This window comes from Tolypothrix tenuis PCC 7101, assembly GCF_963874875.1.
GTDB lineage: Bacteria > Cyanobacteriota > Cyanobacteriia > Cyanobacteriales > Nostocaceae > Aulosira > Aulosira tenue.
In genome coordinates, this window is sequence record NZ_CAWNJS010000001.1 from 3,836,109 (window position 1) to 3,893,779 (window position 57,671).

Sequence of the window (57,671 nt, forward strand, 5' to 3'; positions counted from 1 at the left end):
TCTGCATAGCGACAGACAAACCGAATCAATACTGTTCCTACCGCCATTGATAACGCAGCTAGCAACATTAACCACTCACCGCTAGCAAATAACTGTTGCCAATTACCGATTGTGACATTTACACCAGAACCCAGAAGATGGAAAATCAACTCATCGGGCAAGCCAATTAAACTGATACCAGAAACTCCCAATCCTAACCCCAGCCATCCCCAAAAACCAATCCGTTCTTGAAATAGCCACAACGACAGTAAAGCTACAGCCAAGGGTTGAGAATCAATCATCACAGATCCCAATCCGGCGCTAGTTCTCACTAGTCCCTCTGCCAAAAACCCTTGAAAAAGAGTTCCATCGATTAAAGCAAATAAGGTAATCCATAACCATGCACCCCATCCCTTGGGTTGGGATCTACCCATCAACGCTGCTGCTACGAGAATTAATATCCCAGCTGGTAGCAAGCGCACTCCTGCCATAAATAGTGGTGTGGTATGGGGTATCACTCCTTTCATTGCTACCATTGCCGTACCCCATAAGAAAAAGGGAGCAATGAGTAGTAAGTAAGCTAAGGGAAATCGAGATGCACTGATTTTCAGATGCATGGTTTTGCTGATGCCTAGATTTACAGATGCAAAATTGCTTTAACTAATTTTACCTAATTATGTCTTTTTGTGAAGGAAACAATACTCATACCTAAATTTTGGATTTTGCCAATTTGCAAAAAAATAAGGGCTTGTGCCCTTTTGTGCGAAATTTCATCTCTAAAATCTCAAGCAGCTTTAGCTATGATTTGGCCTGAAATTAATTGATGAACAAGAGAAAACGTGAAATGAAACTAATTCCATCTTCTTGATTGGTGATTGGGCGATGAATTTTGCAATTTTGAATTAGCAATTATGAAAATGCGAGTACGTCGTTATTAGAGAAGGGTTTGAGGATTGGTGAATTTCTATTCTGTAGGTTTTTCTGGTGGCTCAAACTTATAACCATAACCCCGAACAGTTTTAATAAATTCGGGGATAGTGGTATCAACTTCCATTTTTTTGCGGAGTTGACCAATATGTACATCAACTACTCTTCCATCTCCCACATAATCGCAACCCCAAATTTTCTGGATGAGCTGAGGACGACTCCAAGCTTGACCTGGGTGGCTAGCCAAAAAATGTAAAATATTAAATTCTAGGGCAGTTAATGATAGAGGTTTATCGTTAAGTGTTACCTCTCGCCCATCAGGATTAATTGCTAACTGTTGAAAGACGAGGCGTTGTGCTGGTGAGGTGTTGACTGTACGCATACGCCGCAACAAAGCTTGGACTCGGACTTCTACTTCAGCTAGGCTAAAGGGTTTGGACATAAAATCATCAGCACCTGCAGCCAAGATTTTAATTTTATCAGCTTCGTCAGTTCGGCTACTTAGTATCATCACTAAAACGTTAGTGCGCCGTTGCATTTCCTGGCAAAGGGTATAGCCTGTGCTGTCTGGTAAATTCCAATCGAGGATAACTAAATCTGGTTGAAATTGATCGAATAAATTTAAAGCAGTCTTACCATCTGCTGCCGACTCAATATGATATTTTCGACTTAAAAAGCGATATATGAGAGTTCGGACACCGTAGTCGTCATCTACAACAAGAACTTTGGGATTAGTAGCAGGAACCATCACCATAACTTTCTAGCCCATCATTTATAGTCTATTGTCTATGTGGCGATTTGATATGCGATCGCTACTTTGTGAAATGCTACCCTCAGAGATTATTTGCACCCGAAATAAATTGTGTAGTGCTGAAATTATTCCCATCCTAACCTCAGATGCTTACGTATATACTTATGGCTTTCCGTCAGGTAGCGGTTGCTCACCAAACATTGTCATTATAGTACTTGATTTGACCGCAATTAACTTTTTATGATATCTAGTGAAGTACTTGACCATAATTATTATCCTACAAAGAAAGATTTCTGCCGAGCTTGTGATATTTTTAATTACCAGTCAGTGAACTTCATACTCAGAAATAAATCATGAGCAAGCTCTCAAATACCTAGAAAATCTGATAATTATTGGTTAATGTTAATTGAAGCTAACGTAATATTTTTGACAATATTATTGATTCTTGAAATCATCAGAAACAGCAAGCCTGAATTCACTTATGCAATTTGTAATTTATTTGACTTAGCTTACTCATTTATACATTTCAATTTAGTAGTTATTAAAATTCATCCCGTATCATTTTAAATAATACTTGTTACTTGTATAAGTGTTTTATAATACATTTTTGAAATATCCTAGTTAAAACTTGAGGTCAATTCCAATTATGGAGTTAGGTAAATAGGCTAATTATGTTTATATATTTTTTCTATAAATACACTAGTTTTTGATAATAGATTGCAGATACATGAAACCAAAAAACTAATAAATTGAAGGCATTTATTCTCGACTGAGGAAATACTTACTGTTGATACATAATTCAATTTATAGTTTTGAAGTTTAAATTCACAGCATTACTAAAAAACCACTACATAAATAAATTAGCTGTGACAAATTACTGTGAGGATAAATATAATACTTTGTTTATTTCATAATTCCGACTTTAGACTTTAGCTTTTTTGTACTAGTCTATCTCAAGAGAGAGTTTGATAATCTTCATACCAGGGAAAGAGAAAATTAAAGTATTTTTTTAGATAAATTGCTGTTAACGTAATCAGCAAGAGACAATTATGGCTAACAATTTAGTAGATAATATCATTCCCGAACAGCCACCCATTGAACCACAATCTGATGCTCATGTTGTTAAAGCTCGTTTGGAATGGGGCGAACCTGCTTTTACAATACTAGATGTGCGCGATCGCGAATCTTTTAATGAAGGTCACATCTTGGGTGCAATGCCAATGCCCACAGATGAAGTTGTAGAAAGAGCTGCATCATCTATAGATAAAAGCCGTGATATTTATGTTTACGGTGCTAATGAAGAACAAAGTGCTCAAGCTGCACAATCTCTGCGTTCTGCTGGGTTTAAGCATGTATCTCAGCTAAAGGGCGGACTTGGTGCATGGAAGGCAATTGGCGGCCCAACCGAAGGTTCTATTGAAGCTATGACCCCTCCAGGTCGTGGTGACTATAACGTCGTATCTCGGTTAAAAGAACACACAGAAACCCAAACTAAAGACGTATAGTTTGAAATTTTTCATCAGTCATGAGTGGTTAGTTATTAACTAATCACTCATAAATTCCCTCTCTGCACCTACCCTGCAAAAATGTCTTTGACGAAGCAAAGAATGCAGAGACAAGTTAGTAGACTTCTTGCAGAAGTCTGGAATATGGGGAAAAGTTGTGTATCTTCCCCTTCCCCTTTAACCTTTTCCCTTTTCCCACCTCTGGCAAAAAGCACTTTTGCCAGAGGTATAGTTATTTGTTATCGTCGATATTCATCACCACAATCGCCAATTAACTGATATAAATCCCGTGACTGGCTAGACACTGCATCTATCTTATTTAAATCTTCCTCATCTAAGTTGAAACTAAATACTTTGGCGTTATCTTCTATATGCTCAGATATGCCCAGCCTCGCACCAACAATCACACCTCCGACAGATGGCTTATCTAAGATATAGCGTACTGCCACATTAGAAATACTGACTTTGTGTTTATCAGCAATAGATTTCAGAGTCGTAAGTAACTCTTGAAATAATTGCCAACCACCCCAAGCATCAATCATATTTTTATATTTTTTCAAGCTAACTGTGGTTAGATCAAATCCTCGGGGTTCTGTTTTACCTAAATACTTTTCTGACAGCCAGCCACCGCAAACTGTGCCGTAAGTAAATAATTTGATATCGTGCTGTTGACAAAACTCTATCATATTTACTTCCGGGCGACGGTCAACTAAAGAAAATTGTACTTGGTTAGAAACTATTTTGATCCCTGCTTCCACTATAATTTGCAGGTGTTCAGTATCAAAGTTAGTTAAAGCTAAATGCTTAATTTTGCCCTCAGTTTGCAGTTCTGCCATATATTTGAGTGCATCGAGGTAGTTTTTATCTTGATATTCCCACCAATGAAACTGCATTAAATCTAATGACTCCACATCCATCCGCCGGAGGGAAATATTAATATTGTCCTCGACGATTTTTTTGGTCATCTTACCAGGACGAGGCACCCACTTTGTGAAGGCTTGGATGTTAGCTAAAGCTTCTTTACCACGAGTAGCAATAATTTGTCGGCGGAATTCTCCAATTAAATCTTCGGCGGGGCCATAATGATCTGCTAAATCCCAAGTAGTAAAGCCTGCATCTATATATTTAAACATAGTTGCAATAGCGAATTTGGGATTTATGCGTCCATGTCCACCAGAAACTTGCCACATTCCATTTAGGATGCGACAGATATTTAAATTAGGGGTAAATTGCAGATAGCTTGTTGTTGGTAGAGTCACGTCGCTTCGCTCCAAATTCAAAATTCAAAATTCAAAATTAAAGACATTACGGATAAATCCGGGGGTTTTAATTAATGCTGTTTCACGTTTTTCCCTAAATGAATTTATGGGATTGTATCCTTGTTTTCTGAGGTCACTTGAGAAAGATGAATTATAAATTAACGCCAGTCTTTTGCAGATTGTTCTAAAACGTAAGCAGCAACATCTTGTATTTGCTCTGGGGTGAGGCGGTCTTTATAAGCTGACATATTATTTTTACCATTGGTAACAATGGATGATATTGCCTCTAGAGAATCCATACCATATTTCTTGAGAGCTTTTTTCTTTAAAGTCTTACCACGCCTAACGATATTACCACCGTTAATATGACACCCCACACAATGAACCTCGAATATTTGTGCGCCATTAACTAAATCTGCTGCATAAGCAGAGGATGTGAAAATACTTGTCAAGCTCAAACAAGTAATCAATAGCAACTTGATGAGTTTGTTTAATTGCTTTTTCATATAATCAACATCATTTTTTACTTATATATCAACTGGCATTTTATAAAGATTCAAAGTCTGAACTAAAGCCAACAAACTGCTGACATTCTTCTACAAAAGACTCAGCGTCGCTCACATCCTCAATTTTGTATACCATAATGCGCTGACCATCTGGCATTTTTTTAGAAGTAATGCAATCACCAGAATATTTATCTGCTAGTGCTTTAAATTCACTACCATAGATTTTCCATGCTTGACCAGAACAAGTGACATTTACTTTCCACATAAGAACTTTATTTGCGTATCAACAGATATTAATCATCTCACAAAAGGGAATTTGTGAAAAATACAGTCATTTTCTGTCTAAAGGAAGTGCCCGACTGCAAAAGGCTACACCATAATGTGAATAGAGGATGATATCTACAAAATTTTATCCAAATTAGCTAAATACCTAGAGTGGAAAATGCCTAACAATATCAAAGAGAAAATTCAAGCAGACTTGCAACAAGTTAAAGAAACTGGACAGCTAAGAAGCGATCGCATTAGAGAAATTGTTAAAGCCGCAGTTTCTCAAGTAAGTTCTGAGTTTAAGGCTGGTTCTATAGAACTGCGTACTATTGTCAAAGATGCGCTTTCGGCTGTCATTGAAACTTTCCAAGAAAGAGGTAGTGAAATCAAAGAAGAAGTGACAGCTTCTATTGAAGGTGTATTGGAAGGCGTTAATAGCAGCAGACATGAAAACATCGCTAAAACCCAGACAGAAATTAAAAAGCTACAGTCTCAACTAGATAGTGAAGAAGAACAACTGCAAAAAGATGTTGATGTAATTTTGGCTGAGATTGAAGAGACTGGTAAGGAAACTTCTACTAGTACAAAAACCGTCCTTGATTCTGTCATTGATGGGATTAAAGATAGTGAAGAAGCAGCTTTGCTCAAGAAGCGCTATGCTCAACTGCAAGCACAACTGGCTATTGTGAGAGCTAATTTAGCTGCACGCTACGGCGGACGCTCAGAAGAAGTGAAAGATTACTTGGAAGACGCAAAGCATTGGTATAATCAAGCTCGTCCCCAAGCAGAAAATATTGCTACTCAAGTCGAACAGAAGCGATCGCAGCTCGATGATAAACTGGGCGAAGCTGGAAGTGCGATCGCGAAGAAGGAACGTCAGCTAAAACAGGCTTTAAGAGAGTTGCTGCTAGCGGCGGCGGAATTATTTAAGGACAAAGATAATACTGCTGATAAGCACAAACTCCCCCCTGCTTAATACCTTTGCTTGTTTTCCATAATAGATAAATATCCCTGGCTTATTAAATAAGTTGGGGATATTGTTTTATGTGTGGAAAAAATTTTAGTAATGCACTGCATTATCTAAGCTGTGTCAGTTCACTACATATAACGCAATACGCTTGGGTTAAGCTCATTAGTGATTGATTTGTCACTTAATTACAAAAGCCAGATAAATTGGGGGATTCTCCCCCAAACCCCCGATTGGGTGACGGTTGCGTCCCCCAAACCCCCTCCAAAATTATTGTTCGGTTTTGTTGTTGAGTAATTAGTTTTTGGTTTTGTGATCAATTAATTTTCTGGCGTTGCATATTTGCGGGATGAATTCAGACTTCTGGAAAAAGCTAAAAGTCTATTGTTTGCAACTTTGCGCCTACTCTGCGAGAACGACTTCTCTACGAGACGCTGCGCGAACGTCGAATGCGTGAGACACAAATCATCCCATCAATCAGCAACGCCAATTTTCTTAACCCAAGCGTATTGACATATAACAGAACCCCGACTTTTTCAAAAAGGCGGGGTTCTGGGCAACAACTTTTGTTTAATTGAAATTAGATAAACAAAAAAATAGGGTGGGGACTGCCACCCTATTATACTTTGATTGAGAGGAGAAATTCGATGAAACCCTGATACCGTAGCCCGAAAATCAAAAATTAAAAGTCACAATTTAAAAAGGCTTTGATTTGGGAATTGATGACTGTTCTAAATAGGAGCTTTTATTTCTGGCTGAACTGTGTTTAACTACAAAGTTAATTTAACCAGTGTCATTTTGAATAATGGATATGTAAATTGGTAATGGTAATTACTTGTCGAGAATTAGTTAATACTCATTACCAATTTAGCGTTGTTAGTAGATGCCATCCTGTCTGTTAAATTGCTCATTATGCTTGGCAATCACCCAAACTGCATGAATACTACCGGGAAGCCAACCTAGCAATGTGAGCAAGATGTTAATGAGCAGAGTTGGGCCAATACCAACTTCTAGAAAAACTCCTACAGGGGGTAACAACAGACCAAGAAGTAAGCGTGTTAATTTCATGGGTTTGATTCTAATGTTTGATGTGGGTTACTTGCATTTCTACGATTGTCATCGAATTATTAAATCTACTTACGGAATTAAATTAATTCGACAACTGCTAATTGATAGCGAAGTATTAGAGCAGTAGTATTTCTACTGTAACGACTTATTAGCTGGAAGGTAATTCTCCCTTGTTATTTGCAGTTCCACTACCCAAAGCCAGGTTCTTTTCTGCAAAGTAGTTGTTAATGAAGGTGTTAGCAAAAGATAGAATTACTGGCCCCAAAATAAAAGCGAGAATTCCGTGAGCAGAAAAGCCAGGAACTAAGGCTGCTGCTATAGCGAAACAAATGCCGTTAACTACTAGCGAAAAAGCACCAAAGCTTAAGAAATTAAGCGGCATAGATAAGGTAGAAAGTACTGGCTTGACTGAGCCATTAATCAAACCAATCACTAATGCTGCAATGATTGCAGCGGGAAAATTAGCAATATTAACGCCTGGTACAACTAAATCTACTATTAATAGACTCAAAGCTGTTGCTATTGCTGTTAAAAATGGCCCTAACATTGTTTTTACCTCAGAAACAGTTGATTGAGCGTGTGAACTTCATGTCACTATCATGTACTAATCAAGCTGTTGGTACATCAATAAGAGGATAGATTCTTGTTCTATCGTTTGGATGAAAAATTCGGCTGTAATTTTATCATTTGATTGTTTTCTGCTAAAATCTTTGATTAGGGTGGAGTATTATATATAATTTAATTTATAAAGAAAAACTTAAATTCTGACAATTAATTTATATCTGAAGCTCTCAGTATTTAGTTTATAAATAAACACCAAAAAAAATATCAAAATATTTAATTAAAAGAATTATTGCTTATAGTAAAGCGAAGATTTATATAAAACTTGTTCTTGATGGGTTTCGAGAGTGCAATCAGAGGTGGGATAAGTCACGCAGGTAACAATATAGCCAGCTTGTATTTCCTGGGGACGCAGAAATTTCTGCTCACTTTGATCGACTTCCCCACTAATGAGTTTGGCAACACAGGCAGAACATTCGCCTTGCTTACAACCAGATGGTAAGCGAATACTATTGTCTTCTGCTATGTCGAGAATATATTGATCATCTGGTACTTGAATAGTGCGGTCTAACCCTATTGTCGAGTTGATCAGTCGAACTTGATAAACTGCCATCTGTGATTCCCCATACTGTTATTTTGGCTCTTGGAGGCAGAAAATCCTCTCTTGTGCTGCTTTAATAATAAAATATGGCACCTTAAACCCTTAAACTTAAATAATTGGCGGTGCGTTGCGCTGTGCGACAACGCACCCTACGACTAGCTTTGTCTTACGGCTTTCATCGACAAACTAATTCGCTTCAATTTTTCATTGACTTCTAGTACTCTAACTTTCACAACTTGTCCGACTTTGACAATCTTTTTGGGATCGTCAACAAATCTATCAGCCAGTTGGGAGATGTGGACTAAGCCATCTTGATGTACGCCGATATCTACAAATGCGCCAAAGTTGGCGACATTGGTGATGATACCTTCTAATTCCATTCCCTCTTGTAAATCTTTGATTTCTGTAATTCCTTCTTTGAAGGTCGCATATTTAAACTCAGCACGAGGATCTCTACCGGGTTTTTCTAGTTCGCCGAGGATGTCGCGCAGGGTTGGTTCGCCTACAGTATCGGTAACGTATTTTTTCAGGTTAGCCTTTTGCAGTTTAGCGGCGATTTGAGTTACCTGATTTAATGGTACGTTGAGGTCAGATGCGATCGCTTCTACTACAGAGTAACTTTCTGGATGCACGGCTGTATTATCCAAGGGGTTTTCACCGTTGCGAATCCGCAGGAACCCGGCTGCTTGTTCAAAGGCTTTTGGCCCTAGTTTTGGCACTTTTAACAATTGACGGCGATTTTTAAAGGCTCCGTTCTCGTTGCGATAGGTGACAATATTATTGGCAACGGCTGGGGTAATTCCCGAGACAAAGGTTAAAAGTTCCTTAGAAGCCGTGTTTAAGTCTACACCGACATAGTTAACGCAGCTTTCTACAGTTTCATCTAACTTTTTCTTCAGCAACTTTTGGTCAACATCGTGCTGATATTGTCCTACACCAATGGATTTGGGATCAATTTTCACCAGTTCCGCCAAGGGATCTTGCAAACGCCGACCGATGCTAATAGCACCGCGTACGGTAACATCTAAATCGGGAAATTCTTCTAATGCCACTTTACTAGCAGAATATATAGATGCACCCGATTCATTGACCATAACTTTAATCGGTTTGCGTTCTAAAGTTTGCAGCACTTGGGAGACAAACTCTTCAGTCTCACGGGAAGCTGTACCATTCCCAATAGCAATTAATTCAATTTTGTACTTTTCAATCAGATTTTTGATAGTTTGTGCAGCTTTAGTCCGTTGTTCGGCTGCTTGATGGGGAAATACGGCTTGATATTCCAAAAATTTGCCTGTTTGGTTAATTACTGCTACTTTACACCCAGTTCTAAACCCAGGATCAATTGCTAAAGTTGGTTTCATCCCCGCAGGTGCAGATAATAGCAATTCCCGTAAATTCGTTTCAAAGGTTTTAATCGACTCAAAATCAGCGTAGGCTTTCTTTTCGGCTATTACTTCTCCCATTAAAGAAGTTTTCATTAAGCGATTAAATGCATCTTTAATCATCCCTTGGTAAAAATCACGGATAGCGCGGACTTTGGTTTTAATTTCCTGAGATTCGAGATAGGAAAGTACCACATCTTCATCAAAGGCGATTTCAAAATTTAATATTCCCTCGGCTTCACCCCGACACAAAGCCAAGATATTATGAGGTGCAATATTTTTCACCTTAGCTTGATAGTTGCGGTACATTTCAAATTTCGTTGTTCCCTCCGGATGTTCATTTTTAATCCGCGAAGAAAATACACCCGATTCTAATAAGTAATCCCGAATATATGCCCTTGATTCGGCTCTTTCGGCAACTTCCTCCGCTAAAATATCAGATGCGCCTTTGAGCGCTTCTTCCGCAGATTTTACGCCTTGAGTTTCCGAAATATATTTAGCTGCTTCTGTTTCTAAAGAAGCAGACACAGGATTTTTGACATTCAATGATTTAATAAATTCTGCCAGCGGTTCTAAACCTTTCTCTCTGGCGACAGTAGCGCGGGTGCGTCGCTTTTGTTTATATGGTAAGTATAAATCCTCAAGTTCTGTTTTTTGTAAACTAGAAGTAATCTGCGCTTTTAGTTCATCAGTGAGTTTACCTTGATTGGCGATCGCATTTAGAATTACCGCTTTTCTTTCTTCTAATTCTGTTAAGTATGTATACCTATCCGATAAATTACGCAATTGAACTTCATCCATTTCATCGGTGCGCTCTTTTCGGTAGCGTGCGATAAAAGGGATTGTTGCACCCTCTGCTAAAAGTTCCAGCGCATTTTGCACCTGATAAAGTTTAAGGTCTAGTTCAGTTGCCAGTAATTGAGGAATGTTCAGCATTGAGTGTCTAAATCAAAAACTTAAATTTTGTAGGTAATTATGCTATATCGTTCGGCAGATGCCAGCACAATAGCGTTAAGCTAATTTACCAGAAGATTATCAAATATGAATTTTTTACATGATTATTTTACATACTCTGTTGTAAGGTAATCCTACAGAGAGGTAAAATGAACCAAATTATCCCAACAGATTTAATCTGTTTATATCAACGTTACACCTTTGATTTCAGAGGTTAGGAAAAATGGCTTTGTTTTTTTTGGTTCCACTATGTACCGCTTTGATAACTGGCTATTTTGTTAAACAATCTACTGATGAAATAGCCTACATCGCTGGTGTATTTGGATTCATTTGTTTTATTTTGAGTTTGGTATTAGCACCTTGGCAAATCCAGCTATTACTGCTGATTGTAGTCCTGCTAGGTACTAACAGGCTCTTATCTAAGCAATGATATGCTTACAGGATGCTATGGAAAAACAACATAGCTAATGAAACAAATTAATACATAAAACCGAAACAAATCTCTACTTAATAAAAGTCGCACAGCCTAGAAATTAATCTTTATTCCTTTGGGCTTAAAAATGCTGTGTATTGGTTTTGAGTGATTTGTCTTGTGTCCCACTGGTTGCCCTTTTCTTTATTGAGGATGGGGTTAAATTTTGTGTGGGCACTTTTTTGTTTGCACTTGTTTCCTTAACTGCAAGTGCCACAAATTTATCATACCTAAATATTAGTGTTATGCCAAGCTAGTAATTAATAATTCGTAATTTGTAATATTCGCCAAAGCAGAAGCAGCAAGCTGCGTAAAAGGGGCTAAGGAGAGAGATTTTCTCACCCTGATTTGTAAATAATCATATAATTGTCTAAGTATAAAAATAGGGAAAGATGCAGCTTGAATTAGATTAAGGGATATTAATAGATAAAATCCTGGTATAAATATCCTAATTAACCCAAAATTATCCATGATTATCAATAAAAGTAAATTATGAACGGCTGAGAGTGTGGGAATCCAGATGCTGCTAACATCACTTCCTACACCAGAATTCATACATCAATATTTCTCTTTCCTTTGTAGGGAAAGAATTGAGTAATAGTCCAATCAGCAATTACCAATCACCAATTACCCATTACCTGCATCGATGAGGCTACTTGAGGAAAAAATATGACAGCGCACATCCTTTTAGTTGAAGATGAAGTTAAGCTGGCGCGATTTGTTGAATTGGAATTGAATAGTGAAGGATATCAGGTAAGCGTAGCCAATGATGGTATCCTCGGCTTGACCTTGGCAAGAGACTTGTCGCCGGATTTAGCAATTCTTGATTGGATGCTACCAGGGCTTACGGGTTTAGAAATCTGTCGTCGTTTACGCGCCACTGGTAACTCAATGCCGGTGATCTTGTTGACAGCCAAAGACGAAGTTAGCGATCGCGTAGCTGGTTTAGATGCTGGTGCTGATGATTATGTAGTTAAACCATTTAGCATTGAAGAACTATTAGCGAGAATTCGCGCCCATCTCCGCCGTACCCAAGAAACAGATGAGGATATTTCCCAGTTTGAGGATTTAAGTTTAAACCGCCGCACTCGTCAAGTCTTTCGCGGTAAACGCGCAATTGAATTAACCGCCAAAGAATTTGACTTGTTAGAGTATCTGATGAGTCATCCCCGCCAGGTGTTTACAAGAGACCAAATTCTCGAGAAAGTTTGGGGTTACGATTTTATGGGAGATTCTAATATTATTGAAGTTTATATTCGCTATTTACGCCTGAAATTAGAAGAAAATAAGGAAAAACGCTTAATTCATACGGTGCGTGGTGTCGGTTACTCATTACGAGAGTAGAGAACAGCTAAATAGCCGCGATGAGAACTACATAAAGTTTTTAAGGAAAAGTTTAAAGGTTTTGTCTTGGTTTACTTTTCCTTTAAATTTCTGGTATGGATAATACCATTTTGAAAAAAGAACGCAACAGATGGGTAGGTAGGGGCAGGGCATCCACAATCTTTTGGCATATCAAATATCTTATTGGTGCCGTGCCTCTACAAAGAATTTATCTGTCGCAAATATTATTTGAATTGGTATAACAATTGCTGAGGCTGTAATTTGAGTGCGATCGCACTCTTAATTATCAAGCAAATACATAGCTCTATAGCTAGTTATGTGTTTGCATTACTAAAAACTCTCTTATTTGTAATCAAAACAAAGACAAAGGTACCTTTTATACATCTATTGCCAGGATATAACCCAAATTGTGAAATTTTACCCTTGAATGTCTGCATTGCATTTCAGAAATACTTTTGTAGCGGGTTACATTCTCAATAGTCTGCTTCAACGATAAAAGATGAAGTTTGTTAATAGTCTGTAACATTAAATAGTCGTAGCTAGTATGGCTTGAGAAGTTTGAAACAGCCTTCTGTTAAAGGTTTTCAATCTCAAATTGATATACCAAAGCCTAGACTCCATACAACTACTAGTATAAAATGTTTCCGTCATCTACCTTTAGGTTAGATAAAGTGTTCTTGATGTTGAAATGCAATACTTTATACAAAATTCACAGATAAATGTATGGTTTTTACAAAGGCTTTACGCCTGTCCGAGTTTTTACTTAAATAATGGAAGGGTATGCAAAAATCAGGTGGGCATCTGCATGTGATTGCTGAGTAATAACTTCTCAATTTGAGATTTCCCCCACGCTTGACAGCAGGGACAGGAAGACAGGATTTTGGATGATAGATTTTACAGCAAGTCTAAGCAGAAGCTACCTTTGCTTATAACTTTGCAACACAAGTTTTTTAGTTGAGCTACTTTGGTCTTAGGGAAATACCAACAGAAGCAAGTGGCGTTAAGATTAGGGTCTTTTACCATTTTTTAAATCTCAATCTTTCAATCCAAAATCTGTCTTGAAAAGGTTGCTAAATTCGGGAAACCCACGCAACTTTTCTGTATATATTTGGGTCACAGCATAACAACTCAGCAGATGAATGTTTACCAACTTCAAAAGAGCCTAATGTATGCAATTCATTAGGACATTTTGCAGATGGCAAAAACCTGATGCCAATCATTTTTGAATGGAGACTATTATGGCTTTTAAAACAATAGGGCTAGGATTAGCCTTAACTTGCGGCACCTTTGCTGTAGGTAGCACATTAGCACCAGCACAAGCAGCTTTTATTAATATCGTCGGAACTTCTAATTTTCTCAATGGAGGTCAAAATTCGCCAGCAACAGATACAATTTCTTTTTCCAATGGCAAAGTTGAGAGTTTCGGTGGTGCTCTTTTTTCGGGTTTAGCATTAAATTCAAAGGTTAATGTAGCCTCTGTTAACCTCGCTAATCCTACCAATATACAAGTAGATGGAGCAGAAACTAAAGCAAAGTATACAGGCACTTCCTCAAATCCGTTCCTAACATTTTTGGGTGATCCTGGTCTGACTTTTCAAATCAATAACTCATTTAGTGTTACCAGAACAAGAGACACAGATTTCAATACTACATCTGCAAAATTTAATTTCTTAGGAGCGTTTTACAAAAATGGTCAATTTCTAAGTAAAGGGATTGTGACTCCAAATGAAATTACTGGAAAGTCAGGTAGTTTCTCAATGACTATTGAGTCACAAGATGTACCAGAACCTTTCACAATTTTAGGCTCGGTAACAGCTTTAGGTATGGGAGTTGCGTTGAAGAAGAAGCAAATTCAAAAGCTGAAAAAAGAAAAGGTAACAGCTTAATTACTTAATTTCAAATTCTCTAATAATGAGTAATTGAAATTCAGAAAATCCCGAAACGCTTGTTATTTACGTGGATTATCATAGTTGCATCTCACCATTGCTCTACCCAAAGAAAGAATGCCACTTCTCTGTATTTCGTAAATTTGTAGTTTCATTGGAGATACTACTATCTTTGACGAATTTACGAAAGGCTGTAATCAGCAGGTGATTCAAGTACTTGATAGTTACAGGGTGTATTTTCTTCAAGATTCAATCAAGCCCTGAGACACAAGAAAATACATCAAGCCATTTCTAATTATTTACATAAGTTCCTATTTTTCACCAATTAATTATCTAACTATATGCAGCAATTAAAGTTTGATATTATCAGTGCTTTCCCGACTAATAATTAATCGCAAAATAGATAAACCCAAAATTATCAAGAATAACACTAGCCCAATTGTGCAAGCATAGCTAATTTCTAAATTAGTGAATGCTTGCTCATATAAATAGTAAACTATGGTTTTTGAGCTATTAAGTGGCCCTCCCTGGGTCATGATATATACTTCTTCAAATACTTTGGTGGCTGATATCGCAGAAATCACAGCTACCAAAGCTAAATATGGTTTCATTAAAGGTATCGTAATATCTAAATGTTTGCGAATACCATCAGAACCATCAATAGCTGCGGCTTCGTAGACATCACCCGGGATGGATTGCAACCCAGCTAAGTAAATTACCATGTAATAGCCTAGGCCTTTCCAAATAGTCACAGCCATTACACTTGCCAAAGAAATTGGGAGAATGCCAAAAAGTTTATTAGGGCTAGTTAACCAAGGAATTCCTTCGGGAAACATTCCCAAAGCTTTGAAAAATTGATTCAGTAAACCATTTTCTGCATAAAGCCATTTCCATGCTATGCCGGCAACAATCATGGAAATGACTACTGGTGTATAGTATGCAGCTCGAAACCAATTCATTCCCCTAAGTTTTTGATTAACTAAAATAGCTAACCCCAAAGGCGCAATTACCAGAATAGGCACTACACCGACAAGATAGAGAAAGGTATTGGTTAAAGTTTGCCAAAAAACGGTATCTTGCCACAGCTTGAGGAAGTTAGCAATACCTATCCATTGCGGTGGTTGGGAAATATCTTCATAACTAGTAAAACTTAAATAAAATGCTTGCAATGCAGGCCAAAAAACGGTTAACCCTAAAATTAGTAATGCGGGTAGCAAAAATAAATAAGGGGTTAGCCTCTGTTTGATTAACACCCAATCTTTAGATGACAATTGATTCATAGAAGGATAAGGATGAAGGAGAAATTAAAGGGCGGTTAGAAACTACGTCTATATAGGTAAAGCTAAGTTGGGTTTCAAATTCCCGAATGGCTAATTAATTGATCTCGCTAACGACGCTAATTCATATTACACGAGTCAGATTTCGGTTCAGATCAACACTGAGCACTACAGGGGGAAATGTCAGTGGCGCTTGGGAATCCTGATGAACTGTTAAACATTCATAACATTTGTAATACAAATGTAGTATAATGAAAATGTGATTGCTCTAAAGCCTGCTGGGAGTAGGCTGAAACTGTTTATTGCTTGAGCAAAAGGACATTTTTATGATTCCCCGAGAACGCATCCGCAATATTGGTATTTCTGCTCATATTGACTCTGGTAAAACTACATTATCAGAGAGAATTCTCTTCTATACAGGCAGAATCCACGCCATTGAGGAGGTGCGGGGAGGCGGCAAGGGTGCGACGATGGATTTTATGCCAGAGGAAAAATTACATGGCATTACGATTACCTCTGCCGCTACCACCTGTCAATGGCACGATACGCAAATCAACTTAATTGATACACCTGGACACGTGGATTTTACGATAGAAGTTGAGCGTGCTTTGCGGGTATTGGATGGGGCGGTAATGGTTCTGTGTGCTGTAGCGGGCGTACAGTCCCAGTCGATTACCGTCGATCGCCAGATGAAGCGATATCGTGTGCCGCGTATAGCATTTATCAACAAAATGGATCGCATTGGTGCTAATCCGTTTCGGGTGGTGCAAGCAATGCGCGATCGCTTGCAGTTAAATCCCTTGTTACTTCAGTATCCTATCGGTAGTGAAGACAAATTTCTGGGGGTTATTGACCTCATAGAAATGCAAGCTTCTTACTTTGAAGGTGAAAACGGGGAAGATTGGGTGAAAAAGCCAATTCCTGACGCACTGCTAGCAGAAGCGCAACAAGCCAGGGAAAAATTGCTTGATGCTTTGTCGCTATTCTCGGAAGCCATGACCGAGATGCTATTAGAAGGTAAAGAAGTTCCTCATGAACTGATTTGGCAAACCATTCGCCAAGCTACCTTGAGTTTGCAACTCACACCTGTACTTCTGGGTTCAGCATTCAAAAACAAAGGCGTGCAGAATTTGTTAGATGCGATCGCCCTTTACCTCCCATCTCCCATAGATAGGGAAGTCGTCAAAACGGTAGAGTCTGTCAACCTTTACCCCAATCCTGACGATCCCTTAGTGGCCTTGGCATTTAAACTAACTGTGGAGTCATTTGGACAGTTAACTTATACTCGAATTTATTCGGGAACTTTGAAACAAGGCGATACTGTATACAACTCCCGCACCGGACAACGAGTGCCAATTGGCCGCTTGGTGAGAATGCACGCTAACAAGCGCGAAGAAGTGAAATCTGCGGAAGCTGGCGATATTATCGCTCTATTGGGCGTAGATTGTGCCTCTGGCGATACCTTCTGTAGTGGCGAGCCACTGGTATCTTTAGAGAAAATGTTTGTACCAGACCCAGTAATTACACTGGCTGTAACACCCAAAAAACAAGAAGATAGCGATCGCCTTTCCAAAGCCCTCAACCGCTTCCAAAAAGAAGATCCAACGTTCAAACTCAGCATTGACCCAGAGTCAGGGGCAACTTTGATTTCTGGCATGGGTGAACTGCACCTAGAAATCTATCTAGAGCGCATTCAACGGGAGTATAACACTGAGGTATATGTTGGTACACCCGCAGTAGCATATCGCGAAACCATTGGGCAAAAAGCTCACTTCGATTACCGACTGAAAAAACAAACCGGGGGTTCTGGACAATTCGCCCATGTCACAGGCTGGATTGAACCGACAGATGAACCGTTTGTATTTGAAAGCAAGGTAGTTGGCGGGGTAATTCCCAAAGAATTTATTCCCGCTTGCGAGAAAGGTTTCCGCGAAGCCATGCAATCAGGCCGTTTGGAAGGTTATCCCGTGACAGGGATCAAAGTTGTGCTAGAGGGCGGTTCATTTCACCCCATAGACTCCTCCGAATTGGCATTCCGATCAGCATCCCATCAAGCCCTGGATGAAGCGATCACTAAAGCCAAGCCCTACATCCTCGAACCAATTATGTTGGTAGAGGTGGAAACACCCAACGAGTATTTAGGTAGAGTCCAGGGAGATCTCTCCTCCCGTCGAGGCTTGCTATTAGGTTCCGAAACCATGCAAGCATACTCCGTCATTCAGGCGGAAGTACCGCTAGTACGAATGTTTGGTTATTCTACAGATTTGCGATCGCAAACTGCGGGAATGGCAACTTTCACGATGGAATTTGCTTGTTATAGGCAAGCAAGTACGTAATCACTTTTAACTGTTGACTGTTGACTGTTTTACGGGCGGGTTTCATTTACACATCTCATGGTTAAAGGGTAAAGGTGAAAGGTTTTTCTTTCTCCCTTTCCCCTTTACCCTTTTCCCCTTAACCGACAAGTATTGCTTACTGTCCCAATTCTTTGATGTTATTCATCACTTGTTGGTACAAATCCTTGTTACCCTCACTTTGAAAAATATCTGCGGCTTGCTGTAAGTCTTTGAGTGCGCCTGGTTTATCGCCTTGGGCGGCGCGGGCGTTTCCGCGGTTGTTGTAAGCGGGGCCAAAGTTAGGATTGATGCGGATAGCTTGATTGTAGTCAGAGATTGCGCCCTGTTGGTCGCCCTTAGCAGCGCGGAGATTGCCACGATTATTGTAGGCGATCGCATATCTGGTATTGATGCGAATGGCTCGATCAAAATCTTCTAGCGCGCCGTTGCGATCGCCTGTGGTAGCACGAGCATTGCCACGATTATTATAAGCCTCCGCATAACTAGGAGCGAGACGAATGGCTTCGTTATAATCTGTGATCGCGCCTTTATTATCTCCGATTGAGGCTTTGGCATTAGCGCGGCTATTGTAGGCTTCGGCATCATTAGGATTAATCTTCAGCGCTTCGTTATAATCTGCGATCGCTTCTTGTTTCTTCCCCGTGTCAAATTTAGCCAGTCCCCGTGCTTTGAACGCTACACCATATTGGGGATTCAGGCTAATTGCTTGATCATAGGATGCGATCGCTGCTTCTGAGTTACCTTTAGCGTGTTGACTTTGTCCTTGAAGATAAAATTCCACTGCCTTTGATGTTTTGGCTGGGCGACGGCTGGGGGGAGTTACTCCAATTTCTGTTACTAATACATCACTATTTTTACTACAGGAAAGGTTAGTAATTGTACTCAATATTGACAACAAAGCTATGGTAAATGCTCTGCCTAACCTTGTCCACTCTCTATCAAATAATTGCAGTTTCATACGTCGTTTTAATCCGCCACCCTCCCTAAATTCATACTTACTTTTAGCTATATCTGGAAATAGTGATTAATTGTAAATGCATCTAGCAATCCCGTCTAATTTATGAATCTTACTTTTTTAATGTAGACGTGAAGCGCCAATAACGCCAAGTCAAGTCAGAGAAAGGCGATTACATAAATCATGAATAACTGCTATTTACTCTAGGTTTAGATACAAGATGAAGTATAAATTTGCAGCCCCAGCTTTCCGACTTATTTCATCCTTTTCTTGCGTAGATGTTACTAATATTTGCTGCCCTAGCACTCTATGCAGCATCATATTAGACCCAGAGTCACTGTTTACAGGCAAAAATAAAGTATAAAACTGTTATTTTTCCCGATTATCTATTTAGTTCTCGCTTGCACAAAGTTATGTTATACGCGGCGAGTCCTATTTTTGCCGCTTTTCATTATACGTTTTAAAGCTGATTAAATTAAAATTTTTATTGTTTTTACAAAATCTTTATCTATATAAAATTTTCAATTAGAGGGACGCATACACTTAAATTTAAGTGTATCTATGTGAATGAATTAAAATTTTGGATTCTGGATTTTGAATTTAGCATTAATTAGTTGCATATACCATTATCTGCCAGTAGCTTTTTGCTGTTGAAGTAACAGTTTTATTTGAAAATAGATGTAATTCCGGAATTTTTTAATCGCTCTCAGCCTCGCTTTCGGGGCTTTTTGGTATTAACCGCCAAGAGGTAGTTTCATCCACCTCTACAGAGAGTTGTTCTAAGTTTGTGCCTAAATCTTTTTGCAGTTTCTGAGTCAGGGGGATGGGAAAATCTAAATCAATCCCTGCGGTTTCTACGAGTCTCATAAGTTCAGTAAATGCCACTTTTACTGTTTTGCGCTCATATTTAGTCAGCTTGCAATATGATGTTTCCGAAACATTTTGTATCTGCATAGCTTTTTTAATGCGTTCTTGCAGATGCTCTAACTCAGAGTTTAATATGTGATGTTGCTGTTCAATTTCCGTATATCTAGCACCAAGTAATGCTAAATCTTCTGTAGCCGGATCGGGATTTGTTTGAAATTGTAACTCTAGTAATTTTAAATGTACTTGAGCAAGATATATACAATCTAAATACGCATAATCAATTTGTGCGTCAGTTAAAGGACGCTGTCCCCAATCGCTATTTTGCTCTTCTTTATCAATATTATTAAAAGCACAAAGTGCTGTAGCTAAAGTTTGCAGCTGATAGTTAGGTACTGGCAAAAGGTAGTAGGGAATTTTTTTAGCCATTTCTAAGGTACAAGTAACATTCTTAGCTTGCTTATTACCCAGAAGTTTCAAATCATAACTAGCATTATGAAATACCTTTTCAATACTAGGATTGAGCATAATACTGTCAATAAATTCCCCGACTATCTCCGGTTTGCCTAGAACATCCAAAAGATAAACGCGATCGCCACTCATATCTGAGGGATCATCTAAAACCTGAATCAGCGAGAGTTTCGGTTGACGACTTTTATAATCAGCGACTTCTGTATCAATCCAGAGAGTTTTAGCGTTGGTATATTTAGTAATAATGGCATAAATGTCCCTGGCGTAAGTAAGGTAGGGCATGGGCTAAAATTTCCTCGGATTGGCTGATACTTCAGTTACAATAATGGATTTTTGGGGCATTGGTAATTGGAATGCCTTTTATTTTCCAATACGGCTTAGTTAAGCTGATTAGCGATTGATTTGTCACTTATTAAACAAGCCAGAAGAATTGGGGGATTCTCCCCCAAACCCCCGATTGGGTGACGGTTGCGTCCCCCAAACCCCCTCCAAAATTATTGTTCTGTTTTTTTGTTGAGTAACTAGTTTTTTGGTTTTGTTATCAATTAATTTTGTTAACTGAATTGTATTTTCTTGTTTTCAGCTTTTCCCCTCATCTCCCTCATCTCCCTCATCTCCCTCATCTCCCTCATCTCCCTCATCTCCCTCATCTCCCCACACCGATATTTACTGGGTAGTCTCTAGAACCGTCCGCCGCAACTCTGGGAAAACCTTAGATACTTTACCCAGCACATAATCACCATAGGTTCCTTGAAAGTCATGAACGCTAGACTGATCCCAACGTTCTGTGCGATCGTCTTTGGTTATTACCCCATCTAGGGGAATTGGCTTTACCTCAACATCAAAGTTGGGATCGAAAAAGAAAGGGAACGAAAGGCGATCGCATCCTGAAATATTCTGTACGCGATGAGGCGTTGAACGATACAAACCTCTAGTCATGCGATCGAGCATATCGCCAATATTGCAGACAAAGGAACCGGGGATTGGCGGCGCAGCTACCCAGCGCGATCGCGATTTCACTTGCAATCCGCCGGAATTATCCTGTTTGAGGATAGTTAAAACGCCGTAGTCTGTATGTTCGCCCACACCCCAGCGATTTTTACCATCAGCAGGTGACAAATCTGGGGGATAGTTAAAAATCCGAAATAAGGTGAGGGGATCTGATGTATAACGTTCAGCAAAATAAGATGCTTCTAGCCTTAAGCTAAGAGCAATACTAGCCATTAAAATGTGCCCCAGTTGCGTCATCGCCTCCATATATTCCAGCACGGTTTCGCGGAATAAAGGGATATTCTCAGGGAAGAGATTAGCGCCATGCATAGGGGTATTGGCTTGTACGAGTGGGTGATCGTTTCCTAGTTCTGCACCAAAGTAAATACCTTCCTTAATATCAGGCTTACCCGATGTCAGTTCGCCCCCAACTGGGAAATATCCCCGCCAAGCTTTACCACCCAAAGCCATAGGAATTGCCATTTTAGTTGCTAAATCCTGGGCAAAAAACTGGCGGCTGAGTTGTTCTAGCCTTTGCTGCAAGCCTTCATCTACACCATGTCCCACAATATAGAAAAATCCGCATTCACGACAAGCTTGCCCAATTTCCGATGCCACTTTTAGGCGATCGCCTTTTCCCGAAACCAAGGCGCTAATATCAATTAGCGGCACTTGTGAAAATCCTTCATCCACAACTTGTAAGCTATTCATGCTACGATCCTCCTCGTTGTGTGCGGTGTATAACACTCACATCACAAGAATTATGACCAATTATTTACCTGTGTATCAATCAAAAATCTAATATTGAATGATTCGAGCTATTCTGTTTGATTTAGATGGAACTTTATTAGATAGAGATGCTTCTATCAAACATTTTATTACTCATCAATATGACCGTTTTCCGGCGGAATTAGATAAAATTGCCAAAAAAGATTATATTAGTAGATTTATCGAATTAGATTGCCGTGGGTACGTTTGGAAAGATAAAGTTTACCAAACTCTTGTTAGAGAATTTGGCATTGAAGCGATTTCATGGGCAGATTTGCTTGAGGATTATGAAATAAATTTCATGCATTCTTGTATACCTTTTGTCAACCTGCTAGAGACACTAGAAGCTCTCACTAAAGCAGGATATTTATTAGGAATTATTACTAATGGTCTTGGCAAGTTTCAGCAGCGTACCATTCAAGGTTTAGGCATTGAAAAATATTTTCAAACAATCTTAATTTCAGAATTTGAAGGAATTCGCAAACCGGATGCAGAAATATTTCTGCGTGCTTTACGTAACTTAAGTATACTACCAAATGAAAGCGTATTTATCGGAGATCATCCTCAAACAGATGTGATGGGAGCTAAGAGGATGGGGATGAAAAGTATTTGGAAGAGAGACTTAGGATGGCAAGCACCAGAACATCCGGATGCAATTATTGATAATTTAAGCGAATTGCCTGGGATCGTTGCTTCTTGGTAAATAAAAGATATCCATGCTGGTATCTTAGAGAGAAAATTTGAGTAATGTAAATTTGTAAATCCTAAATATTTTTCCATAACTTGTATTTATTAATATAAAAAGAAAATATATTTGCTACTACTGATTGAGCAGCATAAATTAGAGATATAGCAATCCTAAATTATCAAAACCAGATTCATTCCCCACTTTAAAATAGTTAGGCTTCTAAATAATTGCTTTTTTATAACTTAGGGAATATTGCTATATCATCCTCAAAATGCAACACACTTTATGAATGCACATATTACTACCAACCAAATCGACTGGAATCCTATTCTTAGCCGCATGAACTATGCTGCAGGTCAAAGTTTACCAACTTATACCGGAGACTTGAAAGCCGCATTACTCAATCATGCTGGACTGACAAGTCATCCCAAGGGTGAGGAAGCGTATCAGCTAGCCAGAGAAATGGCTCGACTGACGACCTTCTGCGATCCAGAAATTGTGTATTGGTTTTCTCGGCTTGTATCTCTGATGAATGATTAAAATCTGGGTGTTGGGACGCTAGCTGAAAAATGAGCATGGGGCATAAAAAGACAGATTTTTATGCTAGATTGTGCCAAAACTGGGCGTGAATGGCTGACTTGACAACGGTAATCCAATTTTGGATGGGAAATTACAATACTAATGGTTCAATAGGCACACCGTAGAAAGTGCTAGATGATGCTATAATTATGCGATTTAACACTTAATCTGCGATCGCTGTTTGGTGTATAAAAATCTTAATATATTTTTTATTCAACGAAAAATACTGACACCGCTAAGGTTTTGATTAGGCGCGTCAACAGTCTTAAGAATTAATTCTAGGTAGTTCCGGAAATTGGGTGGAAATTACAGAAAAAGTAGATTAGGACTACTTACGAAGTAACCAGCTCATGACCCACCACATGATCGGTAAAGTACTACAAAGGCGTTACCAAATCGTTCAAAGCCTAGGTGCAGGAGTATTTGGACAAACCTATATTGCCGTAGACATAGATTACCCCGAAAACCCTAAGTGCGTTGTTAAACAGCTCAAAGTGAGCAATTGTCAACCTAGTTACCTGGATGACTTAAGGTTACGTTTTCTCACGGAAACCGAAACTCTCAAGCGTTTGGAATGTCACGACCAAATTCCCCAACTCATTGCTTGCTTTGAAGAACACGAACGTTTCTATTTAGTGCAAGAGTTTATTGAAGGACATTCATTAACTGAAGAACTACCCATCAATAAAAAATGTGGTGAGATTTGGAGTGAAGCCCAAGTTGTCGAGTTTTTAGAAGATGTTTTAGGAATTTTGGATTTTGTTCACTCTCAGGGAGTGATACATTGCGATATCAAACCAGAAAATTTAATTAGGCGCGCTGCTGATGGCAAATTAGTACTGATTGACTTTGGTTCCATCCAGCCAGTTGATTTTGGTGAAGATACAGAATTACCTATTCAGAATGTTCCGGTTACTTCTTTGGGTTATATCCCACCAGAGCAATTTATTGGTCAAACACAGCCTAATAGCGATATTTATTCTTTAGGTATAATTGCCATCCAAGCTTTAACCGGAATGGCACCATTACAATTTAAATTAGATCCTTATACAAATGAGATTATTTGGCATACTCCGCAAACACAAGTTAACGATTATTTAGCTGCTATTCTCAGCCAAATGATCCGCTACGATTACGAAGACCGCTTCCAATCTGCGGGTGAGGTACTGCAAATCATCCAAGAAATGCGGTGGGAAAATGAGTTACCCCAACTAGAAGCACTATATAGTCTGTCTCTACCACCCGAAGAACCTAGTGATAGCAATATCGTCGCAACTCCTGTTCCACCGCAGAAGTCTGCACCATTACTCACAGGAATGAGAGTTGGTTTGGCGGCTAATTCTGTATTGCTGGGATTGGGTGTATATTCATTATTTACAACTTCTCCAGCCTACTCCGATAAAGAAACTTTATATAAAGCGACAGAAGAATATCAATCGGGAGATTTAGAAGAAGCGATCGCACTCGTTAAATCAATTCCCACCCAAAGTAAAATTTATCCAGAAGCTCAAGCCACAGTTGAAGAATGGCAACAGCAATGGCAAGTAGCTGCTGAACAATACCAATTTGCAGAAACCGCCTTCCAAGCTGGTAGATGGTCAGATGTTTTAGCGATCGCGCCTAAAGTTCCTGATATTTTATATTGGCAATCTAAAACAGATAAACTAGTGCAGCAGGCACAAGTCAACATAGAAGCACAAACGCAAGATTTATTAGCTAAAGCTTACGCAAGCGCAAATAATAGAGATTTTTCTACTGCTATCACCTATCTGCGTCAAATTCCTCAAGAAAGTGCTGCTGGTGCGATCGTGCAGAAAAAATTGGCTGAGTACGATAAAAAGCAGCAAATTCGAGCTACTTACTTTTTACAAAAAGCTTACAACAAAGCCTCTGCTGGTCAATTTGATGATGCGGTCAAATTCCTGCAAAAGGTTCCAAAAAATACTACTGTTTACGCGCAAGCTCAAATGAAACTCAATGAGTATGCTCAAAAGCAACGTCTGCGCGGTCCAAGTAGTAAAGTAGCTGTATCAAAAGTAAATTCAGCTTCTAGAAAAACACAAGCTGACACCCGTTACTACTCAGCTAGTAAGATTGACAATTTATATTAGTCAATACCCCAAGCTACACGTGCAAAATTCTTTAAATCTCAATAAGGGCGCACATCTGTGCGCCCTTATTGCTGTGTTAATACATGGCTTTCTGAATTTTGAATTGATACTACTGTTTTGGTGCGAGAGGATTAGGAATAGTAATGATGGGAATAACTAGAGGTTTTGATTTTTCCGCTTGCAGTTGATTTTGTGCTTGCTTGCTGGCTTCAATGGCTTGTTGATAGTCTGGCTTGTATTTGATGGCTTGTGCATAAGCTGCGATCGCATCTTGGTAGCGTTTCAAGTTTACTAGGGCATTGCCTTTGCTATACCAGCTTTCGTAATAATCTGGTTTGTAACGAACTGCGCGATTATAAGATGCGATCGCATCTTCGTATTTCTGTAAGTTAAATTGCGAATTGCCTAAGTTATACCAAACTTGGTAATCGTTACGCCGCAAAGAAATGGCTTTATTATAAGAATCAATTGCTTGTTGATAGCGTTGGCTTTGATGTAGTGCCCAACCCCTACTATACCACGCTTGGAAATTTCCGGGATTAGATTTAATGACTTGATCAAATGATTCTACTGCTTCTGGATAACGCCGCAAACTCATGAGAATATTGCTTCTCGATAACCAGGCTTGATAATAATCAGATTTATATTGTACTGCCCGATCATAGTCTTTTAAAGCATCTTCGTAGCGTCCTACATTTACTAAAGAATTGCCGCGATTATAGTGGAATGAGGCATCATCTGGCTTTAATTCTAAGGCTTTATCGTATGCCGTAATTGCATCATCATAGCGTTTTAAATTATGCAAGGCTAAACCCTTATTTTCCCAAGCAATCTCATAATTTTTTTGAATTTCAATTGATTTATCGTAAGCTTTGATGGCGTTATCATATTGTTTTAAACTACTCAAAGCTTCACCTTTAGCATTCCAAATTTCGGGTGAGTTGCCTTCTAGTTGTAAGGCTTTGTCAAAAGAGGCGATCGCTTCTTGGTAACGCTGTAAATTTGCTAATGCCAAACCTCTAGCGCTCCAAGCTTCTACATAATCTGGCAAAATCTGGATAGCTTTATCATAAGCTGTTAGTGCTTCTTTATATTGCTTTAATTCTGCTAAAGTTTTACCTTTACCATACCACCCTTGAGGGTAAAGTGGTCTAATATCAACAGCTTTATCATATACAGCTAATGCATCTTGATAGCGTTGTAAATCATATAATGTATTACCTTGTTTATATAATTCTGTAGCGTTATTTGTATGAATACCATCAATAATAAATATCCCAATTGCCCCACTGACACCTAAAATAAATGTAGCTGCTAAAATCTTGTGCAGAATTTCTTTTTTTAATTGAGGATTGGGCAAATTTTTAAACGGCAAGGCTGGAATTAAAGCAACTGTTTTAGCCGCAGGTTGTGTTAAATCTTTGAGTGCTTGTAATGCTTCTGTTGCAGAATTGTAGCGCTGCCGGAAATCATAACAGACCATTTTGTTTAAAACTTGGGCGAACTCTGGCGATACTTTAGTATGACTTTGCCAGATAATTTCATTAGTATCAGCATCCTTTTCTAATTGTTCTGGTGGTAATCCAGTTAAAGCTTGTAGAGCGACTATTCCTACCGCATATATATCACTGCTATATTTAGGATTTCCTTGTGCTTGTTCCCCTGGTAGATATCCCGGAGTACCAATAGCAACGGTAGATTTAGTATGTCCTTGTGGTGTAATTACTTGTGAGGAAATTTGTTTAACTGCACCAAAGTCGATTAACACTAATTTCCTATCTGATTTGCGGCGCAGTAAATTATAGGGATTGACATCGCGGTGAATTACATTTTGTTGATGAACAAACTTTAAAATTTCGAGAATCTCCATCAACAAAGAAATTACCTCAGTTTGAGTCAGAATTTTCCCTGGTGTTAATTCCTGACTGAGATTGTGTCCTTCAATAAATTCCTGTACGAGATAGAATTCTGCATTTTCCTCAAAGTATGCTAAAAGTTGAGGAATACAATCATGAGTACCTAATTTATACAGAACTTGAGCTTCTGTATCAAATAAACGTCTAGCCGTTTCTAAAGTTACTGGATCGTTGGCCTGAGGCTTGAGTTTTTTGACAACACATTGAGGAGATCCCGGCAATTGAGTATCACAAGCAACAAAGGTTTCCCCGAACCCCCCACCACCCAAGTGGCTAATAATTTGGTATCTTCCTACAAGTGTGTTTCCCAGCATCAGGTTTGCCTAGTTAAGTGCAATATTATCTGATTTCAATATTGGCACAGGGGAACCGGATGGGTGTTGGGGAGATGGGGATTGGGGACTGGGGACTGGGGATTAGGAAGACGGGGGAGATGAGGAAGATGAGGGACATAAAATAATTTTCATTGCCAAGTATATAAATGAGACTGAAATTTTTACTCAGCACTCAGGACTCAGCACTTTCAAGTCGAGGAAGTAGAGGAGAAATTCCCATTACCAATTACCAATTACCAATTACCAAATGACAAATGACAAATAATGATTCCTATTAATGATAATATTCGCATTCGTCATCGACCGATGATTACTTACTGGCTGATTGGTATTAATATTGTAATATTTTTCTGGGAAATCAGATTAGAATTAAGCGATCAATTAGGCGAATTTATTCAAAGTTGGGGTGTGATACCAGCGCAGATTATTGACGGAATTATCAATGCGAGTGTTAACCCAGCAGCTTGGGTAGTGGTAGGCTGGCGATTGCTTTCTTTGCCAGTAGCAATGTTCCTACATGGTAGTTTTAGCCAAATATTAGGTAATCTACTTTTTTTATGGGTTTTTGGTAAAAGTTTAGAAAATATTCTCGGTCATGGACGCTATTTAGGATTTTATTTATTAACTGGCATTTTTACAGAATTAGTACAAATATTTTCTGAAACTAATTTAACAGTTCCCTTGATTGGCGCAAATGGTGCGATCGCAGCTGTTTTAGGGGCTTATATTGTAAAGTTTCCTAAAGCCAAAATCGACAGTATTCTCCCCTTAATATTCATTTATATACCTGCTAAATTACCTGCGTTTGCCTATTTAATTTGGTGGTTTATCCAACAGTTATTTTATGGAATTGGTAGTTTAAATATTCCCCCTGTGGGGGTTAATCAATTCAGTATTGCTTACTGGGCGCAAGCGGCAGGATTAGTGATTGGTGCCGTCTTCATGCGATTACAGAAGTGAGTAGGGGCTAGTATTTAAGTTTCAAGATAGTTTCCTTTCCCTTTTCCCTTTTACCCTTCCCCTTTTCCCTTTCCCCCAAAAATTACTATGGCTTATGCTGCCTATAAACAGGTACGGCTATTGCTATAGGTTTTTGTCATAAAACCGAACTTACCAACTGATAAATTTGCACTAATCTATTAATTAGGAAGCTTGAGATTAAGCTTTAAGAAATAAAAAGTTAAGTGCTGACAACAACAAAAGTTTTTACCTACAAGCAAGCTTGAGATTAAGCTTCCTCAAACCAAACATTGCTTCTTAGAGGTGATAGTATGGCACTTATGCGTTGGAATCCATTTCGGGATATTGACCGTTTAGAACCATTCCGTGAAATTGATACTTTACAACGGCAAATGAACCGCTTGTTCGAGGAATTAATGCCAACAACTAACGGTGGTGAAGGTATCGGATTTGGCTTCGTCCCATCTGCGGAAATGGAAGAAACTGATGATGTAATTCGCCTAAAACTTGAAATTCCTGGCTTGGAATCAAAAGATATCAATGTAGAAGTAACTACCGATTCAGTTTCTATTAGCGGTGAGAGGAAATCTGAAACTAAGACCGAAGAAAACGGTGTAGCTCGCTCGGAATTCCGCTATGGTAAATTCCAACGGGTGATTCCCCTACCGTCCCAAATTCAACATGAAAAGGTAGAAGCCGAATATAAAGATGGCATTCTTAAACTCACTTTACCGAAAGCAGAAGCCGACAAACAAAAAGTTGTCAAGGTAAATATCGGTTAATTAGGTTTTGGCTAAGGTTGCGATCGCACTTTGACTCATCATCGAGGTGCGATCGCTTTTTGTTGGAAGTGGGCATGGGGCATGGGGCATAGGGCATTGGGCATAGGGCATGGGGTAATTGGTAATTCCTCCCCCAGTCCCCAGTCCCCAGTCCCCAGTCCCCAGTCCCCAGTCCCCAGTCCCCAGTCCCTAACGCCTCACGGAATTAGCAACCTCAACTTCCCGATCTAAAGCTGCTAGGGGGTGCTGGGTATCGAGTCTTAAAACCTGTGCTTCTAATTTGTCACAGCACTCTCTTACTAAACGCAAACCGTCATCTCGCGAAAGTTTGGCGGTGGTGGGGGTAAATTCTTCCAAAATATCCGCTTCTATACTGTGATAATGGTCTAGTTGCGATCGCAATTTTGTTAAATACTTTGTACCTTCGCCGCCATCTGTAATGGCAAATTGCAATACAGAATCGAGGTAAGCTTGAACTTTCGGGTGTTTAACTCCTTCTGTCGCCGCAGCATACAGTAATTCGCCATTTAAATATTCAAAATCTGGCACCCACAGATAATTTCCGCTGACTTCAAAGGTATATAATTCTTTGGCTGGTCTAACTGTTAGGTGCTGACTTCTGACTCGATGGGCAGCTTTTTCTAAAAGTGCAATTACAGCAATAATTACTGATGGATAGTTGCTGTCAATACATCTAATTTCTACAGTACCCAGTTTATTAAGCCTGATGGGATTCCATGCTGATTTAAGTAAGCTTCCTCCCGCCTTTAAAAACTGCTGGCGTTCGATTCCGGCTTTATCTAAGGCTTGCAGCCAAGCATAATAGCGGGCAAATTGCTGCTCAACTAAGCTTTCTACGTTTTCGGCATAAGGCATCAATCCGCCGACTGGCTGTAAATAAGTATATACGCCATCCCAACCAAAGATTTCGCTACCGCGATAACGAATTGTGTGGGCAGCTAGCCCAATCGCCTCACCCTCATAAAAAGGACAAGCACGCGCCAAAGAAATTAATGCTGAGTCAAAAGCCGTAGCCAAGTTGTAGATATTAAGTAGTTCCTCTCGCTCTGTTGCTGTAGAATCGTAGGATACAGCTACACGCGGATCGATGACTCCAGGCGCTACTTCTAAATGCAGGTGTACACCCGTACATTTCCCAGCGTGCAAAAAGCGATCATAGCCGACTGTCCGCGCTTGGATATGATAATTCGGATGGTCGCGCATCACTGGCATAATATGCAAAGGGTAGCTAGAGAGAGGATAAAGCCGTAAACCCATTTGCCGCGCTACAACTAACGCCAATTTGAGATTTTTTAAATACTCTGTAGCTAGCTCTGAACCAGAGTAAGCTGGTGGAGTATTAATTTCTACAATACTTTTGACGAACTCTGGCACAAAGTAATTAGGGTTTAAGCCTTGAGTCTCCGCCATCAAATGACAACCCTGCAAAAATTCATCGCCACGATTGCTGAGTTCGCCCGTCTCATCTACTAGGAAAAACTCTTGCTCAAGACCCATGCGACGTTGTAATACATCCATAATCCCAAATATTTTGTTAATAATGAGGTTACGGGTCTTGCCAACGTTTGAAATTCTTGAGAGAAAGGTAACTGTTCAGTTCAGCAGTTGAGCGATCGCATTAACTCCAAAACTGGAAGACCCTATCAGTAAATATCCCAATACCCAACAAGCTGATTGCTACTCGTGGATAGTTGTGATTGATCAAAAAATAATGCTCAAATTCTGAACAAGCTTTATTGTCCTATATCAGCCTCCACCGATATCACTTTCGCAACAGAGCTACAAAGTCGGGTAAAGGAAGATTTGGGGAAAGGTAAAGGGTTAAGGGTAAAAGGGTTCTGGCTTTCTCGTGAACCAATCCGTATTACACCAAGGCGTTGGGTACAAATGAGTTGATGTTTTCTATAAATAAGAACTCGTTCATAATTAAGGTCAACTCGTTTTTCATAAATGAGTTGATGTTTTCTATAAATGAGAACTCGTTCATAATTAAGGTCAACTCGTTTTTCATAAATAAGTTGATGTTTTCTATTAATGAGAACTCGTTCATAGTTAAGGTCAACTCGTTTTTCATAAATGAGTTGATGTTTTCTATAAATGAGAACTCGTTCATAATTAAGGTCAACTCGTTTTTCATAAATGAGTTGATGTTTTCTATAAATGAGAACTCGTTAATCGAAAACCTGAAGGCGTTCACTAAAAATGCCTTCAGGCTCTCTACAAATGGGTTAACGTTAGCATTGACAATGATGCGTTACGCTGTCGCTAACGCATCCTACTTTTGGACTCTTGACCCTTGACTTTTTGACACCCTTTACAAATTACCTACCAGCAGCGATTTTTCTTTCAATCACAGAAATTCGCTCTTTTGTTCCTGGGTGATCGCTTAAAAATGATGGTTGGGAAGGCTGGTTAAGTAACTTCTTCAAGAATGCAGGCATCGCTTTTGGATTGTACCCGGCTCGTTTCATATACTGCAAGCCTTTGTCATCGGCGTTATATTCGGCTTCGCGGCTATTGGGTAAATCTACAGCCAACTTGTAGGCGATCGCAGTGACAGCGCTTTGGTCTAAACCAGCTAGTGAAGCTGCGCCTTGCGCTAGTTGGGATTGTTTCAATTTATTGATCAGGTCATTGTTGCAAATATGACCTATTTCGTGACCCATCACTGCTGCTAGTTGGTCTTCGTTATCCGTTGCTTTTAATAGTCCAGTATTGACATATACATAGCCACCTGTGGTTGAGAAGGCATTAATACTAGAATCTTGGACTACATAAAAGTGAAAAGGAATTTCTGAACAGTTACTAGCTCTAGCTAACCTTTGACCAACACGGTTAACATAAGCATTAGTTTGAGAATTTGAATCTAATCTGTAATTTTGCTTGACCTGCTGGTGAATATTTTGACCTAGTGTAACTGTTTGCTTTGGGGAAACGTTGGAAAGTTGCAACAACTGAATTCCATTAAATAGTAGCTGACCCCAGGGAACTGCACTGGCTGGCGCAAGAGAAGTTAACCCCACACCTACAGCAGTACCCATGCCTAATAGTACAGAAACACCTTTACGTAATTTCGGAAGCATAACCAAAAATGAAAAGTTAACAACAAATGAAAAGTCAAGTTTGTGTATTTTATCTATGCATTAAATTACAAGTTATTATCAAAAAATATTAAAAAATCTTTGATGCAATTATGCTATCTAAGAGCTAATAGCAGTTATCTCATTTACCTTGATAGGTAATCTCTATTTAATATTTTAGCTAAAAAACTGCCAAACGAGCCAGCACAAAGGAGTAATTTGATTTGCTAAGTCATCATTTTACTATCAGTCCTGAGTCAGTTGCCCAAAGCGACTGGATGTAAAATGAATGAGCTTGCTTATATTGAATTTTTGAAATTCACGTATAAATTAACGTAGCGTCAGCGTAACGCACCCCTTTCAATTCTTATTCCTCAAGTTGTAGCGTTGCAGAAGCATTAGCTAACACCTACGTAATTACGTCATGAATGAGGATTTAAACCCCACCCATAACGGCACAATCTGTCTTAGCTTAGGGACTCTAATCCTCTGTTTAATTACGAATTACGAATTAGTAATTATGTTGAAGTTGTTAAATTTGCGTTTTGATAATCTAAATATTTTTGTTGTAATTTTTCGGGGACTGGGACAGGACGATTATTTTGAGAACTGAGAAATGCTCCTTTTTGTATAGCTACCGCAGCTATCACATTGTTAGCTAATATTTCTGCTTGTACAGTCCACTTCAACCGCCCTAAACTACCTACCCATAAACGACCTATAACTTTATCAATCAGTTTTACTGGACGTTTATATTCAATTTCAGTCCCAGCAAGAATAGGTATATATCCTTGCTCAATTTGTTCATCAAGCGGCAAATGTTCATGTAAAAACTTTAAACGTAAATCTTCTAGCCACCTGATATAAACTATGTTGCTTACAATGCCTGCAAAATCAATATCATAAGTTCTCACAGGAATGGCAAGTTCTACTTCCAATGGTCTTTGCAAGTTGTCAATCAATAACATAATTTCTCCTGCTTGGAAAAGTTAAGACCATACGGTCTTTTTATTTACAAAAAAAAGCATGATCAATGTAGCTATAGCTAAATACAGTTCAGTTAAGAAAATTAATTGATAACTAAACCAAAAAACTAGTTACTCAACAAAAAACCGAACAATCATTTTGGAGGGGGTTTGGGGGACGCAACCGTCACCCAATCGGGGGTTTGGGGGAGAATCCCCCAATTCTTCTGGCTTCTTTAATAACTAACAAATCAATCGCTAATGAGCTTAACCCAAGGGTATTGAGCTATAGCTATGCCGTACAATCCACAGATACAATGAGCTACAAAATTTGCAATGCTTAAACTTCCACTTGATAGTTCAAAATTAATTCATCTCCTGGTAATCCTCTAATACCCCAGTTATATTTGGGTGTTTCAAAAAAAGTAATCTCAATATCAGCTACAGCAATATTAAACTGTTCATTAATCTTTTTAAAAAGTTGGCGAATTAACTGTTTTTTAGTTTCCACAGAGCGTCCTTCAAACATCACAATCTCGATAATGAGATATTGCTGCGACCTATCCGAAGGATAGTAAAAATCATTTGCCTCTAGTGGAAAGAAGCGATAAAATCGTTTTTCAGGACTAATTTGTAATACATCAATTAAAGCACTATGAATAGTATTGGATAATTCCGCTTTAATCGGGTTTAATTTATCTGCTAAACCATATACTTTGACTTGTACCATGATTTTTTATATGAGCTAAAATTACGAATTTCTTTGATTATTGATGTATTGATTTAGGTGATTAATCGCCCTTTGCATATGAATCGTATCATCATATAACTTACTAATCATCATCGCTCCTTCTAGGGTGGCAATGATAATAGTGGCAGTTTCATCAGCATCTACCTCAGCGCGAATTTCACCTCTAGAAATTCCTTTTTCTATAATTAAGCGAATCAGTTCTCGCCAAGAATCCATCGCTTTTTGAGTGCTTTCTCGTAAGGCGGGATGAGCATCATCACTTTCAATTGCAGTATTTAATATTGGACAACCTCCTTTGATGGGTGGGTTATCTACAAAACTGCTAAATACTCCAATAATGGCTTGTAAACGTTCAATAGCATGGCGTTTACTACGCAATGCAGCTCTAGTATGCTGACTTACAGAGGCGATCGCAAAATCAAAAGCCTGTAGTGCTAAGTCATCCTTACTTTGAAAATGATTGTAAATTCCTCCTTTTTGCAATCCTGTAACTCGCATGATGTCCGAAATTGACGAGCCAGCGTAACCCTGTTGGTTAAACAGTTCTGCAGCTTGTCGAATAATTTTTGCTTTTGTTTCTTCGCCTTTGGACATCTAATTATTTAAGACCACTTGGTCTTAAGTAATTTATCATGGTCAACTATCAAGAGTCAAAAGTTATGGGGCATTGGGTAATTAGTAATTGGTGGTGGTGAGAGGGAAGAGGGAACAGGGCATTTTTTTAAATTTTGAATTAATTCTCCCCGTCTCTATTCCCCCTAATCCTAATCCCTACCCTACTTTTTAACTCAATCCTTGAGGAAGGACAAAAGGTCAGCGTTTAGTTGGTCTTGGTGGGTATTGGTCAGTCCGTGGGGCGCGCCAGGATAGATTTTCAATGTGGCATTCTTCACAATTTTGGCGGAAGCGATCCCTGCAGCATTAATAGGCACGATTTGATCATCATCGCCGTGAACAATCAACGTTGGCACATCGAACTTTTTCAGATCTTCGGTGAAATCTGTCTCCGAAAATGCCTTAATGCAGTCAAACGTGTTTTTGTGACCCCCCTGCATCCCCTGCAACCAGAACCAATCACTCATCCCCTGGGAGACTTTAGCACCAGGGCGATTGAAACCAAAAAATGGGCCGCTGGCGAGGTCTTTGTAAAGTTGCGATCGGTCAGCAAGGGAAGCAGCGCGCAGCCCGTCGAACACCTCGATGGGTTGTCCATCGGGATTATTTGCAGTCTTCAGCATGAGCGGCGGCACTGCAGATATCAATGCAGCTTTGCTAACTCTTGCTGTACCATGACGACCAATATAGCGGGCGACTTCACCGCCACCTGTGGAGAAACCGATCAGAGTCACTCCGTTCAAATCTAAGGTTTCAATTAAAGTCGCCAGGTCATCGGCATAGGTATCCATTTCATTGCCGTTCCAGGGTTGGCTTGAGCGCCCATGTCCCCGGCGATCGTGAGCGATCGCTCGATATCCGTGGTTTGCCACAAACAACATCTGCGCTTCCCAACTATCGGAACTTAGCGGCCAGCCATGACTGAAGACAACAGGCTGTCCTGCACCCCAGTCTTTGTAATAAATTTGGGTGCCGTCTTGGGTCGTGATTGTACTCATTATGAAAGCCTCACTGAAAATTATGTGGGAGCTAAAAGGGTTAACTCCGATTTCAATCTATAGTCGTTATTCTTCAGGCATCTAATACATACCACTGAATTTATGGATTTAAAACGTAATTTGCTCATTGTGTGCTTAATTTCTTCCTAAAGATAGATTTTTCTCCGTGTTAAACTTCTTTACCGTAGGCTGCTCGTATATATGGACTCTTACCTAACAGATTTCTATGTGTTAAAAAAGTAGAGTCAGTCTAAAAGATTACCGCACCGTACAAATTATTAGATTATTGCTGACCTACTCTTAAAGTTATTTTTCGTCGGTCAACTAAGTCTTGAGACTGTCAGGGTATGTTTAATTAGAAAGTGTAGGATAAAATGATAGTGACAGACTCTAGCTACGTATTTGCTAAGTCACAAAATTCTCCGGAACTGAAAAGACTGCAAACAATTGAAAAAGTATTCGATCCAGCAACTCGCAAACAATTACTAGCAACAGGACTGACAACAGGTTGGCGATGTCTGGAGGTAGGCGCAGGGGCTGGTTCTATTATGCGATGGATGGCAGACATCGTTGGTGAAAGTGGCAATGTTGTGGCTGTAGACATGGATACTCGGTTTTTACAAGGCTCTCAGCCATCGAATGTAGAAATCTTACAAGAGGATATTCGGTATTTAGAACTGGAGAAGCATTCTTTTGATTTGATTCATGCTCGTTTTGTTCTCGTCCATATCCCCGACTTTCAAGTTGCATTATCCCAAATGCTCAGTATGCTGAAACCAGGTGGATGGATTTTACTGGAGGAGCCTGATTTTGCTGCTGCTAGGGCAATTATAGGAAATTCACAACTACTGCATTCAGTGAATCGAGTTAATCAAGCTATCTTGCAGATGTTTGCGAATAAAGGACTTGATTATGCTTTGGGTGTGAAGTTACCTGCTATTTGCCAAAGACAAGGATTACATCTGTTATCTGTAGACAATGATACACCCTTAGCTAATGGTGGTTTTGGGATAGCAACAGTGATGAAGATGTCTGCTATGCAACTTGCACAGGCTTATATTGCAACTGGTCAAGCTAATTATGAGGATATTGAAAATTATTGCCAATTTGCAGATGATCCCAGTACTTGGGCTATTTATCACGCCACTGTGGGAGTTGTGGCGCAACAATCTGCATAATTTATTTTGGTGTTGCATCAATGAGGGATGATTTATCTTAATACCAATTCAAATAATCTTGGCGATACATCAATATATTCTAGAGGGCACGGCAAGGCCCATTGGTGTCAACTTAAGTTAAAAGGCTTGCCCCACAAGCATTTTACCCCTCCCCTAACCCCTCCCCTTGCCAAGGGGAGGGGACGTTTTGGCTTTAGACAAAACTGGGGAGGGGTAACGCGGATCTTGATTGTAGGCGATTTGATGCAAAATCAAGTCTTGATGAGGGTTTCACGTTAAGTTGACACCGATAGACCTTGCCTTGTCCCTACAGTCTGTGGCATTCTTTTTTCAAATTGGTATTATGCACAGATGCAGAGAGAAGAAGTTTTAAATTTCAATCCGTTAAATTTCATTCCATCATTGAGAAACTAAAAGATGTGACTCTCCACCATGCTACGAATCACATCTTTAAAGGTTGTCAAATAGCCTTTGTTATCACTATTATAATTACTTTTTTAGCTGGCACTTAACCTTTGCAATAATTCTGTATATTTATCGAAATAAGGCTCATTCTCAATCATGCCATTATCGGTGCAGGGATATTCATTGCCATCCAACCAGACTAAGGTAAATGGATTAATTCTTTTCTCTTTTGCCAAAACTTTAGCTGCGAGGACAACTAAATAATTAGAGGTGACAATATCTCCACCTTGTAGTTTTAAGGCGAAGTCTTCTGCTAATCCATCGGGCACAGAGTCATGTTCAGCGTTGTAGTAAAGTTTAGACATTGTAGTCATGCTTTGGAATAATGTTGGCGTTTAAAGTCCATGAAACTGACTCCATAAATTAGTTATGTTGATGCTTTTACCCTGGCATACATAACGGCATTTATAGGTTCTGCTTGTTTGGTTATGCTTCCATCAAGCTAAGATTTCATTGAACCGATCAATTATATATTCATTTCTTTTTTGTAGCCTCTTTTGGTGATGAGGTAGGGCAAAAAATCTTGTGTCTCTAGAAATGATTGATATTTTGCCAAAAAAAATTAAATTGGTAAAAATATTTATAGTCAGGAATTTCGCTTTAGTTGGAAGGATTCAAAGTCTCGCTAAAAGTGTTTGGCACAAAAAACTTTAGGTTGCTTGGGTAAGGTGACTGTCACAGTAGTTCCTTGATCAACTTGACTGGATAATGTAATCTTTCCGCCATGTAACTCCACGCAAGATTTAGCGATCGCTAATCCTAAACCTGTCCCTGGAATTGTCCCGACGTTACTTCCCCGGCCAAAGGATTGAAATAGGTGTTCTTGGTCTGCTATTGGTATGCCAATGCCTTGGTCTGTGATGGCAAACATCACTTCTGATTCTTTGCCCAGCAGCCGCACTTCTACAGTACCTCCCTGGGGAGAATACTTAACTGCATTGGACATTAAATTGACAAATATCTGCTGTAACAGTCCGCGATCGCCCCAAAAATCTTGGTAATTTCCACTGCTATGAAAAATTAATTCATGGCGATCGCTAATTAGTTCTTGCTCTTGTTCCATCAAATCACTGAAAAATTGCAGCAGATTCAGGGGTATGGGCTGAAATCTGGTTTTGTCGAGTTCGATTTGGTTGACCATCAGCATATTATCCACAAGTTTGGCCATAGACCTAGCTTTGTGTTCAATAATTCCTAGTAACTTCTGTTTTTTCGGATCGTCTAAATGCTGACCATGTTTAATCACAGTCGATGCTGCTGCCAAAATCGAAGTTAATGGGGTGCGATATTCGTGGGAAACTGTGGCGACTATTTGAGATTTAAATGCATTGAGTTGTTTTTCTTTGGCTAATGCAGCTTGAGTTTGGGCGAGTAATTCTGCTTGTTGAATTGCGATCGCTAATTGTACTGACAATTCATTAAGCATTTCTACTTCATCAGTTTGCCAACCTCGCTCTCCGGAACTGTGGTGAGCAATCAACAAGCCCCACAGCTGATCTTCCTGCTGATCATTGTTACTTAAATTAATGGGAGCTACTAAATTTTCCTCGTTTTTAAATTGTTCTAACAACTGCAAATAAAAATTACTCCAGCCAGCATTGTAGAAATCAGACATGGGTAATTTACATCCCCAATGTTGGCGTTCTCCCCCCACCTGATTACAGACATTTTGGATGTTATTGTATGCTGGGGCAGATTCACAACACTCAATTGAGCAAGCTACAGTTTTACCCTCAATATCTGATGTGAACTGATAAACCATGACGCGATCGCATTTGAGCAGCTGTTGTACTTCTACTACTGCTGTGTTTAAAATCTGCTCTAAGTCAAGAGACTGGCGGATTCGCAGCGCTGTTGTGGCAATTAAACGCTGTCGTTCTCGATGTTTGTAGAGTTGGGCTTGTAAATAAGATTGCTTGATGGCATTGCGAACAGCTAGTTGCAGTACTTCTGGTTTGAGGTATTGCTTGACTATATAATCTTGGGCACCCCGTTTCATTGCTTGGACGGCAACCTCTTCATCACCCCGTCCTGTGAGCATAATTACGGGTATAGGAGCCTCAAATATTTTTTGATTCAACTTATCAAAGAAATCCAAGCCACTCATATCAGGCAGGCAAAAATCCAGCAGAATCACATCACAGCCAAATTCTTGACATAACGCCAAGCCGCTTTCTGCACAGTCTGCCTCTAAAATTTGGTAGGACTGATAGGGATCTTGTAAAAGATATCGACGATAGATTTTCCGATCCGCTGCACAATCATCAATAATCAGTAGCGTCGATTTGTCCAACATAAAAGTATGAGGATCTGCGAGATTAATAGAGTTTTTGAGAACTAGGTGATTACCCAATATTTCTCGGTTAAGGATTTTCAACTCTTAATTTGGTTTGGGGAAAAGGTGAAAGGGTAAGGGTTAAAGGTTTTTTCTTGTCCCTTTTCCCCTTCCCCTTTTGCCCTTAACCAAAAAGTATTGGGTGATTACCTATTGCATAATTCTAAAAATAATCTAAAATAAATATAAATAAAATCTAAAATTTGTTGAAAAAACTTAAAGCGCTCGGCTAACTTGCCGGAAATATCACTCCAGTATTTAGTTATCAGCATTTAGTTGTCAGCAACTAGTGGGTAAATCCTAGAAATAGCCACTGAGAGGGGGAAACGACGTGACGCGAAGAGCCAAGAGATCGCGCAGACATAGAAATTTAGACACACTGAGAACAACCATCCAGTGTGAATATTCAACGCCAGCACTAACCGACGGATACAATTTGCTGCTGTATCCTGTTCCTCAGCCGGAGTTGCTATCTAGTATTTCAGCTATCGAATATACACAAAGTTACTCTCAGGCTGGCGGGGTATTAGCCTCTAGCCAATAGGCGACAAACGCTTGAATTGTCTTTTGGAGTTCTTGTGCATCCATCGGCTTAACAAGATAACCATTTGCGCCCTTTTGGTAACACAATTCAATATCCTTAGGATTTGATGAAGTAGTGAAAACCACAATCGGGATTTCTTTAAAACAGGTGTCTTGCTTAAGCCTTTCTAAAATGTCACGACCATCAATCCCCGGTAAATTGAGGTCAAGCAGGATCACAGAAGGTTTAATACCCACAGAAGATTTTTCATTGTTGCCCGCTTGATAAAGTAAATCTAAGACCTCGTCTCCATTGGTACAGCGATAGATAGGGTTTTGCACAGCCATGCGACGCATTAACCGTTGCAGCATCCTAAAATCTTCATTGCTGTCCTCAACCACGAGTAGAGGTTCATGAAGTTTCGTTGTCATCAGTTGTCTTAACAAAATGCAATAATTAAAAAGATTTTTGTTACTTATCTTAAACTATTACAGCGTAAAATAAAACGTTGAGCCAAGGCCAACATTAGACTCAAGCCAAATTTGCCCGTTGTGCAGCTCAATAATTTTCTTAACAATCGCTAATCCTGCACCAACTCCACCCCCGAATTTTTCTTGGGAGTGGAGGCGCTTAAATAAGCGGAAGATAGTTTCTCGATGATGTTCGGGAATCCCAATCCCGTTATCGCGCACGTAAAATACAGGTGCAGAATTTTCGCCTGTCTGTTGTTGTGCAGCATCTAGATAGCCAATCTCTACCCATTGTTCTGCTTTATCGTTATATTTCAGCGCATTGCCAACCAAGTTACTAAAAACTTCGTTTACCAACACAGCATCACAGGAAATTGTTGGTAAAGGTCGAGGAATGCGAATATCCAAAACCTGAGAGTATTGGCGACTAGCATAAAAGATATCAATTACTTGGTTGATTAATTCGTTAATATCAGTAGCTTTGGCGCGTAGTTGTGCTTTTCCTAATTGTGCTAGTCGCAACAAAGCATTAATCAGCGCTTCCATCCTTACTGATAAGGTGACTACTGTTTCTATGTATTCAATCCCCTCAGCATCAAGTACATGGGCATAGTCTTCTATCAGCACAGTTGAGTAATTATAGATACCCCGCAAAGGTTCCTTTAAATCGTGAGATGCAGCGTAAGCAAAGGAACTGAGTTCACGGTTACTGCGTTCCAACTCTAGGTTAATTTTGGCTAACTCATCGGCTTTAGAAAGTACAATCCCTACGATCGCATTTCTGAGGGCGATCGCACTATCCAGTTCCGATTTTTTCCAAGGTAGGGACGTTAATTGTACTGTTTCCTGCCATTTGGCAAAAGATTTTCGCGGCCCCAAGGTAACATTACCATCAACATCAAGGTGAATAGATTCATTGGGATTTCCTGCCCAATTTACCGTTTGCATCACTTCCGGGCGAAACCAGAGAATGTAATAGCGCCGCACTTGCGAAATCCGCAGTAGCAACAAGCCGCTAGCAGTATCTTTAAAGACAATCCCATCGGGGTAAAGCTTGGCTAAAGAATCGGTATAAAATAAATTTTCCCGTACCTGAGTATCTGCCCATTCAATTAAGGACTGAACTTGCTCAAGATTGGGTGTTACGCCCACCAAGGTAATTTCATTATCCAAACAAACTGCGGCACCAGCAGCACTGACAACATCCAGCAAGCGGATTTCTGGTTTAATCAAAGCATCGATAAAATTATCAGCTTGGGAAATAGAGGCTAATAATTCAGACTGGAGGGCTTTTAGCTTCACCTCATAGTCCCATTCCGAATGACTAACCTTGTGTGCTAACTCTGAAGAGACAATTTGTCCGAGAAATTCGCAGATTTTTCGCACTTCGTAAGCAAGATACTTTGGTGTGTGATGATGGCAAGATATTAAGCCCCAAAGCTTCCCTTCCTGCATTAGCGAGATTACCAATAACGCCCTCACACCCATATTTTGATGAAATTCCACACAACAAGTATCCACACCCCTGAGTACAGACAAGGTTAAATCTAGAGGTTGATGGGTTATGGGGTGATTTATGGGTACGAGGTTCACTGCTTGAGCATTGAAATCTGGAATAAATCGCAGTTTGCAGCGGGTATATAACTCTCTACTCTCGATAGGAATATCTGTTTCGGGATAATGCAGGCCTAAATATGGTGGTAAATCCTCCTGTTTAGCTTCCGCAACGACAGCACCAGCCCCTTGCCCATCAAATTGATACGCCATTACTCGGTCAAACTCTGTGATTTTGCGGAGTTCTGTCACCACCAGATCTAAGAATTCTACCAGATTAGCAGTATTTTGCATTTGGGCGATCGCATCACTTACCAAACCATGAAAACTAAAGAAACTGATTTCGGAATTAGATGCGGTAGCTTCCAACTCCACAATCAAAACATCTGCTGTGCGGTGGACAATACAATCAAAAAATTGTTCTTGATGATTAGTGATGATTGCTACTTTATAACTACTAACACTACCAATATTTTTTTCCCAGCACTGCTTGATAGTTGCAGTTTGTCGAGCATCAAATAAGCTGTCTAAAGATTGACCAAGCAAATCTTGGGTAGCTTTGCCAAAGTATTGCTGTGTATTGTTACTAACTTGCAGAATCTCTAACTGGGAATTCAGTGCCAGTAAGACACCATGAGGTTGAATTGAGCCAGCTAGATGAATCGCTCTGCGATCGTGGTTAGTCAAAAAAGGATTTTGGGCTGTAGTCTCTTCTGACTGGCTCATAAATTTAGTTTAGTGGCAAGCTTATTTTTGCAATGCCGCAATTAAATTTTACATTTCTTTAAACCATAACAGAAAAATATATACTCAACGCAATAAAGCACGCTTAAAAATTATGTTTTGTAGAGAAACTGGTGCTGGGGTGGGTTTCCAACAGAATGTCCTCCGCTCCAGGTAACTCTGGTATTAGCAACGTACTTGTCATAAAAAGTAAGCTACGCGTAGCCTCTTTGCCAGGAGACGCAGCGCTACTCATTCGTTGTTTCCACATTGTCGTTTCAGAAATCAAAAAGTAAATTGTAATCGTTGTTATTTATATTAATGACCAATGCTAGTATTTTTTATTCATGGTGTTGCTGAATCAAAAGTTAAATTTGCCCAAGATTTAAAACATCTCATTAAAGACGAATTATCACAACGTGGTAAAGATTTCCCATATTTCCATTCTGGATTTTATGCTGATGTTTTAAATAAAAAAGACAAAATCTGGAATTGTATTGATAGAGATTTAAAAGACCTGAAATCACAAAATCCTAATGTTAATCTTCAAGATATATTTCGCGGACAAGAAATAAGAAGGGAATTTATCTCTGATTTTGTAGGAGATGCTTTCACATACCTTAACCCAGAACGAGGTGCGAAAATCCGAGAAGCAATTGCCGGGCATTTAGAAGATTTTGTCAACAATCATCCTGAAGACAAAGATTTGCATATTGTTGCCCATTCTATGGGAACTGTTATTTTATGGGATATTTTATTTTCAGATAAATTTCAACCTGGTGATGCGGCATTTAAATTTCGCTCATTAATACTTGAAACAGTGAAAATAAAAAGCATTATTACTATGGGTTCACCTATAGTTTTATTCAATATGATGTTAGATATTAACCCTGAACATGTTAATAAGTTTGCGCTGTTATTTCATCAACAACCTATTAGATGGACTAATATTATTCATTCTTCAGATTTAATTGCCTATCCTATCAGCTCTAGCTTAAAAATCAATGGAGTTTCTAATTTATCAGTACAAGATAAATTTATATCAACTGGTGCTAATGATTTAGAAAAGACTGTACGTGGATTAGCTGAGTTTCCTGCTATTGAAGCCGCTAGTAAAGTAAATCCAAAAATCAATCAAGCTTTTTCTTTGGCAGCGATTGCTTCTGGTGCAGGAGATGGTCATACTAATTATTGGAAATGTACTCAAACCGCAAAAATTATTGTAGATAATATGTTGGGTGATGAGGAAAAAATAATAGATATAGTTATTGAGCGTCTCAAGAAAGTTTCTGGCATGACAATTACATTATTAGAGGATACAGAGTCAGCACATAAAACAGATCCAAAAATGGATAAGGCTTGGGAGCAATACTTTGGTAAAGTTGATAAACTTAAAGAGCATTTTTATTTTGCAGATGGCAGTGGCAAACTAAGAATGCGAGATAATATTGCTCAAATACCTCATGTTTCTGTCTATAATGAATTAGGTAATTGTCAATTTAAGGGTTATGTTGGTTTAGTTCATGCTAACGGACTAAGGCAGGAAGTAGAAGCTATTAAACAAAAATACTGTTAAAAGTAAATTGATTCAAGAGTAAGAGGTTATTTATAAAGCATTGATGATGTCTTACTACGCAAGTAATTTCAAAAATCAAATATGATAAAAAAGCGTTGCTTTCCTAATAGCAACGCTGAACTTGAGATAATCAAAAAAATCTATCTTCCGCCAAAGTAAGATGCTAAAGCCTCAGAACCACCAATAAGTTGTCCATCAATAAATACTTGGGGAACTGTTGTTGCACCTGTAATCGCTTTTAAAGAATTAGTAGTAACATCCTTACCTAGGACAATTTCTTCATAATTCAAATTATGCTCCTTGAGCATTTCTTTTGCGCGGGCGCAGTAAGGACAACCTACTTTAGTAAACAGGGAAACTAGCTTCGGTTTTACTGCTTCAGGGTTAATGTATCGCAGCATTGTTTCCGCATCAGATACCTTAAAGGGATCGCCTGGCTCTTCGGGTTCAATGAACATGTTGTCAATTACACAATTTTTGACAAGCATAGAATAGCGCCATGAGCGTTTACCAAAGCCCAGTTCGGTTTTATCTACTAGCATTCCCATACCTTCAGTAAATTCTCCGTTACCATCAGGTATTAAAGTAATATTGGTGGCTTCTTGGTCTTTAGCCCATTCATTCATGACAAAGGCATCATTGACGGAAATACAAACAATATCATCCACGCCATTTTCTTTAAATACATTCGCCAACTGGTTATAACCAGGTAGATGGCTAGAAGAACAAGTGGGTGTAAAAGCACCTGGTAAGGAAAAGACAATCACTGTCTTATCAGCAAACAGATCATCAGTGGTTATATTTATCCATTGGTTTTTTTTACGAGTACGGAATGTAACATTAGGGACTCGTTGCCCACGGCGATTGGACAGCATAAGGCCTCCTTAAATAATCAATTTATTGAGAGTTTCAACAGTCAAAAGGCTTATATTCTTAGCTTTTGACCTGTTATGCATGAGATTTTAATTTGTCGGGATATACTAGTATAATTTTCAACTTCTTAACAACTTTCTTGAGTAATAAAAGCCAGGGAATAGCCTCTAACCTCTAGAGTGAATAAAAGGTGCGATCGCAGCTACAAATTCTGCAGTAGATTCATAGGGAAGGACATTGCGCCCAGTCAATTTAACTCCTTGTCCTTGGGGTAAATAAGCAAGGTAGTTAGCTAAACGTTCGTCTGGTGTTTCTGTTTGCCCTTCTTTGCTAATATTTGATGCTTTATCGCCAACAACTACTAATGCTGGTTGTTGAATAGCAGCGATATCATGACTATAATTCTGTCGCCAAAATCCAGCTAAAAAGGAAAATACTGCATGACGATTGGCGGTATTTTCTGCACCTTTAACTAAAGCGTTTAACCACTCTTGATCGGCTGTCTCACTGCTAGCAAATAATTGACGAGTGGAAAAAGAGCGCAAAAAGTTGGGAGTGCGCGCATAGCGATAAAAAGCATTACCCAGAGGTGAATCAAAGAGATTCCAAGCTAGCTTTTGCTGCCAAGCTGGAGATTCTTTCGTCATAATCGGCCAAGCTGGAGGACTAGCAAATACTAGGGAGTCAATCAAGTTTGGTTCTATCTGCACTAATTTAATTGCAATACCCAATAAAGCACCTTGCACTATAACAATTACAGGTGTTTGCACAATATTTTTTAAGAAGTAATGCAACTGTTGTGCCCAATCGCTAGGAGTATAAGCGATGTGAGGCATATCACTTTCACCACATCCTAATAAATCAGGATTATAAATAAGATTACGATGCCCTGCTTGATACCATTCACGACAAAATCTTTGCCAAAACTGCCGCGATAATCCCACACCTATGGGATGAATTAATAATATGGGTATACCTTCAGAATTTACATTGTTAGGTTGATGAACTTCGTAGGCACAGCGATAATTGTGCCAAGTGTAAAATTGTGTTTGATGTGCTAACATTTTTAATTTTTTTAGCTGAAAATTACTAGTGATAATACAATTTTTAACTATTTTGTCTCTACTGTACTTAATAAATTACCAGGACTTACGCAATTGGTACACCAATCTTCTGGTTTAAGAGTCAATAGTCAAGAGTCAAGGGTCAAAATTCAGTTTTTTTGGACTTTTGACCGTTGAACGCCAGTTCACTCAACGGAAGGAACCTCCGCACGTGACTGGCTCCCCTGGACAGCCTAAAAGAAAAATAATGTGACACTTGCGTAAGTCCTGATTACATTAAAAGCCTGTACGAGAGGATAGGCAAAATAAGTAAGAGTATATTTGAGGAGTATTAAATACAGCATATTTCAGGTAAATGAATTACAAGGGTTGCGGCATAGCCATGTTTCAGATAATTATATGTAACTCAGTAATTTGCAATCTGCTGTATATAGATTTAAAAATGCATCTTTCTTAAGTTAGAGATTTTTAAATGATAATTGTCAATATTTGATTTTAACTTGTTTAGGCTAGGGTTTTGTTGTGGATAAGTAACTAATTAAATTTTATATACAAGTATTAAATATTCGTAGATAAGTCTCGTAAAACCCTGATACAGTAGGGCTTCTTGAGCGCATAATTAAGCTGATGTGAAAATGCCGATATACATAATATGCTTTTTCATAATAAAAATTTATGAGTTTATGAAAAACCAGTCACTTATTAAGCTGTAAATCATCCCTAAGACAGTAGTTTTATACCTATATTTTATATATCAATTATTTTAGTAATTATAGTTTTTTGGCAGTATTGCATAATTTAAATTTCTTAAATAGCCAATACTGAATGCGGTAATTACCTCAATAAAATTAATTACACATCCTCTATTCCTTTGCCTTCACCTGGAACTTTAATTTTGCTCAAGCACTTGTTTACTAGCTTTCAGTAATCACAGCACTGGATATGCTAAGGAAAAAGTGATGTCTGCTTTACCTCTCAATAGTCAGAATCTCCCGTACCCCGATCCTCTACATCCCATCATTGTTCACTTTGTGATTGCGATGGTGTTTTTCTCGTTTTTCTGCGATGTTGTGGGCTATTTCACCCGCAATGTGCGTTTATTGGAGGTGAGTTTCTGGAATATGTTTGTGGCTGCGATCGCTATTTTTATGGCGGTCATCTTTGGTCAATTTGAAGCGGGTTTAGCCAATATTTACGCAGCTGCACAGCCAACGCTGAATTTTCATACAATCATGGGTTGGTCTTTAGCGGCGATTGTTGTAGCGATCGCAGCTTGGCGGTTAGTGATTCGCAACCGCCGTACCCAAAAAATACCACCTGCTTATCTCGGCGCAGCAACATTTTTAATTTGTCTGATGTTCTTGCAAGTGTACTTGGGAAGCAAACTGTTTTGGGTGTATGGCTTTCATGTAGAGCCAGTTGTGGAAGCAATGAAGCGGGGAGTCTCGGGATGAACTCGCAGCTTATCGATCAGTTGGGATTAAAACTCACTGCTAACGGACTACCCTACGAAATTCCTCTACATCCCCAACTAGTGCATCTAACATTGGGTTTATTTATTATTGCCATCCTCTTTGATATCGCAGCCACACTTTTTCCTATAGAAAAACCGATTTTTAAATTTTTAGGTCTTCCTGCTATCCGTGCGGGTCTGTTTGATGTCGGTTGGTACAATCTCCTAGCGGCGGCGACTGTAACTTTTTTCACTGTGGCGGCGGGATTTTTTGAGCTACTGCTAGCAAACCCACCAGTGAACGAAAAGAGTGCTTGGGGTTTGAGCGCTCCTTTGACAATGCTGTTACATGGTTTAGGTGGCGTGTTGTTGTTAGCAACTATGGTGGGAATGGCTGTGTGGCGAGGCTTACAACGCTACCGTTGGCGCAAAGAGTCACCAAGACAGGTGCAGTGGAGTTACTTGTTACTAGGGATTGTCATCCTCGGAATTTTATATGTTCACGGAACATTAGGGGCGCAATTAGGAGAAGAGTTTGGCATTCACGTTACTGCTGCAAAATTACTTCAACAGGGCACAAATCCTGATGTATTCCTCAAATAATTATGCTTGTTTGTTCTTTGATTGTGGTAACTATAGCAAAGGTAATTTTGGTGCCAATTCAGCTACTTTATAACATTTTGAAACAAGAACACGACAGATGGCTAGGGGCACGGCACCAGTAAGATATTTGATATGCCAAAAGATTGTGGATGCCGTGCCCCTACAAAGAATGTATCTGTTGTAAACATTATTTGAATTGGTGTTATTTCAGTATTTTGTTCATGTAATGTCATACCAATTCACGAAAGTGCTGCTACAAATCACTTCCTCTGCTTGCCTATGCTTACCATTTTGAAAATGAAGTGATATGAGTGTTTCTATTTTCCATACTCTACATTTAGCAAGCATAAAATCATTCAGAAAATCGATGTTTTTCAGGAGTATTCAATGAACTTGTTATTTCAACAATTACCAGGCTCAGAGTTAGCACCCAAAACAATTCAAGAAACCCCATCACCAGGTGCAGCACAAGACCCGCTCATTGCCAAAAATCTGCAAAAAGGGCAGTATGTCGGCATTATTGGGCTAGCGATCGCACTAGTTGCTGCGGTGGGATTTTTTAGTCGCAGAGTTGAATATGCGATTTTGCTAGCTGTTATTCTCAGCTTGGGTTTAATTGCTTTCTTTCTATTTCTCTAAGCAAGTTTATCAAGAGTCAAATGACTCTTGATAGCGGTTTCTATATGGGTGATTAAATTAACCGCAGATGGAAGAGGATATAGACGCGTAGCGGCTTCCCGCACGGTACGCAGATGCACGCTGATAAATTGTTATTTCAGCAGATTGATTATGCGTGAAAAATAGCAATTTAGATTTCTAAAACTTTTGCAAGGGGAGAGATTTTATGAACAGCACAGTTCATCAAACTGTAATTTTAGGTGGTGGCTTTACAGGGTTATTTACAGCCTTACATTTAGCTCACGAACATTATCCTCGTTCTGTGATATTGATTGATAAAAATGAGCGTTTTTGTTTTAAGCCATTACTTTATGAATATTTTGATGGCGAAATGGATAGCTTTCAAGTAGTACCCCGCTTTTCGGAATTACTTCAAGGTAGTGGTGTAATTTTTGTTCAAGATACCGTCGATTCTATAGACCTGCATCAACGAGAAGTAAAATTAGCTTCAGGAAATTCTTACAGCTACAGTAATTTAGTCTTAGCTTTAGGTAGTGTGACTGGCTATCATCAGGTTAAAGGCGCTCAGGAACATGCTTTCCCGTTTTGGACACAAGCAGATGCGATCGCACTCGATAAACATTTGCGTGATTGTTTACAAAGAGCCTTGCAAACTGAAGATGCAGAACAACGCCGAAAATTGCTAACTGTAGTGATAGTTGGTGGTGGTGCTTCCGGTGTAGAAATGGCAGCCACTCTAGCAGATTTTCTCCCACTTTGGTATAGCGCTTTAGGGGGAAATCCTCAGGAAATCCATGTAGTTCTGCTCAATCATGGTGAAAAAATTCTCGACGGCGATATTAACGATCCACTCCGTCCCAACGCCGAACAAGAATTACAAAAACGCACTGTACCAATCGAAATTCTCAGGGGAGCTGAAGCGACTGCGGTTAACTCCAACTCTATTGAATATAAAACTAACGAGCAAGTTAAAACTTTACCAACCTACACCACAATCTGGACAGCCGGAACTTCCAACCATCCATTAATTCAAGACTTACCAATTCCCAAAGAACACCGCGATCGCCATAATCATCCCCTAGTTACGCCTACTATGCAACTGCTCGACTTTCCCGAAGTCTTTGCAGGTGGTGATTGTGTAGCAGTTCAGGGTAATTCCCTACCACCTACAGCCCAAGTCGCTTATCAACAAGGAGCCACTATTGCCAAAAATTTAAAAGCGATCGCTCTCGGAGAAGAACTGAAAACTGTGAAAGTTAATATCCGAGGAACTCTCTTAAAGTTGGGGTTAAATGATGCGGCTGCTAACCTTTTCAATGTTTTTGAAGTTGCAGGTGAACCCGCACACTTAATTCGTCAAAGCACTTATTTAACACTATTACCAACACCAATTCATGACTTTAAAGCTACTGAAGAATGGGTGCATGATGAGATTTTTCACCATCACTTAGACAATCAAGATGTTGGTAAAAAAGTTGTACAAGCAGTGGAATTAGTAGGTGCTGGAGTTGTAGGCGTTTTAGCTGCCAGAAGATTATTGAAAATGCTGGGCGATGAAGATAAAAATCAGACTTCTTGAAAAGTAATTTCTTTACAGGACTTACGCAAAAGTCACGGAATTACGTCATTACGAGCTGTGCGACGTAATCGCTTTAAATTATGGGATTGCTTCCCTACACTCCGTTCCGGTCGCAATGACAAATTTTGCTTGCGTAAGTCCTGAATCTGTATAGTTCAGTTCAGAAAATTAATTGACAACAAAGCCAAAACACTAGTTACTCAACAAAAAACCAGAACAATAATTTTGGAGGGGGTTTGGGGGACGCAACCGTCACCCAATCGGGGGTTTGGGGGAGAATCCCCCAATTCTGCTGGCTTTTTCAACAAGTGACAAATTAATCTCTCATGATCTCAACCCAAGCAGATTGGATCATATTGAACTAACAGTTTCCCTCGCAGCTTCTCGCAGCCGTTCCACATCGCGCATCGGTGGTGCGCCAAACAGCCGCTTGTACTCTCTGTTGAAATGGGAAGCATCCTCATACCCCACTTGGTAAGCAGCACTGGTAGCGTCCAGGTTTTCCCCCAACATCAGACGGCGAGCTTCCTGAAGCCGCAGTTGCTTCTGTCACTGCAAAGGACTCATTGCAGTGACAGACTTGAAGTGATGGTGGAAGCCCGAAACACTCATTCCCAGTTCTCGGGCAATGCTTTCAATTCGCAGAGGTTCCTTGAAGTCTTTACGAAGTCGCTCAACGGCTCTGGCGATGTGGTGGGTGTAACCACCCAGAACGGCAATATGACGGAGCCTGTTACCTTGTTCTCCCATCAGGAGCCGATAAATGATTTCCCGCTTAATCAGTGGTGCCAGAACATGAGCTTCCGCAGGGGAATCTAGAAGCCTGACGAGCCGCACCACAGCATCTAACAGATTTGCATCCAACGGACTGACATCTATTGCTTTCACATCAGCACGGCTGCGCGATGAGGGATACCCTGCCTCAACCATGACTGAGCCAACGAGAGTGGGGTCGAGATCAAGGCGAAGACTCAGGTGCGGTTTTTCCTTGGAAGCATCCAAAATTTGGCTGACAATCGGCAGTTCGACCGTAGCCAGTAGATAATGCATTGGGTCGTACAAATAGCGATCGCTCCCCAAAAGCACTTCTTTACTACCTTGGGCAATTACACAAAAGGCAGGCACAGAGACACCATGAGAGCATTCCCCAGGTGAGGAGGAGCATTTGAAGTGCAATCCTTTCAGTGGTTCAATCATCCCATCATTACGGATAGCCTGTGAGATGCGCTCTGTCAGTTCGTCTCTGTTGGCTTGCGCTCTATCTGCCTCGCGCTTTGCCTGCGAGTCGTTGATTAAATCTAGATCAGACTTTTCTCTCGTTTTGGCAGCGTTCATTTCCAAGTTTGCAGAATTGTACAACGATTTTAGACGATTGTTCTATTGCTTGCCTTTGAGGATTCTTACAATTGAAGCTAAAGCAATAAAAAATGATTCCGACTTCTGGTAAAGATTCTAGATTTTTATTCAACATAAAACTCAGTTTTGATTGAGCAATAAACTTGCCTACTGACAAACAAAATGGTGTCAAGGCTCACCTTGCTTCTTAAAAAATCTCATCCCCAGTGATAGAGGAGACGATAAATGTTCAATCTCTACGATTGGGATAACAAGCAAAAAGGCATCAAGTGAAGGAATTAAGCAAATGGATATCAAAAGAAGTGGCTCACAGCCTTCCGCCAAAGGGCCAACCGAGTATTTTACTGGCACTGTCCGCATTGATCCCCTGTTTGAAGCACATGAGCCAGCACGCACATCTGGAGCCAGTGTCACCTTCGAGCCAGGCGCTAGGACAGCATGGCACACCCACCCGTTAGGACAGACTCTAATCGTCACGGCAGGCTGCGGTCTTGTACAACGCTGGGGCGGCCCCATTGAAGAAATTCGTTCGGGGGACACGATCTGGTTTGAGCCAGGTGAGAAGCATTGGCATGGTGCTACCTCAACCACAGCGATGACGCACATCGCCATTCAAGAATGGCTTGATGGTAAGCCTGTGGACTGGCTGGAAAAAGTCAGCCACGAGCAGTATGGAGAAATATCTTAGTGTTTTTGAGATGGTTTGCCATCAAGGGGAAAAACTGTCAGCAGAAAATGCTGATTTTGCTTCTTACCCTAGTGATGTCCCTGAGTTACTCAGCTTGCCGTGCCGACAACAGTATGACTAGCAGTGCCTCATCAAAGATGCCGACTGAAATATCAACCAAGCAGGCAGACAGTATGAAGATCAACATTAAGGTCAAAGACAAAGTCGTTACAGCCACTTTGCTCGACAGCAAAACCACTCAAGATTTTATTTCTCTGCTGCCATTAACGCTGACGTTAGAAGATTACGCGAAAACTGAAAAAATCAGTTATCTGTCAAGAAAATTATCCACAGAAGATGCACCCCCGGGCAGTGATCCTGCTTTTGGAGATATTGCTTATTACGCTCCCTGGGGTAATTTGGCGATGTATTACGGCGATTCTGGATACGCCAACGGGCTCATTATCCTCGGAAAAATAGATGGTGGCATTGAGGCATTTAATGTGCCTGGCTCTGTAAAAGTGACAATCGAGCTTGTTGAAAGAAAGTAATCAAGGAATAAATAATGATTAAAGACAAAGTTGTAATTATTACTGGTGCATCATCAGGTATTGGTGAAGCAAGTGCGAAATTGCTTGCCAGCAAAGGCGCAAAAGTTGTGTTAGGCGCGCGACGCGAACAACAACTAAAACAACTGGTTGATGCAATTAAAAGCGCTGGCGGACAAGCAGTCTATCAAGTGATGGATGTGGTTAACCCATCTGATAACGCTGAGATAGTCAAGTTTGCCAAGGAAACATTTGGAAGAGTCGATGTTATTTTCTTGAACGCTGGCATCATGCCAACTTCTCCACTTTCGGCATTGAAAACTGATGAATGGCATCAAACGGTTGATATCAATATCAAGGGTGTACTAAATGGTATCGCTGCTGTGTTACCAACGTTTATTAGCCAAAAGTCTGGGCATGTGATCACAACTTCATCGGTGGCTGGATTAAAAGCTTATCCTGGTGGTGCAGTGTATGGGGGGACGAAATGGTTTGTCCGCGATTTCATGGAAGTTCTACGCATAGAATCTGCTCAAGAAGGGACTAACATTCGGACTGCAACCATTTATCCTGCTGCAATTAATACTGAGTTGTTAAATCAGATTACTGACAAAGATGCGGCTGAAAAAATGACAGCGTTGTATAAGCAATATGGCATCTCACCGGATAGAGTAGCCAATGTTGTGGCGTTTGCGATTGACCAGCCAGAAGACACAAACGTGAACGAATTTACAATTGGCCCCACCACACAGCCTTGGTAAGAATAGTGCGGTTGGTTAATAGCCAACACCGTTGAGGTTTTCGGACGACCTTTAGCACAAACACAGGAGTTCAAAAAATGCAGAAGCGCAAACTGGGAAACAGCAATTTAGAAGTTTCAGCGATCGGGCTGGGCTGTATGGGAATGAGCTTTTCTTATGGCCCGCCTAAAAACAAGCAGGATATGACTGCTCTCCTTCAGTATGAAGCAGCCAGAGGAGGTAGGAACGAGATCCTTCAGAAGACCTGCGTTTTGAGTCATTACCAGTGGTTTTTCTGGCTGCTAGAGGGATGAGTTGCGATCGCGGCGTGGGTTACCCATTTCTCGTAGGGTAATACTGCCGTAGTCCAGAGGAGAACTCGCAGATTAACCCAAAGCGGTGTACCCAGTTCAAATAGGTTACTTAAATATCATTTGTGGGTGAATCAATTGATAGCCAGCATCCTTAATTTTTTGATTTGATACCCAAGCATTATAGGGACGATTATTTTGCAGCGAAGCATCCCATTTAATTGGAGGTAGATTGTGCATTGTTAGCAAAGTTTCAAAAAATTCACGGCTAATGAGATGTGCATCGTCAACTACATTATAAATTCCTTGCCAATTGTGTTGGCGCGCAAACTCAATTACACCCACAATATCATCAAGATGAATCCAATTGGCGACATCATCACCATTACCAGGACGACTAGTACCAGCAAGGCGACCAAATATTTTGATTAGTTCTCTACCTGGGCCATAAATGCCGCCTAATCGTAAAATACAAACTCCCAGATGTTCGCTAGCTGCTGATAGCAAAACATCTTCAGTTTCCTTCATAATTTTACCATTAGTAGTGCTAGGGTTAGCTGTAGTTTCTTCATCTACAAACTCACCATTTTTGTCACCATAAACAGAATAACTACCTGTGTAGATGAGTTGCCGCACATTTGGAAATTCTGGCAAAATAGAGGCTAAAGTTTTGGCAGTTTGCAAATAAGCTTCTTCATAAAAATCAGCGCCTTTTGCACCCACACTTAACAGCACTACATCTTGATTTGCTAATACTTTTTTTAGCCCATCTGCATCATTACCTTTAACTAATGCAACTTTTTGGGCTACTTGTTCTAATGTGGATACACGTGTTGGTGTAGTTGTGCTTGCAGTCAATACAAAATTCATTTTTTGCTGCCAATGTTGAGCAACGGCAGAACCTACATAACCACAACCAATGATTGCAATGTTCATGATTTCTCACAACAAATTAATCTAGATTACTATTTTGCTAATTCGTTTTCAATTGTGGCAATTAATTCTGGTGAATATGGTTTGACGCTGCTTTTAAAACGAGCTACAACTTCACCTTGCTTATTAACTAAAAATTTTTCAAAATTCCAAGCAACAGGCCCCGTAGGCTCAACTGCATTGGTAAGACGAGTATAAAGCGGGTGCTGTTGGGAATCTTTAGCATGAACTTTATCAAACAGTTCAAAGCTCACTCCGTACTTGCTCGTACAGAATTGTACAATTTCTTCGTTGCTGCCCGGTTCCTGTGCGCCAAAGTCATTGCTAGGAAACGCCAAAATCCGTAAGCCAGCGTCTCTATACTCTCGGTTCAACCTTTCTAATCCCTCATATTGAGACGTGTAACCACAGTAAGAAGCCACATTCACAATCAAGAGTACTTTGCCAGCATACTCACTCAGTAGCTTATCCTCACCGTTGATGGTTTTGACTGTAATGTCAGAAATGTTGGTACTCATCTTAAATGGATTTTTTGATAACTATTGCCAAGTTTCCCACATTGCTGGCAAAGTTTTTTGATGAAAAAGGGATTGGGGATTAGGGATTAGGTACTGGGGATTGGGGAACTCGGGGCCCCCTCTGGGGATAAGGGGTAATGGGGACAAGGAAGATGAGGGAGATGAGGGGGAATTACCAATTACCAATTACCAATTACCAATTACCCATTACCCATTACCAAACCCCCAACTTATTGATGAATAGAACCATCAGGCATAATAGCGCCGGCGAGGTTAGCTCCTATCAATTTAACCAGAAGGCGATCGCCTGAGCGAATCCGCGCTCCTGTTAAGTCAGCGCCTCGCAAATCAGCGCCACTTAAATCTGCTCCAATTAAGTTGGCTGAACGTAAATTCGCTTCTCTCATATCTGCTAATAAGAGGTTAGCTCTAAATAAATTGGCTTCCGATAAATCTGCACCTCTGAGATTCACTTTGTGCATAAATGTATCGCTGAGGTTTGCACCGCTTAAGTTGGCAAAACTCAGGTTTCTCCCCGATAAATCTTTGTTGCTCAAGTTGGCTCGACTAAAATCTTTACCACTCAAATCTGTATTTTTAGATGATGGTTCATAACCAGTTTGAGGTGGCTTTTTTGGTTGAGGCGGATGTGGCTGATGTGACGGATGTGGCGTTGAGTATGTTGTCGGTTGATGCTGGTGCGGGTGTGAGTATGTTGTTGGTTGATGCTTGACTTTGATAGAACGCAATTTATCACGCGCTTCGTTAATCGCTTTTAGCTTATCTTGCGCCTTTTGTTGTAAACGGAGATTGTCTTGGGGAATGCGATCGGGATGCCATACAAAAACCAAATCTTTATAAGCCTGGTTTACTTCTTCAAGTGTTGCTCCAGGCTCTAATTCCAAGACTCTATAATACCGCTCCAACTCGCTCATAGGGTGTTTTTGTGGACAATCAAGTTAATAATTAGTGATGCATCCGTCTGTTGGCTTAATTATTTATTAAATTTGACTTTTTACGAATATTTTATATCTCATATAATTTAAGATAGCGTATTCAAATACTCTCTCTAATAAAGTAGAGGAATTTTATCAGGTGCTTTTGTAATTGTAAAAGCCACCTGCCCTTTATTTTTGTGCTTAATGATTTGCTCTTTTAACATTGTCTAAAAATGGTAACAAATTTTTTGTTGCTTGACTGGACAATCAATTCTTAGCGACGCTCCTATTATTGTAGATAATCTCACTAGATAGAATACTGGCTGCTGATTATGGGCTTAAGTTCATAGCAAGCCAAATTTGCCCTTTCTCCAAATTTGAGATGAGAGACTGGGGATTTCTGTAGCAACTACTTGTATAGCCAAGTCCCACAGAAAAAAGTTTCACATAGGTTATTATACAAGCCAATAGTGACTAACTCAGTCCATAAATAACCTTTCTCTTAGCTTAAGGGCTATTAATCGGCCACTATGAACTGGTTACACCTAGAGGCAATATCATAATTCTTCATCTGTCTGGGTGTAAATACTTCATAATGGCTGATTTACATAAGTAGAGACTATGGCCTAAGGACTAGAAAAGCAAAATTTTCTGGCTTGGTTGTAGGATTTTACCGCAATCAACTGACTGATAAATAGGTATTAGGGACTGAA

Annotated in this window: 52 protein-coding genes (1 of these 52 only partly in view); 20 read left to right on the top strand and 32 right to left on the bottom strand. The window is 39.7% G+C overall.

Features of this window, described 5'->3' with window-relative positions:
* A protein-coding gene (locus AACU25_RS15660; protein WP_096577089.1) for a DMT family transporter crosses the window boundary here: on the bottom strand, nt 1-596 show its 5' portion. The gene continues 472 nt to the left of window position 1, outside the view; 596 of the gene's 1,068 nt are visible here — the first part of the coding sequence; it begins with the start codon at nt 594-596; its stop codon lies beyond the left edge, outside the window.
* 347 nt (nt 597-943) lie between these two features.
* On the bottom strand, nt 944-1,660 hold the full coding sequence (locus AACU25_RS15665) for a response regulator transcription factor (protein ID WP_096577090.1): 717 nt from the start codon (nt 1,658-1,660) through the stop codon (nt 944-946).
* A gap of 1,046 nt (nt 1,661-2,706) precedes the next feature.
* On the opposite strand from AACU25_RS15665, the gene AACU25_RS15670 reads away from it, so the two are divergent.
* Complete coding sequence (locus tag AACU25_RS15670) at nt 2,707-3,162, top strand: rhodanese-like domain-containing protein (protein ID WP_096577091.1); 456 nt, start codon at nt 2,707-2,709, stop codon at nt 3,160-3,162.
* 239 nt (nt 3,163-3,401) lie between these two features.
* On the opposite strand, the gene AACU25_RS15675 is transcribed toward AACU25_RS15670, so the two are convergent.
* The 3 genes from AACU25_RS15675 to AACU25_RS15685 all read right to left on the bottom strand — a co-directional run bounded on the left by AACU25_RS15675 (nt 3,402) and on the right by AACU25_RS15685 (nt 5,192).
* Nucleotides 3,402-4,421 (bottom strand): aldo/keto reductase, encoded by a 1,020-nt coding sequence (locus AACU25_RS15675; RefSeq protein WP_096577092.1) that lies wholly within the window; start codon nt 4,419-4,421, stop codon nt 3,402-3,404.
* A 158-nt stretch (nt 4,422-4,579) separates the two neighbouring features.
* The gene (gene petJ / locus AACU25_RS15680; protein WP_096577093.1) at nt 4,580-4,927 is read right to left on the bottom strand and encodes a cytochrome c6 PetJ; all 348 of its coding nucleotides are present in this window, start codon (nt 4,925-4,927) and stop codon (nt 4,580-4,582) included.
* Between the two features lie 40 nt (nt 4,928-4,967).
* Nucleotides 4,968-5,192 carry a hypothetical protein gene (locus AACU25_RS15685; protein ID WP_096577094.1) on the bottom strand — a complete coding sequence of 75 codons (225 nt, stop codon included), beginning with the start codon at nt 5,190-5,192 and terminating at the stop codon, nt 4,968-4,970.
* A 177-nt stretch (nt 5,193-5,369) separates the two neighbouring features.
* Here AACU25_RS15685 and AACU25_RS15690 point away from each other — a divergent pair, with 177 nt between their 5' ends.
* Nucleotides 5,370-6,170, top strand: coding sequence for a histidine kinase (locus tag AACU25_RS15690; protein ID WP_096577095.1), 801 nt, complete (start codon nt 5,370-5,372; stop codon nt 6,168-6,170).
* 867 nt (nt 6,171-7,037) lie between these two features.
* On the opposite strand, the gene AACU25_RS15695 is transcribed toward AACU25_RS15690, so the two are convergent.
* The 5 genes from AACU25_RS15695 to AACU25_RS15715 all read right to left on the bottom strand — a co-directional run bounded on the left by AACU25_RS15695 (nt 7,038) and on the right by AACU25_RS15715 (nt 11,754).
* Nucleotides 7,038-7,229 carry a YqaE/Pmp3 family membrane protein gene (locus AACU25_RS15695; RefSeq protein ID WP_096577096.1) on the bottom strand — a complete coding sequence of 64 codons (192 nt, stop codon included), beginning with the start codon at nt 7,227-7,229 and terminating at the stop codon, nt 7,038-7,040.
* Between the two features lie 148 nt (nt 7,230-7,377).
* On the bottom strand, nt 7,378-7,776 hold the full coding sequence (locus AACU25_RS15700) for a phage holin family protein (protein ID WP_096577097.1): 399 nt from the start codon (nt 7,774-7,776) through the stop codon (nt 7,378-7,380).
* Nucleotides 7,777-8,079: 303 nt separating this feature from the next.
* Nucleotides 8,080-8,403 (bottom strand): 2Fe-2S iron-sulfur cluster-binding protein, encoded by a 324-nt coding sequence (locus AACU25_RS15705; RefSeq protein WP_096577098.1) that lies wholly within the window; start codon nt 8,401-8,403, stop codon nt 8,080-8,082.
* 143 nt (nt 8,404-8,546) lie between these two features.
* On the bottom strand, nt 8,547-10,709 hold the full coding sequence (locus AACU25_RS15710) for a Tex family protein (RefSeq protein ID WP_096577099.1): 2,163 nt from the start codon (nt 10,707-10,709) through the stop codon (nt 8,547-8,549).
* Nucleotides 10,710-11,442: 733 nt separating this feature from the next.
* Entirely contained in the window at nt 11,443-11,754 is a 312-nt protein-coding gene (locus AACU25_RS15715; protein ID WP_096577100.1) for a hypothetical protein, read from the bottom strand.
* Between the two features lie 114 nt (nt 11,755-11,868).
* On the opposite strand from AACU25_RS15715, the gene AACU25_RS15720 reads away from it, so the two are divergent.
* Entirely contained in the window at nt 11,869-12,543 is a 675-nt protein-coding gene (locus tag AACU25_RS15720; protein WP_096577102.1) for a response regulator transcription factor, read from the top strand.
* Between the two features lie 1,238 nt (nt 12,544-13,781).
* Entirely contained in the window at nt 13,782-14,429 is a 648-nt protein-coding gene (locus tag AACU25_RS15725) for a PEP-CTERM sorting domain-containing protein (RefSeq protein ID WP_190445693.1), read from the top strand.
* Between the two features lie 350 nt (nt 14,430-14,779).
* Here the strand turns inward: AACU25_RS15725 and AACU25_RS15730 are convergent, their stop codons facing one another.
* Nucleotides 14,780-15,709, bottom strand: a complete 930-nt coding sequence (locus tag AACU25_RS15730) for a carbohydrate ABC transporter permease (protein ID WP_096577106.1) — start codon at nt 15,707-15,709, stop codon at nt 14,780-14,782.
* A 323-nt stretch (nt 15,710-16,032) separates the two neighbouring features.
* Between AACU25_RS15730 and fusA the strand changes: the two genes are divergently transcribed.
* Entirely contained in the window at nt 16,033-18,042 is a 2,010-nt protein-coding gene (fusA, locus tag AACU25_RS15735; RefSeq protein ID WP_096577108.1) for an elongation factor G, read from the top strand.
* A 136-nt stretch (nt 18,043-18,178) separates the two neighbouring features.
* Here fusA and AACU25_RS15740 read toward each other — a convergent pair whose 3' ends face one another.
* From AACU25_RS15740 to AACU25_RS15750, 3 genes are all read right to left on the bottom strand, one after another.
* A complete protein-coding gene (locus tag AACU25_RS15740; RefSeq protein ID WP_096577110.1) occupies nt 18,179-19,021 on the bottom strand; it encodes a tetratricopeptide repeat protein in 843 nt (280 codons plus the stop codon).
* 693 nt (nt 19,022-19,714) lie between these two features.
* Nucleotides 19,715-20,635 (bottom strand): ribonuclease D, encoded by a 921-nt coding sequence (locus tag AACU25_RS15745; RefSeq protein ID WP_096577112.1) that lies wholly within the window; start codon nt 20,633-20,635, stop codon nt 19,715-19,717.
* A 384-nt stretch (nt 20,636-21,019) separates the two neighbouring features.
* Nucleotides 21,020-22,054, bottom strand: coding sequence for an isopenicillin N synthase family dioxygenase (locus AACU25_RS15750; RefSeq protein ID WP_096577114.1), 1,035 nt, complete (start codon nt 22,052-22,054; stop codon nt 21,020-21,022).
* Nucleotides 22,055-22,151: 97 nt separating this feature from the next.
* On the opposite strand from AACU25_RS15750, the gene AACU25_RS15755 reads away from it, so the two are divergent.
* From AACU25_RS15755 to AACU25_RS15765, 3 genes are all read left to right on the top strand, one after another.
* The gene (locus AACU25_RS15755; protein ID WP_096577116.1) at nt 22,152-22,814 is read left to right on the top strand and encodes an HAD family hydrolase; all 663 of its coding nucleotides are present in this window, start codon (nt 22,152-22,154) and stop codon (nt 22,812-22,814) included.
* A 270-nt stretch (nt 22,815-23,084) separates the two neighbouring features.
* Complete coding sequence (locus AACU25_RS15760) at nt 23,085-23,339, top strand: hypothetical protein (RefSeq protein ID WP_096577118.1); 255 nt, start codon at nt 23,085-23,087, stop codon at nt 23,337-23,339.
* Nucleotides 23,340-23,728: 389 nt separating this feature from the next.
* Entirely contained in the window at nt 23,729-25,489 is a 1,761-nt protein-coding gene (locus tag AACU25_RS15765) for a serine/threonine-protein kinase (protein ID WP_096577120.1), read from the top strand.
* A 109-nt stretch (nt 25,490-25,598) separates the two neighbouring features.
* Here AACU25_RS15765 and AACU25_RS15770 read toward each other — a convergent pair whose 3' ends face one another.
* On the bottom strand, nt 25,599-27,719 hold the full coding sequence (locus tag AACU25_RS15770) for a serine/threonine-protein kinase (RefSeq protein ID WP_096577122.1): 2,121 nt from the start codon (nt 27,717-27,719) through the stop codon (nt 25,599-25,601).
* A 285-nt stretch (nt 27,720-28,004) separates the two neighbouring features.
* On the opposite strand from AACU25_RS15770, the gene AACU25_RS15775 reads away from it, so the two are divergent.
* Nucleotides 28,005-28,700, top strand: a complete 696-nt coding sequence (locus AACU25_RS15775) for a rhomboid family intramembrane serine protease (RefSeq protein ID WP_096577124.1) — start codon at nt 28,005-28,007, stop codon at nt 28,698-28,700.
* 311 nt (nt 28,701-29,011) lie between these two features.
* On the top strand, nt 29,012-29,482 hold the full coding sequence (locus AACU25_RS15780; RefSeq protein ID WP_096577126.1) for an Hsp20/alpha crystallin family protein: 471 nt from the start codon (nt 29,012-29,014) through the stop codon (nt 29,480-29,482).
* Between the two features lie 189 nt (nt 29,483-29,671).
* Here the strand turns inward: AACU25_RS15780 and AACU25_RS15785 are convergent, their stop codons facing one another.
* The 6 genes from AACU25_RS15785 to AACU25_RS15810 all read right to left on the bottom strand — a co-directional run bounded on the left by AACU25_RS15785 (nt 29,672) and on the right by AACU25_RS15810 (nt 35,912).
* A complete protein-coding gene (locus AACU25_RS15785) occupies nt 29,672-31,021 on the bottom strand; it encodes a glutamate-cysteine ligase family protein (RefSeq protein WP_096577130.1) in 1,350 nt (449 codons plus the stop codon).
* A gap of 803 nt (nt 31,022-31,824) precedes the next feature.
* On the bottom strand, nt 31,825-32,586 hold the full coding sequence (locus tag AACU25_RS15790; RefSeq protein WP_096577134.1) for a M48 family metallopeptidase: 762 nt from the start codon (nt 32,584-32,586) through the stop codon (nt 31,825-31,827).
* A gap of 515 nt (nt 32,587-33,101) precedes the next feature.
* A complete protein-coding gene (locus AACU25_RS15795) occupies nt 33,102-33,551 on the bottom strand; it encodes an acyl-CoA thioesterase (RefSeq protein WP_045870224.1) in 450 nt (149 codons plus the stop codon).
* Nucleotides 33,552-33,888: 337 nt separating this feature from the next.
* Nucleotides 33,889-34,278 carry a tautomerase family protein gene (locus AACU25_RS15800; protein ID WP_096577136.1) on the bottom strand — a complete coding sequence of 130 codons (390 nt, stop codon included), beginning with the start codon at nt 34,276-34,278 and terminating at the stop codon, nt 33,889-33,891.
* Nucleotides 34,279-34,299: 21 nt separating this feature from the next.
* A complete protein-coding gene (locus AACU25_RS15805) occupies nt 34,300-34,893 on the bottom strand; it encodes a TetR/AcrR family transcriptional regulator (protein ID WP_096577138.1) in 594 nt (197 codons plus the stop codon).
* A gap of 194 nt (nt 34,894-35,087) precedes the next feature.
* A complete protein-coding gene (locus AACU25_RS15810) occupies nt 35,088-35,912 on the bottom strand; it encodes an alpha/beta fold hydrolase (RefSeq protein ID WP_096577140.1) in 825 nt (274 codons plus the stop codon).
* Nucleotides 35,913-36,292: 380 nt separating this feature from the next.
* On the opposite strand from AACU25_RS15810, the gene AACU25_RS15815 reads away from it, so the two are divergent.
* Nucleotides 36,293-37,090: a methyltransferase domain-containing protein gene (locus AACU25_RS15815; protein WP_096583802.1), complete on the top strand. Its 798-nt coding sequence runs from the start codon at nt 36,293-36,295 to the stop codon at nt 37,088-37,090.
* A 497-nt stretch (nt 37,091-37,587) separates the two neighbouring features.
* Here the strand turns inward: AACU25_RS15815 and AACU25_RS15820 are convergent, their stop codons facing one another.
* From AACU25_RS15820 to AACU25_RS15835, 4 genes are all read right to left on the bottom strand, one after another.
* Complete coding sequence (locus AACU25_RS15820) at nt 37,588-37,860, bottom strand: hypothetical protein (protein WP_096577142.1); 273 nt, start codon at nt 37,858-37,860, stop codon at nt 37,588-37,590.
* A gap of 320 nt (nt 37,861-38,180) precedes the next feature.
* Nucleotides 38,181-39,851 carry a hybrid sensor histidine kinase/response regulator gene (locus tag AACU25_RS15825; RefSeq protein ID WP_096577144.1) on the bottom strand — a complete coding sequence of 557 codons (1,671 nt, stop codon included), beginning with the start codon at nt 39,849-39,851 and terminating at the stop codon, nt 38,181-38,183.
* A 549-nt stretch (nt 39,852-40,400) separates the two neighbouring features.
* Nucleotides 40,401-40,844, bottom strand: coding sequence for a response regulator (locus AACU25_RS15830; RefSeq protein WP_096577146.1), 444 nt, complete (start codon nt 40,842-40,844; stop codon nt 40,401-40,403).
* A gap of 57 nt (nt 40,845-40,901) precedes the next feature.
* Entirely contained in the window at nt 40,902-43,163 is a 2,262-nt protein-coding gene (locus AACU25_RS15835) for an ATP-binding protein (protein WP_096577147.1), read from the bottom strand.
* Nucleotides 43,164-43,488: 325 nt separating this feature from the next.
* Here AACU25_RS15835 and AACU25_RS15840 point away from each other — a divergent pair, with 325 nt between their 5' ends.
* Nucleotides 43,489-44,736: an alpha/beta hydrolase family protein gene (locus AACU25_RS15840; protein WP_096577149.1), complete on the top strand. Its 1,248-nt coding sequence runs from the start codon at nt 43,489-43,491 to the stop codon at nt 44,734-44,736.
* A 140-nt stretch (nt 44,737-44,876) separates the two neighbouring features.
* On the opposite strand, the gene AACU25_RS15845 is transcribed toward AACU25_RS15840, so the two are convergent.
* A complete protein-coding gene (locus AACU25_RS15845; RefSeq protein WP_096577151.1) occupies nt 44,877-45,611 on the bottom strand; it encodes a glutathione peroxidase in 735 nt (244 codons plus the stop codon).
* Nucleotides 45,612-45,776: 165 nt separating this feature from the next.
* Nucleotides 45,777-46,673, bottom strand: coding sequence for an alpha/beta fold hydrolase (locus AACU25_RS15850; RefSeq protein WP_096577153.1), 897 nt, complete (start codon nt 46,671-46,673; stop codon nt 45,777-45,779).
* Between the two features lie 959 nt (nt 46,674-47,632).
* Here AACU25_RS15850 and AACU25_RS15855 point away from each other — a divergent pair.
* The 4 genes from AACU25_RS15855 (at nt 47,633) to AACU25_RS15870 (ending at nt 50,947) form a co-directional block, all read left to right on the top strand.
* Entirely contained in the window at nt 47,633-48,127 is a 495-nt protein-coding gene (locus AACU25_RS15855; protein ID WP_096577155.1) for a DUF2231 domain-containing protein, read from the top strand.
* Entirely contained in the window at nt 48,124-48,729 is a 606-nt protein-coding gene (locus AACU25_RS15860) for a DUF2231 domain-containing protein (RefSeq protein WP_096577157.1), read from the top strand. The genes AACU25_RS15855 and AACU25_RS15860 overlap by 4 nt, the downstream gene beginning before the upstream one ends.
* Before the next feature lie 387 nt (nt 48,730-49,116).
* On the top strand, nt 49,117-49,368 hold the full coding sequence (locus AACU25_RS15865; RefSeq protein ID WP_096577159.1) for a hypothetical protein: 252 nt from the start codon (nt 49,117-49,119) through the stop codon (nt 49,366-49,368).
* 205 nt (nt 49,369-49,573) lie between these two features.
* Nucleotides 49,574-50,947, top strand: coding sequence for an NAD(P)/FAD-dependent oxidoreductase (locus AACU25_RS15870; protein ID WP_096577161.1), 1,374 nt, complete (start codon nt 49,574-49,576; stop codon nt 50,945-50,947).
* 351 nt (nt 50,948-51,298) lie between these two features.
* On the opposite strand, the gene AACU25_RS15875 is transcribed toward AACU25_RS15870, so the two are convergent.
* Complete coding sequence (locus AACU25_RS15875; protein ID WP_321206634.1) at nt 51,299-51,487, bottom strand: AraC family transcriptional regulator; 189 nt, start codon at nt 51,485-51,487, stop codon at nt 51,299-51,301.
* Between the two features lie 9 nt (nt 51,488-51,496).
* A complete protein-coding gene (locus AACU25_RS15880) occupies nt 51,497-52,282 on the bottom strand; it encodes an AraC family transcriptional regulator (RefSeq protein ID WP_321206631.1) in 786 nt (261 codons plus the stop codon).
* Nucleotides 52,283-52,589: 307 nt separating this feature from the next.
* On the opposite strand from AACU25_RS15880, the gene AACU25_RS15885 reads away from it, so the two are divergent.
* Genes AACU25_RS15885 through AACU25_RS15900 form a run of 4 tightly spaced genes read left to right on the top strand, consistent with a single transcriptional unit; the run spans nt 52,590 to nt 54,279 of the window.
* Nucleotides 52,590-52,991: a (R)-mandelonitrile lyase gene (locus AACU25_RS15885; protein WP_096577163.1), complete on the top strand. Its 402-nt coding sequence runs from the start codon at nt 52,590-52,592 to the stop codon at nt 52,989-52,991.
* Nucleotides 52,975-53,112 carry a hypothetical protein gene (locus AACU25_RS15890; protein WP_339382037.1) on the top strand — a complete coding sequence of 46 codons (138 nt, stop codon included), beginning with the start codon at nt 52,975-52,977 and terminating at the stop codon, nt 53,110-53,112. Before AACU25_RS15885 ends, AACU25_RS15890 begins: the two co-directional genes overlap by 17 nt.
* Nucleotides 53,105-53,521: a cyclophilin-like fold protein gene (locus AACU25_RS15895; RefSeq protein ID WP_321206632.1), complete on the top strand. Its 417-nt coding sequence runs from the start codon at nt 53,105-53,107 to the stop codon at nt 53,519-53,521. Before AACU25_RS15890 ends, AACU25_RS15895 begins: the two co-directional genes overlap by 8 nt.
* Nucleotides 53,522-53,535: 14 nt before the next feature.
* Nucleotides 53,536-54,279, top strand: coding sequence for an SDR family oxidoreductase (locus AACU25_RS15900; RefSeq protein ID WP_096577165.1), 744 nt, complete (start codon nt 53,536-53,538; stop codon nt 54,277-54,279).
* Between the two features lie 398 nt (nt 54,280-54,677).
* Here AACU25_RS15900 and AACU25_RS15905 read toward each other — a convergent pair whose 3' ends face one another.
* From AACU25_RS15905 to AACU25_RS15915, 3 genes are all read right to left on the bottom strand, one after another.
* The gene (locus AACU25_RS15905; RefSeq protein ID WP_096577167.1) at nt 54,678-55,505 is read right to left on the bottom strand and encodes an SDR family oxidoreductase; all 828 of its coding nucleotides are present in this window, start codon (nt 55,503-55,505) and stop codon (nt 54,678-54,680) included.
* Nucleotides 55,506-55,534: 29 nt separating this feature from the next.
* Nucleotides 55,535-56,020, bottom strand: a complete 486-nt coding sequence (locus AACU25_RS15910) for a glutathione peroxidase (RefSeq protein WP_096577169.1) — start codon at nt 56,018-56,020, stop codon at nt 55,535-55,537.
* A 230-nt stretch (nt 56,021-56,250) separates the two neighbouring features.
* A complete protein-coding gene (locus AACU25_RS15915; protein WP_096577171.1) occupies nt 56,251-56,955 on the bottom strand; it encodes a pentapeptide repeat-containing protein in 705 nt (234 codons plus the stop codon).
* Between the last annotated feature and the right edge of the window lie 716 nt (nt 56,956-57,671).

Excerpts from the sequence above, each read along its gene's own strand:
- AACU25_RS15780 (WP_096577126.1), top strand. The coding sequence starts at position 29,012 with ATGGCACTTATGCGTTGGAATCCATTTCGGGATATTGACCGTTTAGAA.
- AACU25_RS15840 (WP_096577149.1), top strand. The coding sequence starts at position 43,489 with ATGCTAGTATTTTTTATTCATGGTGTTGCTGAATCAAAAGTTAAATTT.
- AACU25_RS15745 (WP_096577112.1), bottom strand. The coding sequence starts at position 20,635 with ATGCCCTACCTTACTTACGCCAGGGACATTTATGCCATTATTACTAAA.
- AACU25_RS15670 (WP_096577091.1), top strand. The coding sequence starts at position 2,707 with ATGGCTAACAATTTAGTAGATAATATCATTCCCGAACAGCCACCCATT.
- AACU25_RS15795 (WP_045870224.1), bottom strand. The coding sequence starts at position 33,551 with ATGTTATTGATTGACAACTTGCAAAGACCATTGGAAGTAGAACTTGCC.
- AACU25_RS15810 (WP_096577140.1), bottom strand. The coding sequence starts at position 35,912 with ATGAGTACAATCACGACCCAAGACGGCACCCAAATTTATTACAAAGAC.
- AACU25_RS15760 (WP_096577118.1), top strand. The coding sequence starts at position 23,085 with ATGAATGCACATATTACTACCAACCAAATCGACTGGAATCCTATTCTT.
- AACU25_RS15750 (WP_096577114.1), bottom strand. The coding sequence starts at position 22,054 with ATGAATAGCTTACAAGTTGTGGATGAAGGATTTTCACAAGTGCCGCTA.
- AACU25_RS15845 (WP_096577151.1), bottom strand. The coding sequence starts at position 45,611 with ATGCTGTCCAATCGCCGTGGGCAACGAGTCCCTAATGTTACATTCCGT.
- AACU25_RS15685 (WP_096577094.1), bottom strand. The coding sequence starts at position 5,192 with ATGTGGAAAGTAAATGTCACTTGTTCTGGTCAAGCATGGAAAATCTAT.
- AACU25_RS15895 (WP_321206632.1), top strand. The coding sequence starts at position 53,105 with ATGACTAGCAGTGCCTCATCAAAGATGCCGACTGAAATATCAACCAAG.
- AACU25_RS15765 (WP_096577120.1), top strand. The coding sequence starts at position 23,729 with ATGACCCACCACATGATCGGTAAAGTACTACAAAGGCGTTACCAAATC.
- AACU25_RS15820 (WP_096577142.1), bottom strand. The coding sequence starts at position 37,860 with ATGTCTAAACTTTACTACAACGCTGAACATGACTCTGTGCCCGATGGA.
- AACU25_RS15770 (WP_096577122.1), bottom strand. The coding sequence starts at position 27,719 with ATGCTGGGAAACACACTTGTAGGAAGATACCAAATTATTAGCCACTTG.
- AACU25_RS15830 (WP_096577146.1), bottom strand. The coding sequence starts at position 40,844 with ATGACAACGAAACTTCATGAACCTCTACTCGTGGTTGAGGACAGCAAT.
- AACU25_RS15825 (WP_096577144.1), bottom strand. The coding sequence starts at position 39,851 with ATGTTGGACAAATCGACGCTACTGATTATTGATGATTGTGCAGCGGAT.
- AACU25_RS15890 (WP_339382037.1), top strand. The coding sequence starts at position 52,975 with ATGGAGAAATATCTTAGTGTTTTTGAGATGGTTTGCCATCAAGGGGAA.
- AACU25_RS15775 (WP_096577124.1), top strand. The coding sequence starts at position 28,005 with ATGATTCCTATTAATGATAATATTCGCATTCGTCATCGACCGATGATT.
- AACU25_RS15855 (WP_096577155.1), top strand. The coding sequence starts at position 47,633 with ATGTCTGCTTTACCTCTCAATAGTCAGAATCTCCCGTACCCCGATCCT.
- AACU25_RS15700 (WP_096577097.1), bottom strand. The coding sequence starts at position 7,776 with ATGTTAGGGCCATTTTTAACAGCAATAGCAACAGCTTTGAGTCTATTA.
- AACU25_RS15900 (WP_096577165.1), top strand. The coding sequence starts at position 53,536 with ATGATTAAAGACAAAGTTGTAATTATTACTGGTGCATCATCAGGTATT.
- AACU25_RS15755 (WP_096577116.1), top strand. The coding sequence starts at position 22,152 with ATGATTCGAGCTATTCTGTTTGATTTAGATGGAACTTTATTAGATAGA.
- AACU25_RS15730 (WP_096577106.1), bottom strand. The coding sequence starts at position 15,709 with ATGAATCAATTGTCATCTAAAGATTGGGTGTTAATCAAACAGAGGCTA.
- AACU25_RS15860 (WP_096577157.1), top strand. The coding sequence starts at position 48,124 with ATGAACTCGCAGCTTATCGATCAGTTGGGATTAAAACTCACTGCTAAC.
- AACU25_RS15695 (WP_096577096.1), bottom strand. The coding sequence starts at position 7,229 with ATGAAATTAACACGCTTACTTCTTGGTCTGTTGTTACCCCCTGTAGGA.
- AACU25_RS15690 (WP_096577095.1), top strand. The coding sequence starts at position 5,370 with ATGCCTAACAATATCAAAGAGAAAATTCAAGCAGACTTGCAACAAGTT.
- AACU25_RS15790 (WP_096577134.1), bottom strand. The coding sequence starts at position 32,586 with ATGCTTCCGAAATTACGTAAAGGTGTTTCTGTACTATTAGGCATGGGT.
- fusA (WP_096577108.1), top strand. The coding sequence starts at position 16,033 with ATGATTCCCCGAGAACGCATCCGCAATATTGGTATTTCTGCTCATATT.
- petJ (WP_096577093.1), bottom strand. The coding sequence starts at position 4,927 with ATGAAAAAGCAATTAAACAAACTCATCAAGTTGCTATTGATTACTTGT.
- AACU25_RS15800 (WP_096577136.1), bottom strand. The coding sequence starts at position 34,278 with ATGGTACAAGTCAAAGTATATGGTTTAGCAGATAAATTAAACCCGATT.
- AACU25_RS15880 (WP_321206631.1), bottom strand. The coding sequence starts at position 52,282 with ATGAACGCTGCCAAAACGAGAGAAAAGTCTGATCTAGATTTAATCAAC.
- AACU25_RS15835 (WP_096577147.1), bottom strand. The coding sequence starts at position 43,163 with ATGAGCCAGTCAGAAGAGACTACAGCCCAAAATCCTTTTTTGACTAAC.
- AACU25_RS15705 (WP_096577098.1), bottom strand. The coding sequence starts at position 8,403 with ATGGCAGTTTATCAAGTTCGACTGATCAACTCGACAATAGGGTTAGAC.
- AACU25_RS15905 (WP_096577167.1), bottom strand. The coding sequence starts at position 55,505 with ATGAACATTGCAATCATTGGTTGTGGTTATGTAGGTTCTGCCGTTGCT.
- AACU25_RS15720 (WP_096577102.1), top strand. The coding sequence starts at position 11,869 with ATGACAGCGCACATCCTTTTAGTTGAAGATGAAGTTAAGCTGGCGCGA.
- AACU25_RS15910 (WP_096577169.1), bottom strand. The coding sequence starts at position 56,020 with ATGAGTACCAACATTTCTGACATTACAGTCAAAACCATCAACGGTGAG.
- AACU25_RS15850 (WP_096577153.1), bottom strand. The coding sequence starts at position 46,673 with ATGTTAGCACATCAAACACAATTTTACACTTGGCACAATTATCGCTGT.
- AACU25_RS15725 (WP_190445693.1), top strand. The coding sequence starts at position 13,782 with ATGGCTTTTAAAACAATAGGGCTAGGATTAGCCTTAACTTGCGGCACC.
- AACU25_RS15740 (WP_096577110.1), bottom strand. The coding sequence starts at position 19,021 with ATGAAACTGCAATTATTTGATAGAGAGTGGACAAGGTTAGGCAGAGCA.
- AACU25_RS15915 (WP_096577171.1), bottom strand. The coding sequence starts at position 56,955 with ATGAGCGAGTTGGAGCGGTATTATAGAGTCTTGGAATTAGAGCCTGGA.
- AACU25_RS15870 (WP_096577161.1), top strand. The coding sequence starts at position 49,574 with ATGAACAGCACAGTTCATCAAACTGTAATTTTAGGTGGTGGCTTTACA.
- AACU25_RS15805 (WP_096577138.1), bottom strand. The coding sequence starts at position 34,893 with ATGTCCAAAGGCGAAGAAACAAAAGCAAAAATTATTCGACAAGCTGCA.
- AACU25_RS15710 (WP_096577099.1), bottom strand. The coding sequence starts at position 10,709 with ATGCTGAACATTCCTCAATTACTGGCAACTGAACTAGACCTTAAACTT.
- AACU25_RS15665 (WP_096577090.1), bottom strand. The coding sequence starts at position 1,660 with ATGGTGATGGTTCCTGCTACTAATCCCAAAGTTCTTGTTGTAGATGAC.
- AACU25_RS15865 (WP_096577159.1), top strand. The coding sequence starts at position 49,117 with ATGAACTTGTTATTTCAACAATTACCAGGCTCAGAGTTAGCACCCAAA.
- AACU25_RS15785 (WP_096577130.1), bottom strand. The coding sequence starts at position 31,021 with ATGGATGTATTACAACGTCGCATGGGTCTTGAGCAAGAGTTTTTCCTA.
- AACU25_RS15885 (WP_096577163.1), top strand. The coding sequence starts at position 52,590 with ATGGATATCAAAAGAAGTGGCTCACAGCCTTCCGCCAAAGGGCCAACC.
- AACU25_RS15715 (WP_096577100.1), bottom strand. The coding sequence starts at position 11,754 with ATGAATTCTGGTGTAGGAAGTGATGTTAGCAGCATCTGGATTCCCACA.